Here is a 57,006-nt window from a genome sequence, read left to right on the forward strand (position 1 = left end):
ATCCGGCGCTCGAATTGGAACAACTCCCGGTGTCAGCGGGAGTCGGGAAATTAACCCACTGAGGCAGACAACGATGACAGAACGCGTACAAGTCGGCGGCATTCAGGTCGCGAAGAATCTGTATGATTTCGTGAACAACGAAGCGATTCCGGGAACCGGCGTTGATGCAGAGAAATTCTGGGCTGAATTCGACAAGATCGTGAACGAGCTGGCGCCGCGTAACCGCGAACTGCTGGCCAAGCGCGATGTTATTCAGGAAAAGATGGACAGCTGGAACCGAGACCACAAGGGCCAGAAGCTGGACATGGCGGAATATAAAGCCTTCCTGAAAGACATCGGTTATCTGGTGGACGAGCCGGGCGAGTTCAAGATCTCCACGTCAAACGTGGATCCGGAAGTGGCCACCATGGCCGGTCCGCAGCTGGTGGTCCCGATCATGAACGCGCGTTTTGCGCTGAACGCTGCCAACGCCCGTTGGGGTAGCCTGTATGACGCGCTTTACGGCACTGACGCCATCTCTGAAGAAGGTGGTGCAGATAAGGGTCGCGGTTACAACCCGGTGCGTGGTGCCAAGGTTATTGAGTGGGCCCGCAACCTGCTGGACAGCTCTGCACCGCTGGCATCCGGCAGTCACAAAGATGCCGCCAAGTATCTGGTTGATGGCGGCAAGCTGGTGGTCAAGCTGCAGAACGGCGAAAGCACCGGCCTGAAAGACGAAGCCGGCTTTGTCGGTTACACCGGTGCCGCCGATGCGCCTACCGGCATTCTGCTGGTCAAGAATGGCATGCACTTTGAAATCCAGATCGATGCCAGCCATCCGATCGGAAAAGATGACGGCGCCAACGTTAAAGACGTGCTGATGGAATCTGCGCTGACCACCATCATGGACTGCGAAGATTCCGTTGCGGCTGTGGACGCCGACGACAAGGCTCTGGCGTATCGCAACTGGCTCGGCCTGATGAAGGGTGACCTGCAGGAAACCTTCGAGAAGGGTGGTGAGCAGCTGACCCGTAAGATGAATGCGGACCGCAGCTATACCGCGGCGAACGGCAGCGAGTTGAGCCTGAAGGGCCGCAGCCTGATGTTCATCCGTAACGTGGGTCACCTGATGACCAACCCGGCCGTTCTGCTGAGCGACGGCAACGAGATTCCGGAAGGCCTGATGGACGGGCTGATCACCTCACTGATCGCTATTCACGATCTGAAGGGCAACGGCAAGTTCCAGAACAGCACCACCGGTTCCATGTACATCGTGAAGCCGAAGATGCACGGTCCGGAAGAAGTCGCCTTCACCAATGAATTCTTCGGTCGTGTCGAAGATGCCCTTGGTCTGCCGCGCTTCACCCTGAAGGTGGGCATCATGGACGAAGAGCGTCGCACCACCGTTAACCTGAAGGCCTGTATCCACGCCGCCAAAGAGCGTGCCGTGTTCATCAACACCGGCTTCCTGGATCGGACCGGCGATGAAATCCACACGTCCATGGAGCTGGGTCCGTTCATTCGCAAAGGTGCGATGAAGCAGGCCACATGGATCAATGCCTACGAACAGTGGAACGTGGATATCGGTCTGGAGACCGGTTTCCGTGGTGTCGCGCAGATTGGTAAGGGTATGTGGGCAATGCCGGATCTGATGGCAGGCATGCTCGAAGCCAAGATCGGCCACCCGAAGGCCGGTGCAAATACGGCCTGGGTACCGTCCCCGACCGCTGCCACCCTGCACGCCAGCCATTACCACCAGGTCTCGGTGGCGGATATCCAGAAAGAGCTGGAAAGCCGCACCCGTGCGAATCTTGACGACATCCTGACCGTGCCGGTTATGGACGATCCTGCGTCCCTGTCCGCTGAGGACGTTCAGCAGGAGCTGGATAACAACGCCCAGGGTATCCTTGGTTACGTTGTACGCTGGATCGATCAGGGCGTGGGCTGCTCCAAGGTGCCTGACATCAATGATGTGGGCCTGATGGAAGACCGTGCCACCCTGCGGATTGCCTCTCAGTTGCTGGCAAACTGGCTGCATCATGGCATCTGTTCTGAGGAGCAGATCATGGAAACCATGAAGCGCATGGCGGCGGTGGTCGACAAGCAGAACGCCGGTGACGCGGCCTATCGCCCAATGGCCGGTAACTTCGATGACAGTGTTGCCTTCCAGGCCGCGCTGGATCTGGTTCTGAAAGGTCGCGAGCAGCCGAATGGCTACACCGAGCCGCTTCTGCACGCTTACCGTCTGAAGGCGAAGGCCAAGTACGGCCAGTAAGCTTCGGCAGTAAAGAAAAAGCCCCGCTCTTGAGCGGGGCTTTTTTGTTAGTCCTTGTGCAGCTCGTTGGCGGCGTACAGCGTGTTCTCCAGCAGCGTGGCGATGGTCATCGGGCCCACGCCACCGGGTACCGGTGTGATGTAGGCGGCGCGCTCCGCAGCGGCCTCGAAATCCACATCGCCGCGCAATTTGCCGTCTTCCATGCGGTTGATGCCCACGTCAATCACCGTGGCGCCGGGTTTCACCCATTCGCCTTTTACCAATCCAGGTTTGCCGGCGGCGGCAATGAGGATGTCGGCCTCGCCAACAAACTTCTCCAGGTTCGGGGTAAAGCGATGACAGACCGTGGTGGTGGCGCCTTTGAGTAACAGTTCCATGCTCATGGGGCGGCCCACAATGTTGGAGGCGCCCACAATCACCGCGTGCTGGCCCTTGTAGGGCGTATCAATACTGTCCAGCAGGGTGATCACGCCCGCCGGGGTGCAGGGGCGCAGCGCGGGCTTGCGCTGCATCAGGCGGCCGATGTTGTAGGGGTGGAAGCCGTCAACGTCCTTGTCGGGGCGAATCTTGACCAGAATCGGATCGGCGTCGAGGTGGGCGGGCAGGGGAAGCTGAACCAGGATGCCATCGACCGCCGGGTTCTCGTTCAGTTCTTCGATCAGTCCCTCCAGGGCCTCCTGTGAGGTGTCCTCGGGCAGATCGTACGACAGCGACAGGATGCCTGCTTCGTCGCAGGCTTTTCGTTTGTTGCCGACGTAGACCTGTGATGCGGCGTCATTTCCTACCAGCACCACTGCCAGTCCCGGGGCGCGCAGGCCCTGTTGGCGGCGGGCTTCCACGCCGTGGGCAACCTGCTGGCGTACCCGGGCAGCAATCTCTTTTCCGTTGATCAGTTTGGCGCTCATGTCTCTGTCTTGTCGGTTGGGCAAAAATGGAGGGCGGGCATTGTCTCACGCTTCGCTGATAACTCCAATTGGCGGTCGGCCGGAAGGGTGCCGCCGGGAACTATTCCCGCGGCTGGCGGTCTGTTGATCGTGTGTGGTTATGATCAATTTCCAAATCCGTGTTGACGGCAGGGGTCGGTGCCGGTAATATGCGCGCCAACTTTGCTGAGGCACTTGTTGTTCAGTTCAGACGGGGTATAGCGCAGTCTGGTAGCGCGCCTGCTTTGGGAGCAGGATGTCGGGAGTTCGAATCTCTCTACCCCGACCACTTTCTGAATATTCAGGTGGGCGAACGGTCAAGCGCCCGTAGCTCAGCTGGATAGAGCACCCGCCTTCTAAGCGGGTGGTCGCAGGTTCGAGTCCTGCCGGGCGCGCCATCAAGCCTTTGGTCTGGTCCGCACCGGACTCGCCAATCAGCAAAGTTGAGGTAAAAGAAGTGATTGCCGCAAGGCATGTCCCAATGTGGTGGACGTAGCTCAGTTGGTAGAGCTCAGGATTGTGACTCCTGCGGTCGAGGGTTCGAACCCCTTCGTCCACCCCACTTTTCTGATTTGATTCCGCATGTGACGAACTGTTTGAATGGCCTCGCAGCCGTTGATTATTCTTCATGCCGTTGTGCGCGAGTGGCGGAACTGGTAGACGCGCTGGATTTAGGTTCCAGTGGGGCAACCCGTGAGAGTTCGAGTCTCTCCTCGCGCACCACCCCCCCCCTTTCTTTTTGTCAATTCGTCCCCAAATGGTTTCCAGCGGTTAGTCGATGTGTGATCGGCCCGTATGTGGCTGCTGCAAGAGTGCACCTGTCAGGTGATTCTCTCGGCGGGGCAAACCGTGATAAACTACCGGCTTTTAAATTTCGGTCCTTCTGCGGGAAAACGCCCGGAGTTGGATTTTTAGGTTTAATTTCATTCACATACTGAACCTGTAATTTGAGGATCTTCCATGCAAGTGTCTGTTGAAACGACCTCCAACATCGAGCGTCGCATGACGATTGGTGTGCCCGCCCAGGAAATTGACCAGGCGGTCCAGAAGCGCCTGCAGGAAACTGCCCGCACTGTCCGTCTGAACGGCTTCCGTCCGGGTAAGGTACCCATGAGCGTGGTCAAGCGTCGTTTCGGTGCCAGTGTTCGCCAGGAAGTGGTGGGCGAGGTGATGCGTGACAGCTACATCAAGGCGCTGCAGGAGCAGGACATTAACCCGGCAGGCTGGCCCAAGCTGGAGCCGACGGTCATGGAAGAAGGCAAGGATCTCGAGTTTGTTGCCACCTTCGAAGTTCTGCCAGAAATTGAGCTGGGTGATCTGAGCAAGATTTCGGTAGAGAAACTGACCTCGGAAATTGCCGACAAGGACATCGACAACATGATCGATAACCTGCGTCGTCAGCAGGCCACCATGAAAGAGGTCAAGCGCAAGTCCAAGAACAAGGACGTGGTGACCATCGATTTCAAGGGCACCATCGACGGCGAGGAATTCGACGGCGGAGCCGCAGAGGGCCATCGCCTGACGCTGGGCTCCGGCCAGATGATTCCCGGTTTCGAGAAGGGCATCGTTGGCGGCAAGACCGGTGAAGAGCTGGAGATTGAAGTAACCTTCCCGGACGACTACCACAACGAAGATCTGGCGGGTAAGCCGGCCAAGTTCGCGATCACTATCCACAAAGTGGAAGAGCCGCAGCTGCCGGAACTGGATACCGAGTTCTTCAAGAAGTTCGGTATCGACGCCGAAGACGAAGCCACGTTCCGCGAGGAAGTGAAGAAGAACATGGAGCGCGAGCTCAAGCAGGCGGTGTCCAACAAGGTCAAGAACGACGTGGTTGATGGCCTGCTGGAAACCACTGAGGTGGATATTCCGGCCGCACTGGTTGACCAGGAAATCGATCGCCTGCGTCAGGACGCGGTACAGCGTTTTGGGGGGCAGGTGGATTTTCAGCAGCTGCCGAAGGAAATCTTCCAGGAGCAGGCTGAGCGTCGCGTGAAGACCGGCCTGCTGTTCCAGGAAGTGGTCAAGAAGAACGACCTGAAGGCCGATCCGGCGAAAGTTGACGAGAAGATCCAGGAGATCGCGTCAACGTATGAACAGCCAGAGGAAGTGGTCGCACACTTCAACAGCAACCCCGAGCAAAAGTCTCAGATCGAGTCGTCGGTGCTGGAAGATCAGGTTGTCGACTACGTGCTCGAGCAGGCGAAGGTCAAAGAGAAGAAGGTCAAGTACGAAGAAGCCGTGCAGGCTGGTCAGCCGCAGCGCTGATGACACCCGGGGCCTTAGATTGGTCCCGGTTGGCCGAAAAGGGAAAACAGCCGGCATGTCCGGCTGTTTTCATCTTGGCCCGGTGGTGGCAGAGTATAGGGTGTAGATCACTGATAACGCAGTGGCCTGAGGCCACGCCCCAATGTCCAAAAGGAGTTCAGGCGCATCATGACGCAAAAACCAATTGATGGTCCCGCAATGGTAACCAGTTCCGGCCTGGTTCCGATCGTTATTGAGCAAACCGCTCGTGGAGAGCGTTCCTTTGATATCTACTCCCGGTTGCTCAAGGAGCGGGTGATTTTCATGGTGGGTCCGGTCGAGGATCACATGGCGAACCTGATCGTGGCGCAGCTGCTGTTCCTGGAGTCCGAGAATCCGGACAAGGACATTCACCTCTACATCAACAGCCCGGGCGGCTCTGTCACTGCCGGTATGTCCATCTATGACACCATGCAGTTCATCAAGCCGGATGTGGCAACCCTGTGTGTGGGTCAGGCGGCCAGTATGGGCGCTTTCCTGCTCGCCGGCGGCGCCGCGGGCAAGCGGGCCTGTCTGCCGAACTCCCGTGTGATGATTCACCAGCCGCTGGGTGGCTATCAGGGGCAGGCGACGGATATTGAGATCCACACCCGTGAGATTCTCAAAATCCGTCATACCCTGAACTCCATCCTGGCGCATCACACCGGCCAGGATCTCGATACCATCGCGAAGGACACCGATCGCGATAACTTCATGGATCCTCAGCAGGCGAAAGACTATGGCCTGATTGATTCTATACTTGATAAGCGCGTACCGAATAAATAATACTGAAGGTAATCGCATCATCCTTGGCCGGCGTATTAGCCAGTAGCGCCGGCACACCAAGATCAGAGGTATTTCAATGGCAGATGAAAGAAACGGCAGGGGCGACGATAACGGCAAGTTGCTCTACTGCTCGTTTTGTGGAAAGAGCCAGCATGAAGTCCGTAAGCTCATTGCAGGGCCCTCGGTGTTCATCTGCGACGAGTGCGTCGACCTGTGCAACGACATTATCCGTGAAGAGATTCAGGAGAATGCCCAGGAAGAGGCCAGTGATCGTCTTCCGACTCCTGCTGAAATCCGCGATACGCTCGACGAATACGTTATCGGCCAGGATCGTGCGAAAGTCGTGCTTTCCGTTGCGGTCTACAATCACTACAAGCGCCTGCGCTACGGTGAGGGTAAGGCCGAGGTTGAGCTGGGCAAGAGCAACATTCTGCTGATCGGTCCGACGGGCAGCGGCAAGACGTTGCTGGCGGAGACACTGGCGCGCATGCTGAATGTGCCATTCACCATTGCCGATGCAACGACGCTGACGGAAGCCGGCTATGTGGGTGAGGACGTTGAAAACATCATCCAGAAGCTGCTGCAGAAGTGCGATTACGACGTCGACAAGGCCCAGCGCGGCATTGTGTACATCGACGAAATCGACAAGATTTCGCGCAAGTCTGACAACCCTTCAATTACCCGGGACGTGTCCGGTGAGGGCGTACAGCAGGCGCTGTTGAAGCTGATCGAGGGCACGGTTGCCTCAGTGCCGCCGCAGGGCGGCCGCAAGCATCCCCAGCAGGAATTCCTGCAGGTGGACACGGGCAACATGCTGTTCATCTGCGGTGGCGCTTTTGCCGGTCTGGACAAGGTCATCCAGGAGCGATCCGAGCGCAGCAGCATCGGCTTCTCGGCTTCGGTGAAAAGTCCGGACGACACCAAGAATACCGGCGACATCATCAAGGATGTCGAAACCGAGGATCTGGTGAAGTACGGTCTGATCCCTGAGTTTGTTGGTCGTCTGCCGGTGGTTGCCACACTGACGGAACTGGACGAAGAGGCGCTGGTACAGATTCTCACCGAGCCGAAGAACGCTCTGACCAAGCAGTATCAGAAGCTGTTCGACATGGAAGGTGTGGAGCTGGATTTCCGCGAGGACGCCCTGAGAGCCGTTGCTCGCAAGGCCATGGAGCGGAAAACCGGGGCCCGGGGTCTGCGATCCATCATGGAAGCGACCCTGCTCGACACCATGTACCAGATCCCGTCCGAGCATGACGTCACCAAGGTGGTCATAGACGAGAGCGTGATCAGCGGCGATTCCGAGCCGTTCAAGATTTACGCCAGCAGTGACCACGCCAAGGCAGTTCCAGAAGACTGATCCGGCCACCGGTTATCAGGATCTATGAAAAAGGGCGGCAACGCCCTTTTTTATTGTTCCGTAACCCGGCTTTCCCCGCCTGTGTCGTTTGGTAAAAAGATTGCAATTTTCGCGGTCGCCCCAATGATGGGTGATATGCTGAAAGAAACGTCGTCAGAGGATTCCTTATGACCCGGATACCCGAAGAGTCTGTGCAAGAATACCCGCTGCTTCCCCTGCGTGATGTGGTGGTGTTTCCGCACATGGTCGTCCCGTTGTTTGTGGGGCGCGAAAAATCCATCCAGGCACTGGAAGCCGCAATGGAGGGCAGCAAGGAAATCCTGCTGGTCGCGCAAAGGGACGCCTCGACCGATGAGCCCGGACCGGACGATGTGTTCGAGATGGGGACGCTGGCCACGGTGCTGCAGATGCTGCGGTTGCCCGACGGCACCGTGAAGGTGCTGGTCGAGGGGAATGCCCGTGCCAGCCTGAGCGGAATTGCCGAGGGCGAGTACCTGTCCGGCAAGGCCATGATGATTGACGAGGATGCCTTGCCCGACCGGGAATCGGATGTACTTGTCAAAACCCTGATGGATGAATTTGAAAAGTATGTGAAGCTCTCCAAGAAGGTGCCTTCGGAGGTCTCCAACGCGCTCACCGGCATCACCGATGTGGAACGTCTGGCGGATACCATGGCCGCGCACCTGGAAATGCGCATTCCGGAGAAGCAGGAACTGCTGGAAGCGCTGGATATCCGCAAGCGAGTGGATCTCCTGCTGGGTAAGCTGGATGGCGAAATCGACCTGATAGAGGTGGAGAAGCGCATCCGTGGCCGCGTGAAGAAGCAGATGGAGCGCAGCCAGCGCGAGTACTATCTGAACGAACAGATGAAGGCTATCCAGAAGGAAATGGGTAACCTCGGGGAAGGCAATAACGACTTCGAAGAGCTTGAACAAAAGCTGGAAGAGGCCGGTCTTCCCGAAGAGGCCCGCAAGAAAACCGAAGCGGAGCTGAACAAGCTGAAAATGATGTCGCCGATGTCGGCCGAGGCGACGGTAGTGCGTGGCTACATTGACTGGATGCTGGCGGTACCCTGGAAGAAGCGCAGCCGGGTGCGGCACGATATCGAGAAGGCCCGTGAGATCCTCGACAAGGACCACTATGGTCTGGACGAGGTCAAGAAGCGGATTCTGGAATACCTGGCGGTACAGAGCCGGGTGAAGAAAGTGAAGGGCCCGGTGCTGTGTCTGGTGGGTCCTCCCGGTGTTGGTAAAACATCGCTGGGGCAATCCATTGCCCGTGCAACCAACCGCAAATACACCCGTATGGCGCTGGGTGGCGTGCGTGACGAGGCGGAAATCCGCGGCCACCGCAAGACCTACATCGGCGCCTTGCCCGGGAAGCTGTTGCAGAAGCTGTCCAAGGTGGGCGTGAAAAACCCGCTGTTCCTGTTCGACGAAATCGACAAAATGGGGATGGATCATCGTGGCGATCCGGCCTCGGCGCTGCTCGAGGTGCTGGATCCGGAGCAGAACCATACCTTCAATGATCACTATCTGGAGGTGGATTACGACCTCTCGGATGTGATGTTCGTGTGCACCTCGAACTCGATGGATATTCCGTCGGCGCTGCTGGACCGGATGGAGATCATCCGGATCCCCGGTTATACCGAGGACGAAAAGGTCAACATCGCCCTGCGTTATCTGTTGCCAAAGCAGATCAAGGCCAACGGGCTGCGCAAGGACGAACTGACGATTCCCGAGCAGACCTTGCGGGATCTGATCCGTTATTACACCCGCGAGGCGGGCGTGCGGGGCCTGGAGCGGGAAATCGCCAAGATCTGCCGCAAGGTGGTGCGTGAGCACGTGGAAAGCGGCGACAAAGCCGCTGTAACGCTGGCGCCCGAGATGCTGGAAGACTATTCCGGCGTCAAGAAGTTCAAGTACGGACTGGCGGAAGAAACCAACGAGATCGGCCAGGTCACCGGTCTGGCCTGGACCCAGGTTGGCGGTGAGCTGCTCACCATTGAGTGTGCCCTCACCAAGGGCAAAGGTCGTGTGGTGAAAACCGGGTCACTCGGTGACGTCATGCAGGAGTCAATTCAGACCGCCCTGACGGTGGTTCGAAGCCGGGCACCGGGACTGGGAATCGCCGATGATTTCCATGAAAAGCACGATCTGCACGTGCACGTGCCCGAGGGTGCCACGCCAAAAGACGGCCCCAGCGCCGGTATCGGCATGTGTACCGCGCTGGTTTCTGCGCTGACCAAGATCCCGGTTCGAGCCGATGTGGCGATGACCGGCGAGATTACCCTGAGAGGTAAGGTGCTGCCCATCGGCGGCCTCAAGGAAAAGCTGCTGGCTGCTCACCGGGGTGGTATCAAGACGGTTATTATTCCGGACGAAAACGTTCGTGATCTCAAAGAGATACCGGATAATATCAAGGAATCACTGGAGATTGTTCCGGCGAAGTGGATTGATGAAGTGCTGGACGTGGCGCTGGCCTACTCGCCGGAACCGCGTACCGCCGACACGTCGTCAAAAACCGGTTCCGGAAAACCCAGAGATGATGATTCCGATGCTGCCGAACGCATAAATACACATTAAACCCTTGATGAGTTGTTGACACGCCAGAGAGCCCATTGGTATAACTGTTTCGCCGTGAAGCAGCCAATACCAAGGGCTCCCGCGCAGTAAGTGCCTATTCCGAACACCGGTTTACAACCGCAAGGAATAAAAAAACTGAAGAATGGAATTCTCTGACCGCTTATGCGATAGTCGAGAACGTCCGAGAAAAAACAATCCAACCTATAACATCTTCAACCTGAAATCGAAGGGGTTTAGTGTGAACAAGTCCGAACTTATCGATGCAATTGCAGAGTCCGCAGATATCTCCAAAGCCGCCGCTGGCCGTGCTCTGGACGCAATGACCAACTCTATTACCGGTGCCCTGAAAAAAGGCGATCAGGTTACTCTGATCGGTTTTGGTACCTTCTCTGTTAAAGAGCGTGCTGCCCGTACCGGTCGCAACCCGCAGACTGGTGCCGAGATCAAGATTCCGGCCTCCAAAGTGCCTGGGTTCAAGGCAGGTAAGGCCCTGAAAGACGCCGTTAAGTAAACGGTTCTTTCTAAGGCAGTGCCGGTCATGCGGGTGCTGCCGGAGCGGTTGGCCCGGGGTCAGCTCCGACGCCAGCCAGCTCCAGATGAATTCAAGGCGCATTCCGATCAGGGTGCGCCTTTTTACGTTAAGCGTCTGAATCTAATCATCGTACGACAAGAATCAGCTCGATCTAAATCAGGGATTCGGGAGAACCATGCTTCAAGATATTCGGGAAAATGCCCAGGGCACCATTGCCAAAGTCATCATCGGTCTGTTGATCGTTTCGCTTTCCATCTGGGGGATGGATGCCATTGTTGGTGGGTTTTCCGGTGAGCCTGAAGTGGCTACGGTAAATGGCGAGGATATTACCGAGCGTGAGTTCATGCGGGTGGTTCAGATGGAGGGGCAGCGCAGGTTGTCGCAAATGGAGAACCCGGATCCGTCTCTGCTCGACGAAGATCAGATTCGTCAGGATGTGCTCGAGTCCCTGATCCGGGAGCAGGTGCTCATTCAGGACGCAAACGCCCAGGGGCTGGAGCTGTCTGAGCAGGATATTGATTCGCTCATCACCCAGATGCCGCAGTTCCAGGTCGACGGAACTTTCAACAGCGACCGCTTTGTCGCCACCATCCGCAACATGGGCATGGGCGTGGGAGAGTTTCGCCAAGCCATGCGCAAGCAATACGTGGTTAACCAGATCCGTGCGGGCATTGTACAGAGTGCGGTGGTCACCGACGAAAATGTTGCCCAGCTGCTGCGTATCCAGAACCAGACTCGCAACTTCCGCGTGTTGACGGTGGCTGCCGACGCGGTGCGTGAGGGCATCGAAGTGAGTGATGCCGAGATCGGTGAGTATTACCAGGCTAACCTTGAAGATTACCGCTTGCCGGAGCGAGTGGATGCCGAATACCTGGCCCTTTCCCAGGAAGCGCTGGCCGAGACCATTGAAGTCAGTGCCGAAGAGCTTGAAGCCTATTACAGCGAACGTGCCGCCGATATGGCCTCCGAGGAGCGTCGGGCAGCGCACATACTGATAGAAGATGGTGACAACGCGTCTGAGACGATCGCCACGATTCAGCAGCGTCTGGAAGACGGTGAGGCCTTTGCCGAGCTGGCTGAGGAATTCTCCGCCGATACCATGTCGGCATCGGAAGGCGGCGATCTCGGGTTTGCCGGGCGCGGTGTGTACAGCGAAGCCTTTGACGAAGCCCTGTTCGCCCTGAATGAGGGTGAGGTGTCAGAGCCCGTTAATACCAGCTTTGGTGTACACCTGATCAAGTTGTTGGACGTGCGCAAGTCTGAGGTGCCCACGCTGGCCGAGCTGGAAGACGACCTGCGGCGTGAACTGGCGGAGCGTCAGGCCGAGGCCCGGTTTGCCGAGGTGCGCACGCAACTGGCGGATTCCGCCTATGCGGCCGACGATCTGAACGCACCTGCCGAAGAGCTGGGCCTGGAGATTCGTGAGGCCAGTAATGTCACCCGTGAGGGCGGACAGGCGCCGTTCGATCACGCGGGCCTGGTGCGTCAGCTGTTCTCGGAAGACGTCCTGAATGACCGGTTCAACACGGAGCTGATCGATGTTGGCGACAATGTGTCCGTGGTGGCGCGGGTAAAGACCTACTATGAGGCCGAGGAGCAGCCTCTGGAAGCGGTGCGCGAGGATATCCGTGCCGAACTGCTGGCGCAGAAAACCCGTGAGGCGCTGAGAGAGCGTGCCGATACCCTGATTGCCGAACTCGAAGCCGGTGCCGAGGCCGGTGAGCTGAACGCCGGCGAGTGGCAGGAATATACGGAAGCGTCCCGCAACGCAGCCGACGTCAGCCGCCCGATCGTTGCCACTGCGTTCTCGCTTGAGCGACCGGAAGACGGCGCCGTTCGCTACGGTCAGGCGCTCACCGCGGAGGGCGTGGCGGTGATTGCCCTGGATCAGGTCAATGAGGGTGAGATCGCTGAAGGCTCTGGTGAGCTGGCGCAACTGGCCGGGTTCCTCTCCTCAATGGAAGGTCAGCGTGAATACGCCGCCTACCAGCAATACCTGAGGGAAAGGGCGGAAGTGTCTCGCCCCTGAGGCGCTCGCGCTGCCAGATCGCTGGCACGTTGAACAGAAAAAGCCCGGCCGTTGTGCCGGGCTTTTTCGTTTCCGTATTCACAGGAATGGCGGATTGACTATCCTGAAAGGAGGGATTAATCCAGCGGGAATCGCGTCGGCTTAAGGCTTTCCTTGATTTTTTTCAGGTGGCCCAGGAAGTCCGCACCCCGTTTGAGGGTGACGCCGGTCGCCAGGATGTCGATCACGGTCAGGTGGATGATGCGGGACGACATGGGCATGTAGACCTCGGTGTCCTCCGGAGCGGTCACTTCGAGAACAACCGTGCAGGCGTCGCCGAGGGGCGAATCCGGGTTGGTGATACCGATCACCGTTGCGCCATTGGCCCTGGCGATCTTCGCGATGTCGACGGTTTCCCGGGTGCGACCGGTGTAGGAGATCACCACAATGACATCCCCTGTCGCGGAGCCGGCGGCCACCATCCGCTGCATCAGCGCATCATCGTAGGACATGACGGGAATATTGAAACGGAAAAACTTGTGCTGGGCGTCCAGGGCCACCGGTGCCGAACCGCCCACGCCAAAGAAGTTGATCTGCTTGGCCTGTATCAGATAGTCAATGGCAGTGGCCAGGGCTTTCGGATCCAGCGCCTGACGCGCCTTGTCCAGGCTGGCAATGGTGCTGAGCATGATCTTGTCGGCGAACTCGGCAACGGTGTCGTCCGGCTCGACATTCTGGCCAATATAGGGTGTGCCGGTGGCGATGCTCTGGGCCAGGCGAATCTTGAAGTCGGGGAAGCCGGTCGCGGAGAAGCCCCGACAAAACCGGTTGACCGTCGGCTCGCTTACATCGGCAGCCCTTGCCAGTGCCGCAATGCTGTAGCGAGTCGCCGCCGTCGGGTCGCGCAGAATGGCTTCGGCGACCTTGCGCTCGGATTTGTTGAGGTTCTCCAGCCGGGCCTGTATGTCTTCGATCAGGTTGTCGTCGCGGTTCGCCTGGTTCGCGGCCATCAAAAGGTACTCCCTGCAGCTTAGGCGTTCGGTGTGACGGGGTATTCGTGCCAAGTGCGGCCATTATAACGGGTTTAGGGCCATTCTGTGGTAGTAAAAATGTCACAGCTCCGAACAGGCTCTTGGGTTTGCCCATTTTAAGTGTCATTATTTGGTAAAAGTTACTACATGACGTGTTGCTGCGCGAGAAGGAAACTATGGCTAAGAGTAACTACACCCAGTCCGATCTGATGCTGTTCGGGGCGCTGGGCGATCTGGCGCAGCGCAAGCTTTTCCCGGCGCTTTACCAGCTCGATCGCTCCGGCCTGCTTGATCAGGGCAGCCGGATTCTGGCGATTGCCCGGGACAGCATAGACACCGGAGAGTTGCGCCGGTTACTCGACAAGAAGCTCAGGGAGTACATCAAGCCGGAAGAATGTGATGAGGTCCTGCTGCGCAGGTTTCTGCAGCGGGTTGACTACCTGTACCTGGATTTCACCGACGCCGATGGCTATCAGTCACTGAACAGCTGGCGTGGCGCCCCGGACAGTAATCTGATTGTGTACCTGGCGGCGCCGCCGTCCATGTACGGTGTGATTGCGCGCAATCTCCGCGCCGCCAATTGCTGTTCGAGCAAGACCCGGGTGGTCGTGGAGAAGCCCATTGGTCATGACCTGGCGTCGTCCCAGGTGATCAACGATGAGCTGGGGGAGGTGTACCGCGAAAACCAGTTGTTCCGCATCGATCACTACCTTGGCAAGGAGACGGTGCAAAACCTGATCGCCCTTCGCTTCGCCAACAACCTGTTTGCCTCGCAATGGGATCAGAATCATATTTCACACGTGGAAATCACGGTCGCCGAAAGTGTTGGCATCGAAGGTCGCTGGGGGTATTTCGACAAAGCCGGTCAGATTCGCGACATGATCCAGAATCATCTGCTGCAGTTGCTGTGTCTGATCGCAATGGATCCGCCATCGGACCTGTCGGCAGACAGCATTCGTGACGAAAAGGTGAAGGTGCTGAAAGCCCTGCGGGAAATCACGCCCGATCTGATGGAAAGTCACGTGGTCCGGGGCCAGTACACGGCGGGCACCAGTAACGGCAAACCGGTGCCTGGGTACCTGGAAGAGGAGGGCGCCAACAAGGGCAGCGCCACAGAGACCTTCGTGGCACTCAAAGCGGAGATCGAAAACTGGCGGTGGTCCGGCGTGCCATTCTACATCCGCACCGGTAAGCGGCTACCGGAAAAACTCTCGCAGATTATCATCCACTTCAAACCGGCACCCCATTACATTTTTGATCCCGATCAGAAGCACCTCGCCAACAACAAGCTGATCATCCGGCTGCAGCCGGATGAAGGCATGTCGCTGAAAATACTCACCAAGGATCAGGGGCTGGACAAGGGCATGCGGCTGCGGCAGGGGCCTCTGGAACTCACTTTCTCGGAAACCTTCGATACCGACCGCATCCCCGACGCCTATGAGCGGCTGTTGTGGGAAGTGATGAAAGGCAACCAGTATCTGTTTGTGCGCCGGGACGAAGTCGAGCACGCCTGGCGCTGGGTGGATCAGGTCATTGCCAACTGGAACGACAGTGGCGAATCTCCCAAGCGATACGCCGCCGGAACCTGGGGACCGGTGGCCGCCATTGCGATGATTACCCGTGACGGCAGGAGTTGGTATGAAGATGCCTGACATTGCGCTGCCGCCCGGGGTGACGGCCAGATTTGGCGAGAATCCCCAACAGGTTGCGGAAGAACTGGCGGACACGGTGGCGGACGCGCTGCGCCGGCGACTCGCAGAAGCGGCAGAGGCCACACTGGTGGTTTCCGGCGGCTCAACCCCGCGGCCGTTTTTCGCCGCGCTGTCCCGCAAGGAGCTTGACTGGGCGCGGGTCATAGTCACGCTGGCGGATGAGCGCTGGGTCGACGAGCCGGACCCGGCCAGCAATGCCGGGCTGGTGAAGTCGTCGTTGCTGCGGAACCGAGCGGCAGCGGCCTGTTTCCTGCCGCTCAAGCAGGAAGGGGAAACGCCGGCACAGGGCCTTGATGCGGTCAAGGCCGGGCTTGCACGGCTGAGGACGCCGGTGGATGTGCTTGTGCTGGGCATGGGTAGCGACGGTCACACCGCGTCATGGTTTCCGGATGCGCCCGAGCTGAGTGTTGCAATGGACCCGGCTTGCCCGGATCCGGTGGCGGCCATGACGCCGCCCTCCCAGGATCGGGCGCGGATCACGCTGACCTGGCCGGTGTTGTGTAACGCGCGGTTTACTGCGCTGCATATCAAGGGCGCGGACAAGCTGGTCACCCTTCGTACTGCGCTGGCGCATCCCGCTGAATTGTCTGCCATGCCGGTCCGTGCTTTTCTGAAGGCCGGCCTGCAGATTTTCTGGAGTCCCTGACGAGGCCCATTCTTCTGGAGAAGGCGATGAACCAACTGTCTGATTTTCACCGGGACCGTGTGCGCGCGGTGCTCGCGGCCTCGCCGCTGATTCCGGTCATTACCATTAACGACCCGGACGATGCGGTGCCGCTCTGCCAGGCGCTGGTGAAGGGTGGTCTTCGGGTGCTGGAAATCACCTTGCGAACCCGGCACGGTGTCCGGGCTATCGAGCGCGTGCGGCAGGCGCTCCCGGACGTCTGGGTCGGTGCCGGAACGGTGACGGGCGTGGCCCAGTATCGGGAGGTAGAGGCCGCCGGCGCCCAGTTTGTCATTACCCCCGGTGTTACCGAGGCGTTGCTGGAGTTCGGCCTGACCTCCGAGGCACCGTTGCTGCCCGGCATATCAACCATCTCCGAGCTGATGCTGGGCTACAGCCTGGGCTACCGGGAGTTCAAGTTCTTTCCGGCAGAGGTGTCCGGTGGTATTCCCGCCCTCAAGGCGTTTGCCAGCCCGTTCCCGGATGTCAGCTTCTGCCCGACCGGCGGTATCCGCCGTACGACCGCCAGAGACTTTCTGGCACTGGCCAATGTCTCGGCGGTCGGCGGCACCTGGTTGATGCCGGAGGCGGCAGTTGCCGCGAAAGACTGGGATGCCATCTCCAGGGTGGTACAGGACAGTCTGGCGGATCTGCAGGTCGAAAACTGATGCGAGCCCGCCAGCGGCGGGCAGGGCCAGGGTCAGCGGATGTCTTTGCCCACGCGGACAATCTTCATGGTGTTGGTGCCGCCCTGGGCGTTCACGTAATCGCCCTTGGTCATGACGATCAGATCGCCCTCACTGACTACGCCGCGATTCCTCAGCTCTGACACCGCCAGTGCGTTGGTGCGCTCGTTGGGAATCTTGGCGGAGTCGAAAGGCACCGTCTGCACGCCCCGAAACAGCGCGACCCGGTGCTGAGTGGAGTGGTGCCGCGAGAACGCAAAGATCGGCAGGCTCGATTTAATGCGCGACATCAGCAGGGGCGTGGCGCCGGTCTCGGTCATGCAGATGATGGCCGTCACTCCATCAAGGTGATTGGCGGCGTACATGGCCGACAGCGCAATGGCTTCGTCCACCAGTGTCATACTCTCGTGGATGCGGTGTTTGGACTGGTGCATGGACGGGTGTTTTTCGGCACCGAGACAGATGCGCACCATGGCTTCCACGGCTTCTTTCGGATAGTCGCCCACGGCGGTTTCGGCCGACAGCATCACCGCATCGGTATAGTCCATCACCGCGTTGGCGACGTCGGATACCTCAGCCCGGGTGGGCATGGGGTTGTCTATCATCGATTCCATCATCTGGGTGGCGGTGATCACCACTTTGTTCAGCACCCGGGATCGTTGAATGATGTGTTTCTGCACGCCAACCAGTTCGGCATCGCCTATTTCCACGGCCAGGTCACCGCGGGCAACCATCACCGCATCCGAGGCTTCGATGACGGCATCCAGAGCGGCGGTATCATGGGCCAGTTCAGCGCGTTCGATTTTGGCGACGAGGCGGGCTTCGGAGCCGGCCTCGTTCAGCAGGCGGCGCGCGGTGTGCATATCTTCGGCGGTTCGCACAAACGACACGGCAACGTAATCGGCACCGAGACGCGCCGCCGTTACGATATCCCGTTTGTCCTTTTCGGTCAGCGCTTCCGCCGACAGTCCGCCGCCGCGCTTGTTGAGGCCCTTGTTGTTCGACAGCGGGCCGCCAATCAGTACCCGCGAGGTTATGCGTTTGTTTTCAACGCCGGTGACCTCCATCTCGATGCGGCCGTCGTCGAGCACAAGAATGTCGCCGGTGCCGACGTCATTGATCAGTTGTTCGTAATCGATACCGACGCGGGTTTCATCACCCTGTTCCTTGTCCATGTCGGCGTCCAGCACGAATTCCTGTCCCGCTTTCAGGGTGACCTTGTTGTCGCGGAATCGGGCGATGCGCAGCTTCGGTCCTTGCAGATCGGCCAGAAGGGCGACGAAGCGTCCCTGGGCGGAGGCTGATTCCCTTACCCGTCGGGCCCGCTCAATATGCTCTTCGGCGCTCCCGTGAGAGAAGTTCAGTCTGGTGACATCAACCCCTGCAGCAATGATAGCGGCCAGTGACTCCGGGGAGTCCGTAGCGGGGCCAAGGGTGGCGACAATCTTGGTACGCCTGAGCATGATTTGAATGTCCTTCTGCAAAGTCCGTTGTTACTGTATGAACAGCCCGCGGAGTGGCCGCTGCCGGCATTGATTATGGTATCACGTCATGACCTTTTCATGACGGACGAGCCCCGGTCGATGGGCCAGTGATGTAGTAAATGTATCAAGATAGTCGCGATGAATGCACGAGTATGGCGTGAAAGCCACTGAGAAAGAACGTAAAGTTACTTCGCTAGCCAGGATAAACTACTGAGCAGGGAGAATGCCGCATGCACCCCGTGATTGACCAGGTAACACGCAGAATCACTGAGCGCAGCCGAGCCAGTCGTCAGGACTATCTGGGCAGGATGGAGGCATTGAAAGCGCAGTCGCCCCATCGCAGTACGTTGTCTTGTGGCAACCTGGCACACGGGTTCGCCGCCTGCGGCCCGTCCGACAAGAACACGCTGAAGTTCATGAACCAGGCCAATGTGGCCATTGTCTCTGCCTACAACGACATGTTGTCAGCCCACCATCCCTATCACGGGTTTCCGGACATTATTCGCGAAGCCGCCCGGGGCATGGGCTCGGTGGCGCAATTTGCCGGCGGAACGCCAGCCATGTGTGACGGTGTGACCCAGGGCCAGCCGGGTATGGAGCTGAGCCTGTTCTCCCGCGACGTCATTGCAATGAGCACGGCGGTGGCGCTGAGCCACAACATGTTCGATGCCACGCTGTTGCTGGGCATTTGTGACAAGATCGTGCCGGGACTACTGATTGGTTCTCTGAGTTTCGGCTACCTGCCGACGGTGCTGGTGCCCGCCGGGCCGATGCCTTCCGGTTTGCCCAACAAGGAAAAGCAGCGTATCCGCCAGCTGTATGCCGAGGGACGCATTGGCAGGGACGAACTGCTCGAGGCCGAGAGCAAGTCCTACCACAGCCCCGGTACCTGCACGTTCTACGGCACCGCCAACAGCAATCAGTTGTTGGTGGAGGTGATGGGGCTGCATCTGCCCGGGGCGGCCTTCGTCAATCCCGGCACGCCGCTGCGCGATCAGCTGACGCGGGCCGCGACCGAGCAGGTGATTCGTCTGTCACGGCCAAACGGCGGCAAGCTGGGGCTGGGCGACATGGTGGATGAAAAAGCCATTGTGAATGCCCTGGTGGCGTTGCTGGTGACAGGTGGCTCCACCAATCACACCATTCACTGGATCGCGATTGCCCGCGCGGCCGGAATATTGATTGACTGGAACGATTACGCCGAACTCTCGGCGGTGGTCCCCTCCATGACCCGCATTTACCCCAATGGGCAGGAAGATATCAACGCCTTCCATGAAGCGGGCGGCACCCCGTTTCTGATCCGCGAACTGCTGGATGGTGGCTATCTGCACGATGATGTGCAGACCGTGATGGGAGCCGGGCTTGAGGCGTATACCCGCATGCCGTCTCTGGAGAACGAGGAACTGGTGTGGTCTCCCGCGCCGGAGGCCAGTCTCCGCCCGGAGGTGCTCAGTTCCGCCTCTCGGCCCTTCGCAGCCGATGGTGGCCTGAAAGTGCTGGAGGGCAACCTCGGGCGCGGGGTGATCAAGGTGTCGGCGGTGGCTCCCGAGCACCACCGGGTTGAGGCGCCGGCCGTGGTTTTCAATGACCAGAACGACCTGAAGGAAGCGTTCGAGTCCGGGGCGCTGGATCGTGACTGCGTGGTGGTTGTGCGTTACCAGGGCCCGAAAGCCAATGGCATGCCGGAGTTGCACAAGCTCACCCCGTATCTGGGGGTGCTGCAGGACCGGGGTTTCCGCGTGGCGCTGGTGACCGACGGGCGAATGTCCGGGGCATCCGGCAAGGTGCCGGCGGCCATTCACGTGTATCCGGAGGCACTGGATGGAGGCCCGCTGGCGCGGGTACGGGATGGCGATGTGGTGCGCGTCGATGCCGGCAACGGGGAGCTGCAGGTACTGCTGGAAGAACAGGAACTGGCGGCCCGTGAGGTGCGAGTTCCCGATCTGGCACTTCGTCATCAAGGCTACGGTCGAGAGCTGTTTGGCTGGATGCGCCGGTCCGCCAGCAGTCCGGAAGAGGGCGCCGGTTTTTTCTGGAACCACGACGCATGAGCCGCGATGGCTACGCGTTGGTTGGCGATATTGGCGGCACCAATGCCCGCTTCGCACTGGTCAGGCGGGGGCAGGCCGGCCTTGAATCCGTGCAGGTGCGACCGTGCGGTGATTACACTGACCTGACGGGTGCCATCGGTGACTATCTGCATGAGGTGGGCGTTGACGCGGTTACCGAGGCCTGTCTGGCGGTTGCCTCGTCGGATCGCGGCAACCGGGTGCAGCTGACCAACAATCACTTGTGTTTCGATCGCGACGACCTGCGCCGCCGGTTCCAGTGGCGGTCTCTGAAGATCGTTAACGATTTCACAGCCATGGCCCTTGGTGTGCCTCAGGTAGACGCAGCCCGACTGGTTCACGTTTGCGGCGGCCCCGGTGATCCCGGGCGCCCGCGCCTGGTGATGGGCCCGGGAACTGGCCTGGGGGTTTCCGGACTGGTGCCCACAAGGCAGGGCTGGGTGCCGTTGAGGACAGAGGGCGGACATGTTGATTTTGCACCGGTGGATGACACCGAAATCGCCATTCTGCGTCTGCTGACCCTCCGCTACGGTCGGGTATCGGTCGAGCGGATCCTTTGTGGGTCGGGTTTGCTGAACCTGTATCAGGCCCACGCCGACATTCAGGGATTGCCGGCTCCCTTCAAGGCCCCGGAACAGATCACCGAGGCGGCACTGGGCCATGCCGATGCTCTGGCGGAACAGACCTTGCAACACTTTTGCGGGATTCTTGGCCGGGTGGCGGGCAACGCTTCGCTGACGCTTGGCAGCGCCGGCGGAGTTTACCTGTGTGGCGGCATCCTGCCCCGCATCTTGCAGTTTTTTCTCGCAAGCCCGTTCCAGGCCGGTTTTGAAGCCAAGGGCCGGATGACATCCGTGATGGTCTCCACCCCCGTGTACGTGGTCACTGAACCCTGCACCGGCCTCCTGGGGGCGGCGCAGGCGCTGATCAACCCTGAAGTGTAGGCCTGATGAGACTGGCCTTGGCAGGCGGAAAGGTCTACTCTGCACATAAAGAGGCCGGGCCAGAGCACTGGCTCGCCTGCCATCCACCGTAACCGGCAGTTTTACCTCGGCATGGATTTGTTACTTTCCCACTTCGCCCGGTCATTGTCCGGCGCAGAAAATCTCGAACAGCTCGCCCGCCCCATTCTGATGCTGTTACAGCGCATTACCGGCCTGGAATCCACCTATCTCACCATCATCGACGAATCACAGGGGATACAGACCATTCTTTATTCCCAGAACTCGGGGGGCCTGAATATGCCCGAGGGGTTGACGGTTGAATGGTTTGACACGCTGTGCAAGCGCGCAATGGAAGAAGAGACCTTTTTTACCGGTAACGTGTCCGAGGTCTGGGGCGATTCGTCGGCAGCTCGCGAGCTTGGCCTGCAAACCTATCTGACGGTGCCGGTAAAGAAGCTGGATGGCAGTATTTACGGAACCCTGTGCGGTGCCAGCAGCGAGTCGAAAGAGGTGGACCACGAGACCTTCGGTGTACTCAAGCTCTGTTCCGAGTTGATTGCCTACCAGATTGCCCGTGATGCCGCCGCCAAGGCGTCTATTTTGCGAGCCAGTCGTGCCGAGGAAAGGATGGAGTCACTGGCGTTGATCTCGTCAATCGGTGAACTGTGCTTTCGTGCCGAGGACCTGGCTTCCGCGCTTACCGAATCGGCCTCGTTGCTGCAGACACAGGGAGGATGGGATCATGCCGTCCCGTTTGTTCTGCAGGGTGAAAGTCTTCGTGCCGTGCGGGAGCTGGATACGGGCTGGATGACACTGGCCAAAGAGGCGCATGAGCTGGTGCCGTTAACGGATGCCCTGTTCGACAGCGCGCATCCCGATCCGTTTGTCAGTGCCTACGCCGACCCGGCGACACTGGCCGCCGGTATCTCAGAGGTGGATCTGTCCAGCCAGTCGGTGGTTGCACTGGTCAGCGTGGAAGTGCCGGCGGGGCGCAAGGGAGGCATCCTACTGGTGGCCGTTGATTGCGCGGGCGAGTTGGATAATGATGGGCAGGTTGTGATCAGCTGTTCAAATTACCTGTCTTTGTTAGCGGAGCGGGTGGAGTTTCTGACCCAGCTTGAGCGGGCCAACCAGGAGCTGTCGGTTTACGCCCTTCATGATCCCCTGACCGGGCTGGCCAATCGTCGATATCTGGTGGAGGAGCTCGCGCGGATGCTGGCGGCAGCCCAGCGAAATGGGGGCAAAGTCTACGTTGCCTTCATCGATCTTGATGGCTTCAAGCAGATTAATGACCAGCACGGTCACGACGTAGGCGATCAGTTTCTACAAAGCATCGCCGGTTCATTGCGGGGCGCTTCGCGCTCCGGCGATCTGGTCAGCCGATACGGCGGGGACGAATTCGTTGTGCTCTCTTCGACCAGGCCAGAGGATGGTCAATCGGGACTGGAGGCCTTTGCTGACCGGCTACGCTCGGTGACCCGGGGGCGCTTTGACCTGCCCGAAATGGCACTGGATTACGCGGGCCCGAGCATTGGCGCTGTGATCAGCCGCGCGGGTGAGAGTGATCCGGATGCCCTGCTGGCAAGGGCGGATGACGCCATGTACGCGGTCAAGAAGGCCCGCAAAGGCCACATCGCTCAGAGATAATGCACCAGCTGACGTTTGTCGAAACGGTACTGCTGATTGTAGACACCGTTGTCGGCGCGTCGGCCGGCCGCCAGCACCATGACCACCAGCCCCTTGCGTGGCACTTTCAGCAGTTTGCGCACCCGCCAGTCATCGAACCCCTCCATCGGGCATGAATCGAAACCATGGGCCCTCAACGCGAGCATAAGGTTCTGGGCCGCAAGCGCGGTGGACTTCGTGGCCCAGATTTTCATCTCCGACGGTGAGTAGGGGCCGCGTGGAACCGGCCGGGTCAGGCCAACGAACAGCCCCGCGGTTTTCTTGGCGAGTCCGAGCACGCCGAACGGGCCCTGGTTGTAATGAATCGGCGCGATGCGGGTGTAGTATTTTTCGACGATGCCCGGCAACCTGGTCTCCGGCCACTCCTGCAGGGCCTGGCGCGCATGGTCTCGCCAGGTGTCTGGCCGCGCCACAATAGCGATCAGAACCGGGGCGGTTCTGGCGGCGTTCTGGTTAAGGCAGGCATGCGCCAGTTTGCCTCGCAGTTCGGAGGAACGCACCACATAGAACTCCCATGGCTGCAGGTTACTGGAATTCGGGGCCAGCGTGGCCAGTTCCAGGCAGTCATCGAGGACGGCATCGGGGATGGCTTCGTCGGTGAATCGGCGGACGGAGCGTCGGCTGCGCACCACTTTCCTGAATTCGTCGATGGTGGTCTCTGGACTGACGTCGGTCTTGGCGTTCATGGTGCGGGTCCTGTTGCGGGTCGGCAAACGGCTGGTTAAAACCGGGAATGGGTCCTAAGGTTACGACAAACTCCGGGATATGCAATGGCTCATCAGGCGGGAGAGTGGTTCCATGAATGAAACCTTTGCATCGCTGTCATTCGATGAACTGGTGGCACGGGTTCGCCGCTGTACCCTGTGTGCCGAGCACTTGCCGCTGGGGCCGCGACCAGTGGTGCAGCTGAGTGAGACGTCGCGGATTCTGGTGGTGGGTCAGGCGCCAGGTCGCCGCGTTCACGAAACCGGATTACCCTTCAATGACCCCAGTGGCGACCGGTTGCGAAGCTGGATGGGCGTTACCCGCGACACCTTTTATGACGAAAGCGAACTGGCGATTCTGCCTATGGGGTTCTGCTACCCCGGCACCGGCAAATCCGGCGACCTGCCGCCACGGCCGGAATGCGCACCGGCGTGGCGTGAGGCTCTGTTGGCCCGGCTGACCAACATTGAGCTGACGCTGGTAATCGGCCAGTACGCCCACGCCTGGCATCTGCCCGGGGCGAGGCGGTCGGTCACGGATAACGTGCGGAACTGGCGGAGCGTGTGGCCGGTCATGCTGCCGCTGCCTCACCCCAGCCCGCGCAACAACCTCTGGCTGCGGAAAAATCCCTGGTTTGAGCAGCAAATCATTCCGACACTGCAGCGGCGGATTGGGTGCATCCTGCGACCCTGAGCGCGATATAGGACGACAGCTCACGCACCTGCTCATCCGTTGCGTACAGACCCTGCTTGGTTCTCCGCCACAGGATATCGTCGGCTGTCATTGCCCACTCTTCGGCCATCAGGTAGTCCACTTCCCTGCGATAGAGGTTTCCGGTGAAGCACGGCCCCAGGTCGTCGAGGGTGCGGGCCTGGCCAATCACGTTCTGGGTGCGCGTGCCATAGGTCCGCACGTACCGGCTCAGCAAACTCTCGGGGAGCCAGGGCCAGCGGGCTTGGAGCTCTGTGGTCAGTGAGCCGTGGTCGGTGAAATCTCCCCCGGGCAACACCGCCTGTCGCGTCCAGGGCCCACCCGCTGACGGGAAGAACTGACACAGCTTTTCCGTAGCGGCCTCGGCCAGTTTTCGATAGGTGGTGATCTTGCCGCCAAACACCGAAATCAGGGGCGCCTTACCGGCCGCTGCATCCACTTCGAAGGCGTAGTCTCTGCTGGCCTTCTGCGCGGGTTGCTGTTCGTCATCCATCAGCGGGCGGACACCGGAATAGGACCAGACCACATCGTCTTCCGACAGCTGCTTCCGGAAATGGTCATTAACGATGTCGATCAGATAGCGGGTTTCTTCTGGCGAGATCCTTGCCTTCTGAGGGTCTCCCTCATATTCCACGTCGGTGGTGCCGATCAGCGAGAAGGTATCCTCGTAGGGAATCACGAACACGATACGGCCGTCGCCGTTCTGCAGAATATAGGCTTCGGTGCCCTTGTTGAGCCTGGGCACCACAATATGGCTGCCTTTGACCATCCGGATGGCCTTGGGGGAGGGCATCGCCAGGGTTTCACTGAACAGCCGGCTGACCCAGGGGCCAGAGGCGTTGACAATGGTTTTTGCGGTTACCGTGCGGGTCGAGCCATCAACGGTGTTTTCCAGCGTGACGGTCCACAGATTGCTGCCCCGCGACGCACCGACACACTTGGTGCGGGTGAGCACAGTCGCACCACTGGCCTGTGCTTTCAGAGCCGTCAGCACCACCAGCCGCGCGTCGTCCACCCAACCATCGGAATACTCAAACCCGCGGGTAATCTCCGGCTTCAGCGGGCCGCCGCTATCGAAACGGATCGACCGCGAGCCGGGCAGCAGTTCCCGCTTGGCCAGGTGGTCGTACAGAAACAGACCGGCGCGAATCATCCACGCTGGCCGGAGATGAGCCCGGTAGGGCAGCCGGAAACGCATGGGCCACATGATGTGGGGGGAGTTTCTCAGCAGTGATTCGCGCTCGGCCAGCGCCTCCCGCACCAGGCGGAATTCGTAATGCTCCAGGTAGCGCAGACCACCGTGGATGAGCTTGCTGCTGTTGGAGGATGTGGCCGAGGCGAGATCGTTCATCTCGCATAACAGTACGTTCAGTCCGCGACCGGCGGCATCCATCGCAATCCCGGTCCCATTGACGCCGCCGCCCACGACGACAACGTCGTAATCCGTCTGTTCTGCTTTCATGATCTGGTCGTTCCCTGGCACATCCATGCATTGATGGTCTCGAGTATACCCCCGTTGATTGGGGCGAACGACCGGAACCCGCAGGCGAGTGGCCGGAAAGTGACTGCCCGCACATTGCCGCGACGCCTCGTGCCGGTAGCGACCGGTATCAGTGCGCGGCTGATGGCAGATTGATCAGCCTCGCACCAAGGTGGTGCATTGACAACTTCGCTGTGGCGGCAGTGTGCCCGGTTTGAACCCGTGATCGCTGGCCCGGGTCACGATAACCGTGGGGCCCCCGCCGACGGCCCGATGTTTGCAAATGTCCGTTTGACCGGTCCGGTTGCACCAGGTCAGTGCCTGATTCGCAACCGGGATGTACGGAACAGAAGGACAACGCGGCATGACACTGATTAGCGATTCCATGAATCTGACCAGCAAAGAACGAGGCTGGTTACCCTGGTGGGGGACGACGGGCAAACTCCGGATGGGGTGGTCCTGCTTCGTTAACCGCCGGATGTACAGCACCAACGAACAGATCTTCGAAAGCATCGCGCGCACCCGGCGGGAGGCGCTGATTGGCTGGGCCGAGCATAAGTGGTCGTTTCTGCAGTCCCTGGCGGAGCGTATGGATTCGGTCAGTGCAGACAGCCTGGACGATCTTCTCCAGGCTTCGTCCGGCCGCCTGCGGGAAATCTCGGAGCTGCTGGTGGTGAATGACGAGGGCAAGGTGCTCGCCTCCACGGCCGGGCAGCGTGTAGGTACACAGGACCTGCCAGCTATGGCGGTCAAACGTGGCCTGGCCTCTCCGCTCTTGCACGGCCCCTATAAAGATCCGGTTACCCGCCAGTTGGGGCGAACCACGTCCCGCTTTCACGACGATGTCACGCTGATGTTCTACCAGCCGGTGGTGCTGGAAGGCGGCAAGGCGGCGGTGTGTGCGCGGGTGCCCAATGACGTACTCAGCGACCTGATCCAGCGCGAAGCCGGCCATATTTTCGAAGAGTCCGGTGATAATTACCTGTTCATGGTGGAGAGCCGTTTTGATTCTTCCATACTGCCAGGGACCGCGCTGTCACGATCCCGCTTTGAAGATGCCACTTTCAGCCACGGCGACAATCTGAAGGACGGCATCCGCACCGGGTTCGGAACAGTGGGAATCCGCGATCACACCGAATTCGAAATCCGGTTTACCGACCCGGCGACCGGGCAACTGCATCCCGGTGTGCGTGAGACCATTGCCCGGGGTGAAAACCTCTATGTTAAATACCCGGGATACTCGGATTACCGCCACATACCGGTGATCGGCAAGGGTGTGACCTTCCAGATGCCGGGCTCCCCGGACCGCTGGGGCATGATGTGCGAGGGGGACCTGGAAGAGGTTTACCGCCGCCGTTCGGTTTCCTACCGCGTGTCCGTGCGGCTGGCGCTGCTGGTGCTGTTGCTGTGGGGCGTCAATCTGTCCATGGCCTGGAGCGGCGTGCCATTGTGGCTGGAGGGCGCCACCACCGCGCTGGCAGCGTTGCTGATGGTGTGGCTGTTTCGCGCCACCACGGCAAAACCGCTGGCCACCAACCTGGCCACCATGGCCGACGTTATCCGTAACATTGCCGAGGGTGGCGGTAATCTGCGCCAGAGGATGGATCTGTCGCGAATGCGGCGTGACGAAACCGGCGATCTGGCCCGATGGACCAACAGTTTTATCGACAGTCTCGATGGCATGGTGGGCCAGGTCATTTCCCTGGCCCGGGATTCCGGTGTCGCCAGTGAGCATCTGATGGCTCAGAACCGGCTGGCGGATGAGCGCATCCGGGCGGTGTTGACTGACATTTCCGAGATGCTCGAAGGCGCCAACCTGCAGGAAAATGAAATCAGTAATGCCTCGACAACGGCTCAGGAAATGCGGGCAGGCATGGAAGAGGTGGTTACCCGCTCGCGGGAGCAGTTTGCCCGGGTCAGTCAGGAAACTCAGGGTATCCGTGACGTGATTAACCGGTCGGCCGAGAGTATTCGGGCGGCGAACGAGCGCACCGAGGAAATCAGTAAAACGGCGCTGGTGATCAACGATATCGCGGCGCAAACCAATCTGCTGGCGTTGAACGCCGCCATTGAAGCGGCGCGTGCCGGTGAGTCGGGTCGCGGCTTTGCCGTGGTGGCGGATGAGGTGCGCAATTTGGCGGGCAGGACCGCCAGTGCGACCGAAGAGATCGGTGAGCGGTTGCAACGGGTGCAGGAGGAGACGCGCCGCGCCGTCGCCACGATGGAAGACGGCATGTCAGAAATGGAGGCGCGGCTGCAGAAGGCCGAGGCGGCAGCGGATGATAACTCGGCGCTGCACCATATGGTGGAGAAATTGTTCCGGGCCATCACTGGCATTGCCATCACCAACCGCCAGCAAAGCAGCCAGACGTCAGGAGTGGCGGAGAGCGCGGCAGTCATGAACCGGGTAATCGAGGAACTCACCGGCAGTTCCGAGCAGACCCGGGTCGCTGCCCGCAAACTGCAGCGCCTGACCGGCCAGTTCCAGGTTTCAGGTGAGTCTCACCAGGTTCGTTAAGACGGGCGTCGACTGGCCACCAGGGCCAGCAATACACTTACCACAGCCGAGCAAACCAGTGCGCCAAGGAACGGTGCAAGGGTTGGAATGGCGCCGGGGAAGCTGGCGGCGTGAAGCCCTGCGCTCAGCGAACCGGCACTGATCCACCCTGGCAGAATGGCACCCAGCAGGCCGGCGAGGCCGCCGCCAACGGCGGCGATAGTCGACATCCGCTGCCAGAGCCCCATCAGAACCGGGATCACCGCGGTGGCGCATAGCAGGTCCGCGATCAGGAACAGCCTGAGCACAGAGATGCCCTGCAGCGCGACCAGCACCACGGGAATCATCAGTAGTACGGTAAGCCAGCGGGCAGAGGTGAGTGACATCCCGGCTTTTTCAGTCACCGCGAGGGAGGCGAGGGCGTTCTGCAGGGTGTCGACTGACGAGGCCACCAGTGTCAGTGCCAGTACCAGAGCGGGAATGGTCAGCCACGCCGGCGCACCGGCGAGCATGGCGAAGAAGGGTATCGGGGGCGAGCCCAGATCGGTCCCGCTCATGGCGGCGGCAATCCCCAGTGAGCCCACCAGGGCGACAGCGGCAATGGTGATGATGCCGCCGAGAAAGGCGCCTCGCTGCAGTGCAGAGGCGTCCCGCGCGGACCACAGTCGTTGCCAGTAGCCCTGGTGGAACAGATTGGCGGCCGTCACGGCAATCACCAGTGTGAGGGCCACACTCAGCGCACTGCCAACGGGCGTGTTGGCTGCATGCTCAATGCTGATCTCTGGCAGGCGCTGGGTGGCCACCACGCCGACCATCACCAGCAATGCGATCAGCAGGAACGCCTGCCACTGGTCTGTGATCAAGCTGGCGCGGAGACCGCCCCAGGCGGTGTAGATAAGCGTGGCGATGGCAATACCCACCACCACCAGATTGCCGTTAATGGTTGACAGCAGTGAGGTGATGGCACCGATGGCGGTCAGCTCGGCGGTCAGGAAGCAGAGCATATAGAGAACCGAGATAACGGATACGTAACGGCGAACGGCGTTTCCGTAGCAGGCCTGGGCGAATTCACCAATGCTGCGGCCCCGGGGAAGCAAGCGACGAATCGCCGGCCCGCAGGCGGCAAAGACAATGAAGGGCAGGGCGGCGCCAACAGCGTACCCCGCCAATGCCAGCGGGCCCACCAGTGCGCCGACTTCCGGCGGCGCGAACAGAATCCACCCTCCCATGCCGGACGCCAGAAAGCTGAGCCCCAGTGCTGTGGCACCCTGGCTGTTGCGCGCGGTGACGAAATCGTCGAGGCCGCCGTCTGCCAGCCTTGCCCGCACGCCAAGCCAGGTAAACAGTATAAGGGCGACGGCCAGAGCAGCCGCAGTGGTGTAGAACATGGTGGTTCGCTCCGCAGGTGAGAAGTGCGAGATGGTGCCACATTCCGCGGCGGGCGGCGAGAGTGCTGGGCTAGAGTGCTCGTTGGGCAGTTGCGCACCCAATTTGACGAGCATCAAAGCAGAGTCCGGCCTATGATTTACTGTGGGTTCTCAGGAAAAAGAGCCATCACCGATGGCCATGGCGGGAGGCGCATGATGAATAACCGACAATCCGAGTTGGAAACCCTGCGAGCGGATCTGAAAGCCAGGTTGTCACGCTATGAGGCGCATCAGCACCGCGAGGACGGCGCTCTGGAGAAGGATTTCGAAGAGCAGGCGGTGCAGACCCAGAACGACGAAGTGGTGGACTCCCTGGAAACCGAAACGCGCGCGGAGCTGATACAGATTGAACATGCCCTGGAACGCATCCGTCATGGTGTGGGCGAGGAGTGTGAGGGCTGTGGCGAGGAGATTGATCCGCGACGGCTTCAGGTGTTGCCGTACACCACCGTCTGCGTGGCGTGTGCAGAGGACTGAGTGGCACTGACCGAACGGGATAATCGGAAAAAAGGATTGCCCAAGAGTCAGCTGGCGGGCTTGCTACTGGGTCCGGTGTTCCTGTTGCTTACACTGGTGCTGCCGGCCCCGGAGGGTATGAGTGATGCCGGCTGGGCAGCGGCGGGGCTGATGCTGCTGATGGCCACCTGGTGGTCCACAGAGGCGATACCGATTCCGTCCACAGCGCTGCTGCCCATCGTGCTGGTGCCGGCGCTGGGGCTGGGCACGGCTGCCGAAGCGACGGCGCCTTACGCCCATCCGATCATCTTCCTGTTTCTCGGAGGCTTCACCCTGGGGCTGGCGATGCAACGCTGGGACCTTCACCGCAGAATCGCACTGCTGACGTTGAGGTCGGTGGGTGACCAGCCGAAACGCCAGATTGCCGGGTTCATGATCGCCACGGCGTTCCTCAGTATGTGGGTGAGTAACACCGCAACCTCCATCATGATGTTGCCCATCGGTTTGTCGGTGATCGGAATGATGGGCGGCGAGAACTCCGATGGTCAGCGACGATATGCCACGGCGCTGTTGCTGGCGATTGCCTATTCCGCAAGCATCGGCGGCATTGCCACCCTCATTGGCACGCCCCCGAATGCTCTGCTGGCGGCCTATCTCAATGAGAGTCAGGGCATCTCCATCGGGTTTGCCCAGTGGATGCTGATTGGCGTTCCGGTCACCCTCGGGATGCTGGCTTTGACCTGGTGGTGGTTGACCAGAACGGATTTTGGGCTCTCTGGTCAGGGCGACAGCGACGCCCTGATCCGCAGCGAACTTGCGGCCTTGGGCCCATTGAAGAAAGGCGAGAAGCTGGTCGCGGCGGTTTTCGTGACGACAGCGGCCGCGTGGATTTTCCGACCCCTGTTGTCGGGCACGCTGATGCCCTGGCTCAGCGATACCGGGATTGCCATCGCTGCAGCTGTGGCCATGTTCCTGATTCCGGTCAACGCGAAGGAGCGGACGTTCTTGCTGGACTGGGAGACCGCCCGGGGTATTCCCTGGGGGGTGCTGCTGTTGTTCGGTGGCGGCCTTGCCATGGCCGGGGTCATCAGCAGTTCGGGGCTGGCGGAATGGATTGCCGAAAGCCTGAGCGTGGCGGGTCATCTGCCGGTTGTTGTGATGATGGTGCTGGTTGCCGGCGTGATCATATTTCTGACCGAAGTGACCAGTAATACCGCCACTGCCGCGGCGTTCCTGCCGTTACTCGGTGCCCTGGCGATGTCCCAGGACGTTTCACCCCTTCTGCTCACGGTGCCTGCAGCCATTGCCGCCAGTTGTGCGTTCATGATGCCGGTGGCCACTCCACCCAACGCCATTGTATTTTCCAGTGGCCACATGAAAATTCAGGACATGATCCGCGCGGGGTTCGCCCTCAACCTGATGGGCATCGTCGTGGTCACGCTCGCCAGTTACTTTCTGCTCGGGTTGGTCTTCACGCTTTAGAAACCGCTTCTTTCCGCTAAAACCGCGGGACGCCATTGACGTAACCGGCGCTCCGGTCTCGCCTTGAACCAGTTCTCAAAACCATGACGTCAGGCCTCTTCTGCAGCGACAGATTTGAGGCACAGTTATCTTTAAGGCCCAGGGCTTTTCGGTATCTTACCGTAACAACATGTAACGCAAGAACGCGTGCGCAAGACCATGACTAATAATAACAGGGACTTCTTCTGACATGCTGCTGGTGCTGGCCGGATCCATTCTTACTTTCACCATGGTGCAGGAAGCCACCGTGGTGGAGCCGTTCGACCGGGGAGCAGTGGTCATCGAGCAGGACATCGATAGCGGTCCGGTCGAACTTCGGACCGATGTGAGCATCGAGCCGCTGGTTGAGCAGAAATTCCGCAATATCGTCCGTCAGGCCTATGACTACAGCTGTGGCAGCGCCGCACTGACCACCGTTCTGAATCATTATCTGGGGCGAACGCTCAACGAACGTCAGGTGATGGAAGGTCTGCTGCATTACGGCGAAAGTGAGCGAATTGTCCAGCGGCGGGCCTTCTCCATGCTTGATATGAAGCGTCTGGTGACCGCGCTGGGATACCCCTCCGGTGGTTTCCGTGCCTCCATTGAAGATCTGATCGATCTTGATCACCCCGCCATCGTTCCGATTGAGCATGCCGGCTTCAAGCACTTCGTGGTGCTTCGGGCGATCAGGGACGGACGTGTTTATCTGGCGGACCCGGCCGTCGGGAATATTTCCTTCACGCTTGCCCAGTTCGAGGAGAAGTGGGACGACAACGTGCTCTTTATCGTTTTTCCGGGGAGCGACAAGCCACTGGATTACCTCGAGCTCAAGGAAGAGGACCTGCGGTTTGTTGACGACCAGACCATGACCCTGCTGGCCCTTCAACAGGTCCCGGAGTTTCATGAGTCGACGGCCCGGCGTATCCAGAACCTGCTTGAACGCCAGAAAAACAACCCGGATGGCAGTGTCGAGAACACACGCAAGCAGCTTCACTACCGCCGAAATTAATGGCCCGGACGCAACCGCCGGGGATCAGGAATACTACAATTAGAATTAAGGGAGTCAGGATGAATCGTTGGTTCACGCGAGGTTTTATCCTTTGTTCGATAGCCGGTCTGATGCCCGGGATGGCAATCGCCCAGGACGGCAATGTCGATCAGGCGAGGGAAGCGCTGGCAAAGCAGGAAGGGGATGAGGATTCCACCCGTCAGCTGGAGGAAGTGTTCCAGGCTTCGGAGAAGAACTATTCTCTGCAGCAGAAGGGATCCCACGCCCTCAATTACTCCTTCGATTACACCTACACCGCCGACCAGCGCCTGGATTTGGCCATCAGCGATGGCTCGGTGCGCAATCTCGACGTCGTGCCCTCGGCAACCCACAGTTTCACCAACGCCTTTTCCTACGATTACGGCCTGCTGAATAACCTGACCGTGGGTACGCGGGTTCCCCTGGTGGTGAAATACGACACCCAGGACGAACTCAACGTGTCTGATTTCGGGGATATTTCCTTTACCGCACGCTGGCAGCCGTTCGCCTATGTGCCGGGTAAGATGTCCACCACCTTTTTTGGCACCCTGACGTCGAAAACCGGTGTCAGCCCCTACGAGATCGACATCAACGAACAGCTCTCCACCGGCAGCGGCTATTACTCCATCGGTGGGGGCGCCAGCCTGTCCAAGGTTCTGGATCCGGTGGTGGTGTTCGGCTCCGTGAGCGCCACCTATAACGTGACCGAGTCGGGCCTTGAGCAGGTCCGTGGTGCCCGCTTGCTGGAGAAAGTGGAGCCGGGCTTTGGTCTGTCCGGATCAGCCGGTTTTGCCTATTCACTGTCCTACGATATTTCCCTGAGCGTTTCGGCCCAGCTGAGCTACAGCGATGAAACGGTGCTGACGTTCTCCAATGGCGACCAGGCGGTGGCCCAGGACCAGATGACCGGTTTTCTCAGTTTCTCCCTCGGCACCCGGGTGAGCGATACCACCATCGTAAATACCAGTCTGGGTGTTGGTCTGACCGAGGACGCTCCGGACTTCTCTCTGGGAGTGTCTCTGCCCATTAATTTCTCCGGCCTCAAAGAGTGATTGGAGCCGCTGACGTTTTACGGGAAGGGAAGACTCCATGGGAATGACCAGCCACAAGAAGCAGATTCTCGGGGCCGTGATCGCCGCGACCATCTCGTGTGGTGCCGAGGCCCAGCTCGCGCAGAACCTGACGATCCATCCTAAGGCTCTGGCACTTGGTAACGCGGTGACCGCTGATCCCCCCGGGATTATGGCGATCCATTACAACCCGGCGGGCCTGACCAAACTGGAAGGGCGTCAGCTTGAGGTAAACCTGATGAGCGTTTACCTCGACATCGACGCCGATTTCTACGCCGATGAAGATTACGAGATCTTTGGTATCAAGGGCCTGGAAACCGACCCGCTGACTGGTAAGCAGCGGGATCCGGTTGCCAACAAGCACAGTCACACCAACAACGTGGCTCTGTATGTGCCGGGATACGGTATCCTGCGCGCGCCCCCCGGCCCGGCCGTTGCGCCTTCCGCCGGTATCAGCATCAACCCTCCGGGCTCCAAGTTGACCTTCGGCAACGCCTTTTACCTGCCTTTGGCGGCGGGCTTCTACCGCGATAAAGATGATCCGGGCCGCTACATGCCGCAGGCGACTGCGCTGCAGAGAACCACATACCTTTCGCCGACCGTTGGTTATGAAATCAACGACGAGTGGTCGGTCGGGGCCGGTATCCATTTGTCCCATATGGGGATCGCGGCGGATCAGTACATGCGCGCGCCCAACATGCTGCTGGGGGTGGCCGAGGTCCTGCAGGACGCCTTTAACTGTGAGAGCGGCGATGAACCGCTGCAGCCCTGGCTCGCTCTGTGTGGCGGTAACGTGGGGCCCTGGGATGATATCGGTGCACTGAGTATCAATGTTCAGGAAACTCTGTCACCCACCTATACCCTCGGTGTGATGTGGGAGCCCACCGACTGGTTCACCTGGGGCGCGAGCTACACCTCGGAAGCCGACATGAACCTGAAGGGCACTTTCGAGATCGAGTACACCGACGACTGGTCGGGCTTCTGGCAAAGCGTGAACGGTTCCGTGCTGGGTGCGATCACATCCGCCATTCTCAGCCTGCCATCCGGTGCGCCCAGGGAAGCCGGCAACGTCAGCATGGATCTGGTCTATCCGCAGCATTTCCAGACCGGCATCAGCGTGGACGTACATGAAAAGCTGACCGTGAATGTGGACGTGGGCTGGACCGATTACAAACAGTGGGATGCCTTTGTGTTCCGGTTCGACCGTAACCTCGAATTTCTTAATGCGGCCCGGATTCTGTCGCCGGACAACGCCACGCCCAGCACTCTGCGGTTGCCGCTGGGCTTTACCGATCAGTGGAACTGGGCCTTCGGCCTGGAGTTCCATGCCTCGTCACGGCTTGATCTCAGGGCCGGCGTGGAGATTCGCGACTCGGTGATTCCGGACGATCAGCGCTCGATCATGGCCCCGTTTGGCGGCGCCAACCTCTACAGTGTCGGTATGGGGTATAAGTGGGATAAGGACACTGAGATCGATATGAACCTCAGCTACCTGCAATCCATTGAAACCGTTCCCGCCAATGGCAGTTGTAACCTGAACTGTGACAATATAACGAACATCATCTACAACCCATACGCCGGGCTGGACGTAAAGACCTCGCTGAGGGTGGTGATGGCCGGGCTCAGTTTCCGGACCAAATTCTGAGGTCACGACGCGACCGGATTGCGTCAGTCAGGTAGTGAATGCATATGCGGAGCAAGCGATTCGGAAGCCAGGTTGTATTGCTGGCGCTGTCAGGGAGTCTGCTGGTAGGGTGCCAGAGCGCCGGTGGCCCGTCTTCCGGAACGCAGGAATACTTTACCTGGGTGGATGACCAGGGGCGTGTGCAGCAGTCGCCAATCATCCGCGAGCCGGAAGAGGCGGCGCGGGAGGAGACGGCCTCTGCCGAGAGCAACGACGGCGTGCCTGCCGGAACCGTTGCGTCGTCGGCGCAATCCGGTTCGCCCACGGAACAGGCGGCGGATTCGGAGTTCAACCTCGAAAACTATCCCGATGGTGACCAGCTTGAGCGGGATGGTTACATCCGTCCGGGCGAACCCCAGCCCTATTTCAGTTGGCGCGATGCCGAAGGAAACATACGGGTCAGTTATTACCAGCCCGATACCCGTTCCGCCGTGGAAAAGGGTCGTATAAAGCCTCCTGTCCAGCTGACCCCGGCCAGTATCTACCAGCAGGGGGGCGTGGCGGAGCCAGAAGCCTCTCGCGAGGGTGGCGACCCCGACGCGTTTGCCGTTCTGGGTATTGAGCAAGCGGAGCAGAGCTACCTTGAGCAATGGGCGGCGCGCTGTTGTACCGAACTGGAAACCGGCGCTGTTGAACAAAGGCACAGTGGGCGTGAATTCGGTCTGACACTCGACGAGGCGTCGCCCGTTCATCGTTTCGCCTCCGGTGACAGCCCATATGTGCTGGTGCAGTTGCCAGCAGGCGAGACCGAAACAGGGTTTATTTTGAGGTTGCGATCATTTGCCAGGGACGGGCTCTTCGTGCCCTCGGTGGCGTTCCTCGATCGTGACATGCGCCCGGCGCGGATCGTGACGGATCTGGTGGCCGAATTTACCCCGGAGAGTTGGCACCGTCGTGGGTTCCTCGAGGCGTTCATACCGGTTTTTCCCGAGCATGGCGAACGCTGGCTGGTGATTTTTACCCGGGACGAAGACGTCCGGGGGCAGACCGTGATTGAAGATGAGCGGGGCCCCCGGGCGATTTCTCATGTTACCCGGGGGGAGTTGAGCCTGACCGAGCTCGACGAGCGTTGATCTCAGTCCTCGGGCTGTTGCAGGTCCAGCCACTGCTGTGACAGCCAGTAGTATCGCCCGTCACCGGCAGGGTGTGTGCAGTTATAGCGAAACCGGCGGCTGTCGAAACCGTCGGGAGCCTGGATGCGCACGATGCCGTTGTCCCCTTCTTCGATCTCGATGCGACCCTGACCGGAGGCGAAACAGCTTAATTGGCTGACGTTGAGGGTCTCCGGCAGTTTGAATTCGAGTGTTGGCGGGTTGTCAGCCGAGACCCCGGTTGGTAAGTCGTTTGCGTTCACCGGGAGTGCCTTGCTCAGCAATTTGTCTTTCAGGCTGCCCAGCTGGCCGTAGGCATTGGCCATCGGGAAGCGGGGCAGGCGGGTTTTGCCGGAGGTGGCTCCCACGGCTCCGGACTGCTGGCCATAGCCAATCCAGTTCCTTGTCGAGAGCTTCTCTTCCAATGCGGCATCGAATTCGCCATAGGGGTAAGCAAACATCGGCACATCGATGCCAAGGCGGTCCTGCAGGATCGCCTGAGCACGGTCAAGGCTGTTGTCGGCACGTTGCTCCCAGTCGGCCTGGCTTTCGTCGATTCGGCGGGCGAGGTGGCCATGGTCATGGCTGTGATTCGCAATGGTCACCAGTTCACTCTGGTTCAGCTCTTTGAGTTGATCCCAGGTCATGTATCCCTTGCCGCCAACGGCATCGGTATTCACGAAGATGGTGTAGGGATAGCCCCGTTGCTCGAGCATGGGCGCTGCCTGTTGATACACCGACTCGTAGGCATCGTCGAAGGTAATGGCGACCTGTTGGCGGGTGGCGAGCTCCCCGTTCAACGCCGCTTCCGTGGCCGCCTGCAAGGCCACCACCTCCAGTCCCTCGCTGGCAATCATTTCCAGCTGGCCCTCGAACAGGGAGATTGAGGTGCTGGTTGCCGGTGGGGTAGCGTCACTGATGTGATGGTACTGAAGTACGACCAGATCCGCTCGCGCGCTGAGCGCCGCGACGGCACACAACAGTGCGGATGCAACACGTAAGGTTTGCCTTGCCATCAATGGGTCCTCGATCTGTTTATTGATAATGCGCCTTGAGTACGGCGAACGCCTGATTCAGGTTCTGAATGCCTTGGGTGTCGCCCCCGCGGTCGGGGTGGGCTCGCATGACCGCTCGTCTGAACCGCTGTTTCACCACGCTGAAACTGTCAGGAATTTTCTCCAGTCCCAATACGTTTGCCGCCTCGTGGACCTCCTGTGTTTCGGGGCGACGATGCTGCCGGCCATTCCAGAAATCGTCCATCATCGACTGGATGTGTTCGTCAGACAGCTGGTACTGAGACAGATCCAGATAAAAGGTGCGCAGTTCGTCAACCTCGCCCGCCAGCCCCGCGCCGGCCACCACGGCGCAGTTTTGGAGACGCAGGCTCAAGGGAGAGATGCTGACGGTCTCTCCCTGGCCGGCAAGCTGATCTCGCAGGCGGTACAGGGTATGGAAGAGCAGAAAATGCACCGGATAGAGCTTCTCGGGTTCACCGAATGCCACGTCGCCGATCAGCTCCCAGGGTTGCCCCTGCAGGCGCTTGATGAGGGCAAGTTCGCTCATACCCTCCGGGCATTGTCGCAGTTCGTGCTCTACTGCCACCAGCAGGTGCTGGATGTGGAGATCCAGCACTGGATTGCCGTCTGTCTGTGCAGGGTCCGGGTGTCCGGTCTGGGCCCGGCCCGTGTGAATGGGTTTTTTCATGTCGCCATGTTAGGGGACTGTGATCGGTTAGGAAAGGGTGTTGAGCCTGCCGAGCCCGCCCAGAAACAGTGTTGACGCGAAATGAGCAGCTGCCTCTGCTTCCTGCTCGCCATTGTCGGGCGCGGCGTGGGCCCGTCGGGCAACACGCAGGCTCATTTCATAAGCGGCGCCAAAAAACGCGGCGCACAGGTAGTCCTGATCAACGTTCGGCAGCAAGCCCCTGTCCACGGCATCCCGCACGTCTTCTTCCAGCGAAAGCATTGCCAGCCCAAGAATGTCCGAGCCAAACAGTTCGCGAATAGCGTGGTCATTACGGTGGGCGAGTTCGTACACCAGCGGATCGTTTGCGGTGGCACGAAACAGCGCCAGGTAAGCAGACTGGATAAAGTCTTCCCCGGTACCGGCGGTCTTGCGGTAGTGGGTCAGGTTGAGATTGAGATGGTTCAGGAAATCGGTGAGCAGGGCCGCAAAGATGTCCTGCTTGCTCGAGAAGTAGTTGTAGAAGGTTCCGGCGGCAAGGCCGGTTTTTCTCACGATATCGCGGATCGTTGAGTTGTCGTAGCCTTTCTCCCGGAAGCATTCCCGGGCGGCTACCAGAATGGCGTTGCGGTTGCGTATCCGGTTGGATTCCCGCTTGCCCAGAGCCTCATCCGTGTGCTGTAACATATCCATGTCGCTATCCTGTCCCTGCGTGTTTCTCACGCGTATAATCCTGTGCCCACCAATCCTGTGAACGTAGTGTTTTTATGTCCGATGCATTGACCGCCAATCCAGCCTTCTCTCAGCCTTCCGATTCACCGGCATCCGATGCCGATCGCAAGAAGAAGCTGGAACTTAACAAACTGCAGAAGCGTCTGCGCCGCGAAGTAGGTCAGGCCATTGCCGATTATTCGATGATTGAAGCCGGTGACAAGGTCATGTGCTGCCTCAGTGGCGGCAAGGATTCCTACGCCATGCTGGATATCCTGCTGAATCTCCAGAAGAGTGCGCCGGTATCCTTCGAGCTGATTGCTGTGAACCTTGACCAGAAACAGCCCGGCTTTCCTGAAGAGGTACTCCCCCGTTACCTGGAAACCATGGGGATCGAGTACCACATCATCGAAAAGGACACCTACAGTATTGTTAAGGAAAAAGTGCCGGAAGGGAAGACCACCTGTGGTCTTTGTTCGCGCCTACGTCGTGGAATTCTCTATAATTTTGCGGAAGAGCACGGTGTCACCAAGATTGCCCTCGGTCATCACCGGGACGACCTGCTGGAAACCCTGTTCCTGAACATGTTCTACGGCGGCAAGCTCAAGTCCATGCCGCCGGTGCTGCACAGCGATGACGGGCGCAACACGGTCATCCGGCCGCTGGCGTTCAGCCGCGAAAAAGACATTGCCCGTTACGCCGCGCTGCGGGAATTCCCGATCATTCCGTGCAATCTCTGTGGGTCCCAGGAAAATCTGCAGCGCCAGGTCATCAAGGAGATGTTTCAGTCCTGGGACAAACAGCACCCCGGCCGGCTGGAAACCATGTTCAGGGCACTGCGCAATGTCGAGCCGTCGCATCTGGCCGACAACGCGCTTTATGATTTCCGAGAGGGCAAGCGCATCGGCGGTGCGTCGGCATCGTCTGTCGAAATGTCGGAACCGGAATCAGTAGAGTTTGGACGCCTGGACGTTCTCAATATCTGACGGGCTCAGCCGGGGTGTCCGCCATGGAGCACCAGGCTGAGGGGCAGGGTCCAGAGGCCGAAGGCAATCAGCAGGATGCCGGTCAGCTGCCGGATGCGTTTTTGCCCCTGAAGTTTGCGTACCCAGGTTGCCGCGTACCCGGTGGCCAGCATCGAAGGCAGCGTGCCCAGGCCGAAAAAAGCCATGGTTGCTGCGGCGCTGCCCACTGAAGGTTGAAGCGCGGCCCAGCCAAGCGTGCTGTAGACCAGACCACAGGGCAGCCAGCCCCACAACCCGCCCAGCGCAACGGCCTGCCAGCCGTTGCGAACCGGCAGGAAGCGCCGGGTCAGGGGCGACAGTCTCGCCCACACCGGTGCACCGATGCGCTCGATATGCCGGATACCCTGCCACCACTGCGCCATGGACAGTCCCATCAGGATCAACAGAATACCCGCCAGAGTGCGTAAAACCGGGGCCAGCTCGTTCCATTGCGCGGCGGCGCTGGTGCTGAGCACCGCCACCAGTGTGGCGATCAGCGTATAGCTGCCGATACGGCCGCCATTGAAGGCGAGCAGCATGAGGGTCTGGCGAATTCGAAATCCCCTGCCCACCGGCAGCGCCATTGACAGCGATGCACTGATGCCACCGCACATGCCCAGGCAGTGAGTGCTGCCCAGCAAGCCAATCAGAAACGCACTGGAATAACTGAGGTAGAGGCCGTCGGTCATCAGTGCCGGGGGTTCTCATCGGTGTCGGTCGGAGTGTCGTCGCGTTCGCGCTCGGCGCTGGTTTTGGCGTCGTCCGGGATCATGTCCTTGTCGTCGTCAAACAGTATGCGGTGGGCCGGGCCTTCGAGATCATCGTATTGGCCGTTCTTGACTGCCCAGGAGAACAGCACGACGCCCAATGCCACGAGAATCAGCATGACTGGGACCAGGATCATTACAATTTGCACGGTGAACCTCGGAAAACAAAGGGTGACGCTTCTACGGTATCAGGAGGTGGTTGGTGCGCCAACCATCCGCGAATCCGGTTGGCGAGCCGTGCGTTCCCGGCCCAGCCGGAGCGCATTCAGCACCACCACCAGAGAGCTCAACGACATGCCGATGGCCGCGAGCCATGGAGGCACCATGCCTGCGGCCGCCAGTGGTAAGGCCAGCACATTGTAACCCAATGCCCAGGCCATGTTCTGGCGGATAATGCGGCGCGTCAGGCGGCTGGCTTCCATGGCGTTCACCAGTTGGATCAGTTGTCCATTGAGCAACACGGCATCGGCTTTCAGTTGGGTCAGGTCGGCAGCGGTGCCCATGGCGACGGAAACGCCGGCTCCGGCCATGGATGGCAAATCGTTGAGGCCGTCCCCGACCATCATGATTTTGTGCCCGTCTGCCGTCAGCTTTTCCAGCACGCCGAGCTTTTGCTCCGGGGACGCCTGGCCGATCGCCTCATCAATACCGAGCTGGCGGGCTATCTGCTCCACGTGACCGGACCGGTCACCGCTGAGCAGCAGCGTTCGGATGCCTGCGGCACGGAGCCGGTCAATGGTTTCGCGGGCATCCGCCCGCGGCTCGTCATCCAGCGTGAAACGGGCCAGCCATTCCTTGTCGGAGGCCAGCCAGATTTCCATGCCGGACCCGCGGGGCAGGTCGGGCGGGATGGCGTGGGTATGTTGCTGTATGAATTCGCTGTGGCCGATAAACACCGGTGTGCCGTTCCACTGGCCGGACAATCCGCCGCCAAGATGATTGGTGACGGCGGACACGGTGTGTCCGGCGCCGCCGTGAAATACCCGCGCGATCGGGTGCTCGGAGTGTCGCTCCAGGCCCGTGGCGAGCCGGCGGCAGTCACTTGCATCCATAGAGCCGGTGACGTCGGTGGCAATCAGGCTCAATTCGCCACGGGTGAGGGTGCCGGTCTTGTCAAAAATGACTGTATCCACATCGTTCAGGGACTCCAGGGTGTGTCCGCGGGTCGGCAGGAACCCCAAGCGACGCAGTCTGACGGTTGCGGAGGTGATGGCGGTCGGCGTTGCCAACGACAGCGCGCAGGGACAGGTCACCACCAGAACCGACAGGGTGATATCGAAAGCGTTGTCGGCGCCCGCCAGCCACCAGCCCACCCAGACCAGGGGGGTCAGAATCAGCACCCGACTGACAAATGTGCCGGCAATCCTGTCGGCCATTCGGGCCACCGGGGGCTTGTCGGCCTGCACCCGGTCAAGGATGCGCAGAATTCCGGACAGGCGGGTCTGGGCGCCGGCGCGGATGACACGGATCTCGAGTGGATTTTCGCCGTTTACACTGCCGGCATGCACCCGGTCCCCGGGATGCCGGGTTTCCGGAAGGTACTCGCCGGTCAGGGCCGCCTCATTGAGGGTGGACTGGCCGCTAACAATGACACCATCGGCCGGGAGAGTCTCACCGGGGCGCACCCGTACGGTGTCGCCGGTGCGCAGGTCGTGGGTCGCCACCACGTCGGTGTCTCCGCCTTCGACCCGGGTGGCCACCCCGGGCTGGAAGCCGGCCAGAGCGTTGCCGGTGAGTCCGGCGCGGTATCTGGCCTGCATCTCGATGTAACGCCCCAGAAGCAGAAAAAAGGTGAACATGCACACCGATTCAAAATAGACTTCGTCGCCGCCAGCTACGGTCACCCAGGCGCTGGCGGTGTAGGCAAGGCCGATGGCGATGGCAACCGGAACGTCCATGGTCAGGTGGCGACTGCGCAGATCCCGCAGGGCATTGCGAAAGAAGGGGCGGGCGCTGAACAGCACCACCGGTGTCGCAACCAGCAGGCTGAACCAGCGAAAAAACGCAATAAAATCTGCGGACAGGTCACTGACCAGCTCGAAGTACAGGGGGAAGGCCAGCATCATGCTCTGAACCATGCCGATTCCCGCGACAGCAAGCCGAATCAGGGTGGTGCGATGTTCGGCCTTCAGGGCCTGCTCTGCGTCATCCGCCTGATAGGGGCGGGCGCGGTAGCCCAGTTCGTGGATGGCAATGAGCAGGTCACTGAGTCGGCTCTTCTCGGGAGACCATGCCAGTCGAGCCCTTTGGGTACTGTGATTGACGGAGAACGCCAGCACACCCGGCTGCTTCGCCATGTGATGTTCGAGCAACCAGATGCAGGCAGCGCAGGTGATGCCTTCGATCAATAATTCCGCTTCCTCGCCCCCTTTGGTGGGAACCACGAACGATTTCTGAACGAGGGGGTGATCCAGTTCCCGGATACGGCTGAGCTCAGTGGCGGTCAGCTGTTTTGGCGTCACCGCAGGTTCGGTACGGTATTGGTAAAAGCCGCCCAGCCCTTCGGCGCGGATCGTCTCACACACCGCCTGGCAGCCCCGGCAGCAAAAGTACCGGCGTTCGCCGTCAAGCTCCAGCGTAATTGGTGGTTCGCCGTCCGCCGGTTCACCGCAGTGGAAACAGGGCCGTGTGGTCACTTTTTCAGCGGCTGGCCGCGCCGATCTGGATGGCGTTATCCGACGGCAGTGAGGTTTCCCCTTTCAGGCGCCAGTCGTTCTCAGGACTGCGCAGGTCGAAATACCAGCGGCCACTGACATCCTGGTTGAGAGTGGCTCGGTAGGTGTTCTCTCCGGTCCGCGTGAACTGAACGGTCTGGTCCTTTTCCGCAATCGTCGGATGAAACAGGTTCAGGATCAGGTAGGGGTATTGCGCCTGCCCCTCGCTGCTGGACAGGGTAAGCCGGATATCCCGTCCGGAAAAGGCAAACTCGCCCTGAAGTCCCAGTGCCTTCGCCTTCTGGTCACGGGCGATCTGCATGTTGATGCCGCGGCCTTCTTTGGAATAGTCATCCGTTACCATGGCGTTTTCAGTGTTCATGGCCACGGTAATGGCGATGGTGCACCAGGTAATTGAAGCCAGCGGAAAGGCCAGCAGGAACCACAGCCAGGGCTGACGATACCAGGGTTTTACAGCTTCTTCGGTCATAACAGCAATCTCTTGAACAGGGTGGCGCCGCGTAGCCAACGGGCTAGCGGGTAGGACCGACAAAACGGCTTTCAGTTTCAATAATCAGTGACTCGTCGGTTTCTGACCGGATCTCGAATCGGATGGTGTTGTTACTTTCGGTGATCACCTCGGGCGATACATCCACCACCGTGGGCAGTGCACGATTCTCTCCGCTACCGACAGTGACCCGGGTATCGGTCAGGACCCGGATATCCTCCATGCCGGAAACAGAAATGGTGAAGGTCTGGGGCACTTCCGTCATGTTGGCAATTTTCAGAGTGTACGTATTCTCGACCCGGCCTTCTCCGTTGAAGTTGAACAGGGCCCCACGGTCCCTCAGTACGTCCAGTTGCGCCGGCACACGAGTGGCAAGCACAAAAACGATGGCGCCAATCATCAAGGCCAGCACGGCACCGTATCCGAACGTGCGGGGCCGCAGCAGTTTGGACGGTTTGCCCTCCAGCTCGTTTTCCGTGGTGTAACGGATCAGCCCTCGGGGATAGTCCATTTTGTCCATGATTTCGTCGCAGGCATCGATGCACAGCGCGCAGCCAATACACTCGTATTGCAGACCGTCGCGAATATCAATGCCGGTGGGGCAGACCTGCACACATTGACCGCAATCGATGCAGTCTCCCAGGCCCAGTTCGCCAGGATCGGCATCCTTCCGACGTCCGCCACGGGGTTCACCACGGTTGGGGTCGTAGGACACCACCCGGGTGTTGGGATCGAACATGACTGACTGGAAACGGGCATACGGACACATGTAAAGGCATACCTGCTCACGCATCCAGCCGGCATTGAGGTAGGTGGCGACGGTGAAGAAGCCCACCCAGAAGTAGGCCCAGCCATTTGCCTGGAAGGTAAACAGGTCGGCGATCAGCTCACGGATCGGGTAAAAGTAGCCGACAAAGGTCAGGCCGGTGGCGAGAGCAATCAGCAGCCAGGCCGTGTGCTTGAGCGACTTCTTGATCACTTTACCCGAAGACCGCGGGGCCTTGTCGAGCTTCATACGCTGGTTACGGCTGCCTTCGATGCGCTCTTCGACCCACATGAAAATAAAGGTCCAGACCGTCTGTGGGCAGGTGTAGCCGCACCACACCCGGCCAAAGAGCGTGGTAATGAAGAACAGCCCAAAGGCACTGATAATCAGTAGTCCGGAGAGCAGGAAAAAATCTTTCGGGTAGAAGGTGACGCCGTAGAGGTGGAACTCCCGGGCGGGCAGGTCGAAATGAATCAGCGGCTGGCCATCGAGGGTCAGCCAGACGAACAGGAAGTACATGCCCATCAGCACCAGCAGGCTGACATTGCGGATGCGCTGAAAGAAGCCCTTGACCTCTTTCACGTAGATCTTTTTACGGCTGGCGTATAGCTCGACGGTTCCGGATTTTTTCTTGTTGTCGGAGGCGTCAGAGGATGGGTCAATCTGTCTGACCGGAATCTCACTGCTCATCGTTACCTCCCGATGAAAGTAGCCCCTGAGGGTGCTCAGCGGCTTCAGATCTTCTCAAGCCTGTGCCCGCGATGCAGACACAGGGGTGAGCAGACCTGGCCGGAACCGGGGTTCCGGCCGAATACTCAATTGGACAGGCTGTAAACGTAAGCCGCCAGGATCTGAATCTGGTCGTCGGAAAGACGGCCGCCCTGTGCCGGCATCTGGTTCTGGCGGCCATTGACCACCGTTTCACGGATCCAGTCGTAGGTGGAGCCGTACAACCAGATATTGTCGGTCAGGTTGGGCGCGCCCATGCCCTGATTGCCTTTGCCGTCCGTCCCATGACAACCGGCGCAGGCCTGGGCAAATACCGCCTCACCGGCTTCGGCCGCCTCCGCGCTCTTCTCGCGGTCGCTGAAAGAGAGAACGTAGTTTACGACCTGATCAACCTGAGTGTTGTTCATATTCGGCATGAAACCTTTGGCAGGCATGTTGCCGTTACGACCTTCGTGCAGCGTTGTCAGGATATTGTCCGGTTCACCGCCATACAGCCAGTCGTTGTCGGTCAGGTTGGGGAAGCCCAGGGAGCCACGCCCCGCGGAACCGTGACACACCGCGCAGTTGTTGGCGAACAGGCGCTGGCCCATTTTCATCGCATCTTCGTTGTCCGCCAGCGCCGGCACTGGCGTATCGCCGTAACGGGCGTAAAGCTCGCTGTAGCGGGCATCCGCCTGTTGCATCTCGGTTTCCCACTGGTTGGTGGAACTCCAGCCGAGCAGCCCCTGGAAGTTGCCCAGGCCCGGATACAGCGCCAGGTAGCCCAGTGAAAACACGCAGGTGCCGATGAACAGATAGAACCACCACTTGGGCAGTGGGTTGTCATACTCTTCAATGCCATCGAAGGAATGGCCAGTTGTCCGGTCTGTTTCGGTGTCGGTGGTCTGACTCTTGCGCGTTGCCATCAGCAACCACCAGCACCCGAAAATAGTACCGAGCACGATCACGCTGATCCAGATGCTCCAGAAGGTACTCATTGCTTTTTCTCCGTTTTTTCCTGTTCAAGAGTACGCTTTTCCACCTCGTCATCGTCGAAGGGCAGGTGGGCCGCCTCGTCGTTCGGCTTCTTGCGGTGGGCGCTGTACGCCCACCAGACGATGCCGAGGAACATGGCCATGACAAGAAGGGTGTGAATGCCGCGTAACTCGTTCAAATCCATGGGGATCACCGTTTCTCAGAAATCACTGTGCCCAGCTGTTGCAGGTAGGCCACCAGCGCTTCGATCTCGAACTTGCCTTCCACCGCGCTGGCTGCCTCGGCAATCTGCTCGTCGGTGTAGGGCACGCCCAGCGTTTGCAGTGTCTTCATCTTCGCTTCAGTGTCGGTGTGGTCGACGCGATCCTCGAACAGCCAGGGGAAGGCTGGCATGTTGGATTCGGGAACCACGCTGCGCGGGTCATAAAGGTGCTGACGCTGCCAGGCATCGGAGTACCGGCCGCCCACACGGGCCAGATCCGGCCCGGTACGCTTGGAGCCCCACAGGAACGGGCGGTCGTAAACGAACTCGCCCGCCACGGAGTAGTGACCGTAGCGTTCGGTTTCCGCCCGGAACGGACGGATCTGCTGTGTGTGACACACGTGGCAGCCTTCGCGGATGTAAATGTCTCGACCTTCCAGTTCCAGCGCCGACAGCGGCTCAAGCCCTTCAATGGGCTCGTTGGTCTGCTTACTGAAGAACAGAGGCACGACTTCGGCCAGGAAACCGCCACTGATGGTGAGGATGATCAGCACGATCATCAGACCAAGGTTCTTTTCTACAATTTCGTGTTTCATCTTGAAGGTCTCCCGTTACGCCGGCTGAACGGCCGCGTTGTCCAGAGCGACGGCGTCTTTCTGGCGAACGGTCATATAAGTGTTGTAGGCCATGACCAGCATGCCGGAGAGGAAAATCGCGCCGCCGATGAAGCGGACAAGGTAGCCCGGCCAGGACGCTTCCAGGGCCTCAACAAAGCTGTAGGTCAGGGTGCCGTCCTGGTTCACGGCGCGCCACATCAGGCCCTGCATGATGCCATTGACCCACATGGCCACGATGTAAAGCACGGTGCCGACCGTCGCCAGCCAGAAGTGCACGTTGATCAGGCCGGTGCTGTACATGGCCGGCACGCCCCACAGCTTGGGAATCAGGTGATAGACGGCGCCGATACTGATCATCGCTACCCAGCCCAGGGCACCGGAGTGCACGTGGCCAATGGTCCAGTCGGTGTTGTGGGACAGCGCGTTGACGGTTTTGATCGCCATCATCGGGCCTTCAAAGGTAGACATGCCGTAGAACGACAGGGAAACCACCAGAAAGCGCAGGATCGGATCGGTGCGCAGTTTGTGCCACGCTCCGGACAGCGTCATCATGCCGTTGATCATGCCGCCCCAGGACGGTGCCAGCAGGATCAGGGACATCACCATGCCAGCTGTCTGGGCCCAGTCGGGCAGCGCGCTGTAGTGCAGGTGGTGGCCGCCAGCCCACACGTAGGTCGCAATCAGCGCCCAGAAGTGAACGATGGACAGGCGGTAGGAGTAAACCGGACGGTTGGCCTGCTTGGGAACGAAGTAGTACATCATGCCCAGGAAGCCGGCGGTCAGGAAGAAGCCCACGGCGTTGTGGCCGTACCACCATTGCATCATGGCGTCGGTGACACCAGCGTAGGCGGAGTAGGATTTGAACGCGGTGGCGGGCAGTGCCAGATTGTTACCGATGTGCAGCGCCGCAACGGTGAGGATAAAGCCCCCGTAGAACCAGTTGGCAACGTAAATGTGCGGGGTGCTGCGCTTGGTGATGGTGCCGAAGAACACCAGTGCGTAAGTGATCCAGACCAGCGCAATCAGGATGTCGATCGGCCATTCCAGCTCGGCGTATTCCTTCGTTGAGGTAAGCCCCATTGGCAGGGTAATAATGGCGGCGACCATAACCGCTTGCCAGCCCCAGAAGGTGAAGGCGGCAAGGCTATCGGAGATCAGGCGCGCCTGACAGGTGCGCTGTACCACGTAATAAGAGGTGGCGAACAGAGCGGAACCGCCAAACCCGAAGATTACCAGGTTCGTGTGCAGAGGTCTGAGCCGACCAAAGTGAGTCCAGGGTAAGTCCAGGTTCATTGAGGGCCAGACAAGTTGCGATGCAATCAGCACGCCCATGCCCATGCCAACAATGCCCCAGACCAACGTCATGATGGCGAACTGCCGCACCACCTTGTAGTTGTATGTCAGGTTTGCATTTACTGTGCTCATAGCCTTACCAATGGGTTCAGAGTGGGGAATTATGCGGGCGCAAGTATGGAGAAACCATTAGCGCTTTGCAATGACTCAGGTCAACTCCTGATATCCGTCAAATACGCCCAAATCAGCAGCATGCAGCGCTTATTCACGGTTGGTTTTACCGGTACGGCAAGCACCATTATACTGGCCGGAATTTGCTATCCGACCCCTCCATAGTAGAAGTACATACTGCATAGGTGAAATGAATGGCGATTTTTACCACCCACGGTGGCGAGCCGGATGGTCCGGTGCTGCTGCTGGCCCACGGTGCGGGCGCGCCAGCGGATTCCCCGTTCATGGAGGAGATGGCCGAATGCCTCGCCAGGCAGGGCATCACCTCGGTTCGTTTCGAATTTCCCTACATGGTGAAGCGCCGGGAGGATGGCAGAAAGCGCCCGCCAGATCGGCAGCCGGCGCTGCTGCAGAGTTTCGAGCAGGTGTTGACGGAGATTTCCTCAACGCTGGGTGAGGGACGTCCGGTATTTATCGGCGGCAAGTCAATGGGTGGGCGGATGGCCAGTTTGCTGGCGGCCCAGTCACGGCTTGCCGGACGCTTCTTGGGCGTAGTGTGTCTTGGCTACCCGTTTCACCCGCCCGGCAGGCCTGACCGTTGGCGTATCGAGCATTTTGACGATGTCTGGTGCCCCGTTTGCGTGATTCAGGGCACCCGGGACCCCTTTGGCAAGCGTGATGAAGTGGAGCAGGAGTTGCAGCGGCCAGCCAACCTGAAACTGGTCTGGCTGGAGGGCGGCAATCACGATCTCAAGCCGCTCGCACGGCAACCGGAGAGTCATTCCATGTTGCTTGAGCGGGCGGCGGGTGCTGCCGCTGCCTTTATACAGTCAGTGCTGCGCCCAAAGACGGATCACTGAACTGTCTCTACACCTGCAGTGGTGACCCGGTCCCTACCGGAGGCTTTGGCCCCGTACAGGGCTTCATCGGCCTGCTGGAACAGCTCCTGCTCGCTCTGACCGGGTGACATTGTAGCCACGCCGGCGCTCAGGGTGATGATGACGCCTGCGCCGTCTGCCGCTTCAATTTCGGTGCTTCGCATGTCTTCGAGAATGTGCTGGCACACGCGGCGGGCGCCGTCGCGATCGGTGCCCGGCAGCAGCAGCGCAAACTCCTCGCCGCCAAAGCGGATGGCCACGTCCCGCGGGCGTTTGACATGGCGGCTTAGAATGTCGGCAATGCGCTGCAGGCAAAGGTCGCCAAAGCCGTGTCCCCAGGTGTCGTTGATGCGTTTGAAGTGGTCGGCGTCAATCAATGCCAGGGACAGCGGCTGACCGGTTCTGCGGGCCTCTGCACAGAGTTCGGGAAGGATATTGTCCAGGTGGCGCCGGTTGTGGAGGCCGGTCAGCGCATCGTTAAGGCTCAGGGTGGCCAGCTTGCGGTTTGCCCTTTCCAGTTCGCGCATGGTGTTGCGCAGCTGCGCGGTACGCTCATGGACTTTGACTTCCAGTTCGGTGCGGGCGTTGTGTTCCACGTCGAGCAGTTTCTGGTTCAGCAGCCGCCATCGCTGCACCATGGCGTAATTCAACAGGACCACCTGGGCGCCGATCGCCGTCAGCATGAAGAACTCACGGGCCAGAAAATCGGTCAGGTAGCCGAAAGCTGCCAGCGCATAGATCAGTGCGCCCACCAACATCACTGACCAGGCCACCACATACCAGAGCGCGGGCGCGTAGCCCTGACGCCAGCGCAGCACGCCAATCAGAAACAGGCTGGTAATGATGGTGAGCGCAAGCGTGGTGTTCAGCAGTATTGATTGGTTGTACGGCAGCAAAAAGGTGGTGAACAGCAGCGCGGCGGATGCCCAGGCCTGGACCCTGAGAGTGGCAGACGACAGTGTTCCCGGCGAGATCTCGAGAAAGGAACGCCCGAAGGCCGTCATCGCCAGGGCGCACAAGGCGATCAGCAGGGGGATGGAGGTGTTGGCGAAGCCGGTGCTGTCGGGCCAGAAATACTGATTCGCGAAACCACCCATGGCAAAGAGAAACAGCCCCATGGTGCCCATATAGAAGGCGTTGTAGAAGTAGTAAACCGTACCGGAGCTGAAGAACAGCAGCAGATTGAAGACCGCGAATACCAGTAGTGCGCCATAGAAAAGCCCGTGAGTCAGGGTAAGGTGATTGCTCTCGGCAACCACCTTGTCCGGCGTTTCCAGCGACAATGGTACGTTGAGTGCGCCGCTGCTGCGGATGCGCAGGGTGACCCTCTGTGTCTCGCCCGCTTCCAGCGTGACGGGCAGCAGGAAATACCGGTAATCTATGCCCCTTGAGTGGAATGGGTGCTGGTCCCCGGTGGTCAGGGTGCGGGTCTGGCGTGCGTCGGTCTGCCAGAAGGTAACGTCATCAAGCAGCGGATAGTTGAGCTTCAGATACCAGAAGCCTTGCCGGGAGTCATTGTTGACCAGATGCAGGTGCACCCAGTAGACCGAGTCGGTATGGCTGAACACCAGGTCATGGCCTTGGGCAGCCTGCCAGTCCATATCTTCCGGCAGTTCGGACGGGGCGACGGCCTTGTGCACAGGATCGTCGGGGTCAGCCGCATGGAAACAGACATAGTCCATCAGCCGCTCGCGCTGGGCCGCATTACTGGCATCCAGAGCCGGGCAAGTGTTGCCGGGGTGCGCCTCCAGGGCAATGGCGGCGCCGGTAAAGGCCAGAAAAGTCAGCATGGCGATGGTGCGCAGGTACAGCGGCATTCAAAAATTCCTGCAGAAAAGTAGTGACGCAGTGTAACCCCAGACGGCCGGGAGCACTGTTAAACAGTTTGAAATTCGTGATGGTTTCCCCGGCGGGAAACCCGACATAAGGTACGCCATGGAATACATGATTCTCTTCTGCCGACCAGGCTTCGAAACCGAGGCCGGGCGCGAAATGACTGACGCGGCCGCGGCAGTAGGCGTGTTTGGCTATTTTCAACCCGGTGCCCGTCAGGGCCACCTGCTGTTCTGTCTGACCGGGCCGGAGGGCACGGCAACCTTGTTGCAGCGCCTGAATCTGCTGGACCTGGTGTTTGTCCGCGACTGGATGGTGGGCCTTGCAGATCTCGAGTTGCCGGCAACCGACCGGGTGGGCGCCGTTATCCAAGCGCTGCAGTCGGTGGCCTCCGGTTTTCCGAATTGCGCCAGGGTGGAAGTAAGGTTGCCGGAGGACAACGCGGATGGCGATCTCGGCAACTTTGCACGCAAGTGGGTGGCGCCGCTTTCCCGGGCGTTGAGAGGGGCGGGTTTGCTCAAGCCAGATGCCAGCGCCCAGGCGCCGGCCAGGCTCGATATCCTGCTGGTGAACTTCGAGCGGGCCCTGGTGGGCGTCAGCCCGGCCAATAACCGGGCGCGTTTCCCCGGTGGCATTGCCAGGCTGCGTCTGCCGGCCTCCGCCCCAAGCCGGTCGGCACTGAAGCTGGAAGAGGCCTGGAAAGTGTTCCTGCCCCCCGAGCAGGCACTGGATTACCTGGGGGGTGGCAAGAGCGCGGTCGATCTCGGTGCAGCGCCGGGCGGCTGGACCTGGCAACTGGTGCGCCAGGGGATGATGGTCACGGCGGTGGACAACGGGCCGATGAATGCCGACCTCATGGCCTCTGGGCAGGTGACGCACGTCGAGGCCGATGGCTATCACTGGAAGCCGAAGCGGGCAGTCGACTGGATGGTGTGTGACATCGTGGATCACCCGCGACGCACGTCGCACATGGTGGTCGATTGGCTGATGTCAGGCTTGTGTCGTTACACCGTTTTCAATCTCAAACTGCCCATGAAAAAAAGGTACGAAGAATGGCTGATCTGCCGTGGCATCATGGAGGACGCGCTGGCGGAAGCGGAGCGCGGTTTTCGCCTCAGAGCAAGCCACCTGTATCACGATCGCGAAGAAATCACCTGTTTTATAGAGCGTCTGGATTGAGAGGCCGCCAGCAGCGGGTCAACTCTGCTCCATAACGGTGATGATTTCGTCACGATCCATCATTGGCGCCAGTTCCGTCATCAGTGCTTTACGGTCCTCGGAGTGATACCAGCGATCCCAGTCTGCTTCTGAGCGCCAGTTCGCCAGCGTCAGACGGTGGTTCGGGTCATGAGCATCTACCAGCGTTTCGCCGGAAATGAAGCCTGACGCACTGACGGCCTGCTGCAGCACCTTGCGGGACCGTTCCTCGTACGCGGACTCGAGGGTTTCAGCAATATGACGTTGAATCAGTACCCGGATCATTGTTTACCTCGTAACATTTTGACAGCTATAAACAATAATTTAGCATGTATTCTGAGAAACGCAGCGGTGAAGGTAACGGAGAAGCAGTCTTGAGCACGATAAAATTTGACGAAGAGCTTGATGCCCGCGGGCTGTATTGTCCGGAGCCGGTTATGCTGCTGCACAACCGCATTGCGGAGGTGCCGATTGGCGGTGTGTTGAAAGTGGTGGCCACTGACCCGTCAACCACCCGGGATATTCCGCGCTTTTGCCAGTTCCTGAATCATCCTCTGATTCACAGTGAGGAAACCGGCAAGGAGTTCCTGTTCTTTATCCGTCGAGGGAGCTGAGGTGCGTCAGGAACTCAGCGCGGTCCATCTCGCCCAGAACCCGTGCGTCGGGCAGTTCCTCGCCGTTGGCGGCAAAAAACAGAATGGCCGGCGGGCCGAACAGGCCGAGCTCTTCCAGAAACGCCTGCTGGGCGGGCGTGTTGTCGGTCATGTCAATCTGAAGCAACGTGTAGGGAGCCAGTGCGTCGATCACGGCGGGCGCACTGAACACGTTGCGCTCCATGATCTTGCATGAAATACACCAGTCAGCGTAGAAATCCAGCACGACCGGCCGGCCGTTGCGACTGGCTGCTTCCATCATGGTGTGGATTTCCTCTGGCGTGGTCACCCGCTGGAACGCCGCATGGCTCTGGCTACCTTGCTGTGTTCCGGATGCCGAGGCGGTGTAGGGCGCCAGCGGTTTCAACGGATCGGTAGCGCCCCCGACCGCGCCAGCCAGCAGCGCCAGCCCGTAGGCAAACATCACCAGCCCGACACCCTTGCGTGTTCGGCCCCAGCCGGCTTTGGCTGCATCGAAAGCGCCAAGCTGCACACCGGTGATGGCCACCAGCAAGCCCCACAGCGTCAGTGCCAGCCAGGCAGGCACCAGGCGCTCAATCAGCCAGATGGCGACGGCCAGCAGCATGATGCCGTAAAACGCCTTGACCACGTTCATCCAGGGGCCGGTTGCAGGCAACAGTTTGCGGCCGCCCACGGCGACCAGAATGAGCGGAATGCCCATGCCGAGGCCAAGCGAGAATAACGCGATGCCGCCGATAACGGCATCCTGAGTGGTGCTGATGTACAGCAGGCTGCCCGCAAGCGGTGCCGATACGCACGGCGACACCACCAGCGCCGACAACGCGCCGATACCAAAAATCCCCGCCACCCGGCTGCCGGAGAGGCGATGGCTGGCATCGTTCAGGGGTTCCCGGATAAAGCGCGGCAGCTGAATGTCGAACAGGTTAAACATGGAAAGCGCGAACAGCGTGAACAACGCGGCGAAAACGCCCAGAACCCATGGTGATTGCAGATGGGCCTGCAGGTTGAAGCTGGCCCCGAGCAGGCCGGTCACAACACCGGCTGCCGAATAGGTCAGCGCCATGCCGAGCACGTAGCTTCCGGAAAGCATCAGCGCGTGGCCGGTGGTGCGGGTATTACGTTGTGATACCAGCGCCGAGATGATCGGTACCATTGGCAATACGCAGGGGGTGAACGTCAGCCCGAGACCCAGCAACAGGAACAGGGCGGCAATGGTCAGTGCTGATTGCTCAGCCAGAAAGCCCGCCAGCCCGGTGGCCGAGCGGGTGTCGGAACCCGACATGGCACTGGCCCCGGTGCTGGAGGTGGTGCGTGATACGGGTGAGGCCGCCGCCGTTGCTGAGGCGCTGCCGCCGTCACCGGGGTAATAGAGCACCGTGCGGGTCTGCGGCGGGTAACAAAGCCCGGCTTCCGCGCAGCCCTGATAAGTGACCTGCAGCTCAGCCTCCCGGATACCCTGGGGGAGGCTGACCGGAACCCGGGCTTCGACCGGGTCGTAGAATACCGTGACTTCACCGAAGAACTCGTCTTCGGTGGTGGTGCCACGGTCAGAGAATTCGGGCGCGCCGAGGGTGACGCCCGCGGTCAGTGATTCGACAGAGACCCGCGACTGATAAAGGTAGTGGTCAGGGGCGATATTCCAGGACAGAACCATGCTGCCTGTGTCGGTGGTGTAGTTGAAAGGCAGTGCTTCATCCACCGGCAGGAAGTCGCTACCGTTACCGAACAGCGAGTTGCCCGAACCACCCAGCCCCCAGGCCGTGGCCGACAGCAGAAAAAGTACCAGTGTAAGCAGCAACTGCCGGGCAGAGACCAGAGTGGGTAGGCGTGAATCGGGTTGAGCGTGCTCTGTCATAGCGTATATCAGGTCCTGGGTGTTACTGGCCGGGCTGGAATACCGGAGAAACAGGCCCCCGGAACAGCGGTTGTCAGGAAGCAGTGGACACCGGTAGCACCCTAAAGTTCCCTCTGGTATTGAAGGGTTTAAAGACGCACAATAGCGTCCCAATGAATCACAATCCAGACGATCTTATCATGCTGTTCAATGACCTGTTCCGGGAAAACTGCCGGACGGTCCTGGTCAGGGGTGGCGAGGAACCTGAGTACCTGCCCGCCGCCGAGGCCGGTGGTGTGGCACAGATTATCTTCGCCCATGGTTACTTTGCCAGCGCCCTGCATGAGATCAGTCACTGGTGCATTGCCGGGGCGCAGCGCCGCACCCTCAGGGATTATGGCTACTGGTACTGTCCCGACGGTCGTACGGCAAGCCAGCAGCAGGCTTTCGAGCAGGTGGAGGTGAAACCTCAGGCGCTTGAATGGCTTTTTTCCGTGGCTGCGGGCTCCCGTTTTCACATCAGCGTCGACAACCTGTCAGGCGAGGGCGCAGCCGACGAAGCCGGGTTCCGCCGCCGGGTGAGGGCGCAGGCCAATGATTATCTGGACGTCGGAATGCCGGCTCGCGCCCGGGCATTTTTCGATACGCTCACCACATTTTACGGAACCGGGGAAACGTTTGAACACGCCTGGCACGAAGAGACCCGGCGCACTCTACCTCCGATTCCACATCAGTAATAAAGGAAGACTGAATACCTATGACATCTGACTCACGTGATACCAGCAAGACGCTGTTCAAGGATCTCAATCTCGACCAGCGCCTGCTGGATGCCATTACCGACATCGGTTTTGAACACTGCACCCCGATTCAGGCGGAGACTCTGCCCTTCACCCTGGCATGTCAGGACCTGATTGGGCAGGCCCAGACCGGGACCGGCAAAACCGCGGCGTTCCTGATCACCGCCATCCAGAGTCTGCTGGAAACCCCGGTGCCGCCAAAGGACCGCTTCGCCTCCGAGCCCCGGGTGCTGGCACTGGCCCCGACCCGGGAGCTGGCCATGCAGATAGCGAAAGACGCAGAGCAGCTGTGTGGTTACACCGGCCATAACGTCGTAACAGTTGTGGGCGGTATGAACTACGATAAGCAGCGGGACCAGTTGCAGAACGAGATTGTCGATATCCTGGTGGCAACGCCCGGGCGGCTGATTGATTTTCTGGGGTCCCAGGACGTGTTTCTCGACCAGCTGGACATCCTGATTCTGGATGAAGCCGACCGTATGCTGGATATGGGGTTCATCCCCGACGTCAAGCGCATTATCCGCAAGTGTACACCCAAGGAAGAGCGCCAGACGCTGCTGTTCAGTGCCACGTTCAATCAGGATGTGCTGAATCTTGCGTCAATGTGGACCCAGAACGCAGAGTTTGTGGAGATCGAGCCTGAACAGAAGACGGCGGAACGGGTTGAACAGACGGTCTATCTGGTCGGCGAGGATGAAAAGCTGCCGGTGCTGGTCAACTACCTGAAAAACCCGGACGTTGAAAAGGCCATTGTGTTCGCCAATCGTCGAGACCAGTGCCGGGATCTGGAAGAGGATTTACGAAATCAGGGGGTGAAGGTCGCCCTGATGTCCGGGGAAATCGCCCAGAACAAGCGCCTCAAGACCCTCGAGCAGTTCAAGAAGGGATCGATTCAGGTGTTGGTGGCAACGGACGTGGCGGGGCGCGGCATTCACGTCAACGGCGTGACCCATGTTTTCAACTACAATCTTCCTGAAAACGCTGAAGACTATGTCCATCGCATCGGCCGGACTGGTCGCGCCGGCAAGACCGGGGTGTCGGTCAGCTTCGCCAGTGAGGACGACGCGTTTTCGCTGCCGGCGATTGAATCCTAC

48 protein-coding genes and 4 tRNA genes (1 of these 52 only partly in view) are annotated in these 57,006 nt (G+C 59.8%); 31 read left to right on the forward strand and 21 right to left on the reverse strand.

Annotated elements, in window-relative coordinates:
- Positions 1-73: 73 nt before the first annotated feature.
- A complete protein-coding gene (locus DYI22_RS13725; protein ID WP_213478661.1) occupies positions 74-2,254 on the forward strand; it encodes a malate synthase G in 2,181 nt (726 codons plus the stop codon).
- 47 nt (positions 2,255-2,301) lie between these two features.
- On the opposite strand, the gene folD is transcribed toward DYI22_RS13725, so the two are convergent.
- Positions 2,302-3,159, reverse strand: coding sequence for a bifunctional methylenetetrahydrofolate dehydrogenase/methenyltetrahydrofolate cyclohydrolase FolD (folD, locus tag DYI22_RS13730; RefSeq protein ID WP_213478662.1), 858 nt, complete (start codon positions 3,157-3,159; stop codon positions 2,302-2,304).
- A 230-nt stretch (positions 3,160-3,389) separates the two neighbouring features.
- On the opposite strand from folD, the gene DYI22_RS13735 reads away from it, so the two are divergent.
- From DYI22_RS13735 to DYI22_RS13780, 10 genes are all read left to right on the forward strand, one after another.
- Positions 3,390-3,466, forward strand: a tRNA-Pro gene (locus tag DYI22_RS13735).
- Positions 3,467-3,498: 32 nt separating this feature from the next.
- Positions 3,499-3,575 (forward strand) — tRNA-Arg (locus DYI22_RS13740).
- Between the two features lie 88 nt (positions 3,576-3,663).
- Positions 3,664-3,739 (forward strand) — tRNA-His (locus DYI22_RS13745).
- A gap of 76 nt (positions 3,740-3,815) precedes the next feature.
- Positions 3,816-3,900: transfer RNA gene (locus DYI22_RS13750), tRNA-Leu, on the forward strand.
- A gap of 237 nt (positions 3,901-4,137) precedes the next feature.
- Entirely contained in the window at positions 4,138-5,442 is a 1,305-nt protein-coding gene (gene tig, locus DYI22_RS13755; protein WP_213478663.1) for a trigger factor, read from the forward strand.
- Positions 5,443-5,610: 168 nt separating this feature from the next.
- Complete coding sequence (gene clpP / locus DYI22_RS13760) at positions 5,611-6,246, forward strand: ATP-dependent Clp endopeptidase proteolytic subunit ClpP (protein WP_213478664.1); 636 nt, start codon at positions 5,611-5,613, stop codon at positions 6,244-6,246.
- Positions 6,247-6,322: 76 nt separating this feature from the next.
- On the forward strand, positions 6,323-7,606 hold the full coding sequence (clpX, locus tag DYI22_RS13765; protein ID WP_213478665.1) for an ATP-dependent Clp protease ATP-binding subunit ClpX: 1,284 nt from the start codon (positions 6,323-6,325) through the stop codon (positions 7,604-7,606).
- Between the two features lie 167 nt (positions 7,607-7,773).
- Positions 7,774-10,191, forward strand: coding sequence for an endopeptidase La (gene lon, locus DYI22_RS13770; RefSeq protein WP_213478666.1), 2,418 nt, complete (start codon positions 7,774-7,776; stop codon positions 10,189-10,191).
- Positions 10,192-10,429: 238 nt separating this feature from the next.
- Positions 10,430-10,702, forward strand: coding sequence for an HU family DNA-binding protein (locus tag DYI22_RS13775; RefSeq protein ID WP_008174603.1), 273 nt, complete (start codon positions 10,430-10,432; stop codon positions 10,700-10,702).
- 196 nt (positions 10,703-10,898) lie between these two features.
- Entirely contained in the window at positions 10,899-12,752 is a 1,854-nt protein-coding gene (locus DYI22_RS13780; protein WP_213478667.1) for a SurA N-terminal domain-containing protein, read from the forward strand.
- 116 nt (positions 12,753-12,868) lie between these two features.
- On the opposite strand, the gene DYI22_RS13785 is transcribed toward DYI22_RS13780, so the two are convergent.
- On the reverse strand, positions 12,869-13,741 hold the full coding sequence (locus DYI22_RS13785) for a MurR/RpiR family transcriptional regulator (protein ID WP_213478668.1): 873 nt from the start codon (positions 13,739-13,741) through the stop codon (positions 12,869-12,871).
- A gap of 197 nt (positions 13,742-13,938) precedes the next feature.
- On the opposite strand from DYI22_RS13785, the gene zwf reads away from it, so the two are divergent.
- Genes zwf through DYI22_RS13800 form a run of 3 tightly spaced genes read left to right on the forward strand, consistent with a single transcriptional unit; the run spans position 13,939 to position 16,806 of the window.
- Positions 13,939-15,414 (forward strand): glucose-6-phosphate dehydrogenase, encoded by a 1,476-nt coding sequence (zwf, locus tag DYI22_RS13790; RefSeq protein ID WP_213478669.1) that lies wholly within the window; start codon positions 13,939-13,941, stop codon positions 15,412-15,414.
- Complete coding sequence (pgl, locus tag DYI22_RS13795; protein WP_228301037.1) at positions 15,401-16,120, forward strand: 6-phosphogluconolactonase; 720 nt, start codon at positions 15,401-15,403, stop codon at positions 16,118-16,120. The genes zwf and pgl overlap by 14 nt, the downstream gene beginning before the upstream one ends.
- Before the next feature lie 26 nt (positions 16,121-16,146).
- Complete coding sequence (locus DYI22_RS13800; protein ID WP_213478670.1) at positions 16,147-16,806, forward strand: bifunctional 4-hydroxy-2-oxoglutarate aldolase/2-dehydro-3-deoxy-phosphogluconate aldolase; 660 nt, start codon at positions 16,147-16,149, stop codon at positions 16,804-16,806.
- A 32-nt stretch (positions 16,807-16,838) separates the two neighbouring features.
- On the opposite strand, the gene pyk is transcribed toward DYI22_RS13800, so the two are convergent.
- Entirely contained in the window at positions 16,839-18,287 is a 1,449-nt protein-coding gene (gene pyk / locus DYI22_RS13805) for a pyruvate kinase (protein WP_213478671.1), read from the reverse strand.
- A gap of 251 nt (positions 18,288-18,538) precedes the next feature.
- On the opposite strand from pyk, the gene edd reads away from it, so the two are divergent.
- The 3 genes from edd to DYI22_RS13820 all read left to right on the forward strand — a co-directional run bounded on the left by edd (position 18,539) and on the right by DYI22_RS13820 (position 22,968).
- Complete coding sequence (gene edd, locus DYI22_RS13810; protein ID WP_213478672.1) at positions 18,539-20,359, forward strand: phosphogluconate dehydratase; 1,821 nt, start codon at positions 18,539-18,541, stop codon at positions 20,357-20,359.
- The gene (gene glk / locus DYI22_RS13815) at positions 20,356-21,321 is read left to right on the forward strand and encodes a glucokinase (RefSeq protein WP_213478673.1); all 966 of its coding nucleotides are present in this window, start codon (positions 20,356-20,358) and stop codon (positions 21,319-21,321) included. The genes edd and glk overlap by 4 nt, the downstream gene beginning before the upstream one ends.
- Positions 21,322-21,432: 111 nt before the next feature.
- Positions 21,433-22,968, forward strand: coding sequence for a GGDEF domain-containing protein (locus DYI22_RS13820; protein ID WP_213478674.1), 1,536 nt, complete (start codon positions 21,433-21,435; stop codon positions 22,966-22,968).
- Here DYI22_RS13820 and DYI22_RS13825 read toward each other — a convergent pair.
- Positions 22,959-23,693, reverse strand: a complete 735-nt coding sequence (locus DYI22_RS13825; protein WP_213478675.1) for a nitroreductase family protein — start codon at positions 23,691-23,693, stop codon at positions 22,959-22,961. The genes DYI22_RS13820 and DYI22_RS13825 overlap by 10 nt on opposite strands.
- A gap of 112 nt (positions 23,694-23,805) precedes the next feature.
- Between DYI22_RS13825 and DYI22_RS13830 the strand changes: the two genes are divergently transcribed.
- On the forward strand, positions 23,806-24,405 hold the full coding sequence (locus tag DYI22_RS13830; RefSeq protein WP_213478676.1) for a uracil-DNA glycosylase family protein: 600 nt from the start codon (positions 23,806-23,808) through the stop codon (positions 24,403-24,405).
- On the opposite strand, the gene glpD is transcribed toward DYI22_RS13830, so the two are convergent.
- Positions 24,359-25,885, reverse strand: a complete 1,527-nt coding sequence (gene glpD / locus DYI22_RS13835; protein WP_213478677.1) for a glycerol-3-phosphate dehydrogenase — start codon at positions 25,883-25,885, stop codon at positions 24,359-24,361. The two genes, DYI22_RS13830 and glpD, sit on opposite strands and share 47 nt — an antisense overlap.
- A 382-nt stretch (positions 25,886-26,267) precedes the next feature.
- On the opposite strand from glpD, the gene DYI22_RS13840 reads away from it, so the two are divergent.
- Positions 26,268-28,421 carry a methyl-accepting chemotaxis protein gene (locus DYI22_RS13840; protein ID WP_213478678.1) on the forward strand — a complete coding sequence of 718 codons (2,154 nt, stop codon included), beginning with the start codon at positions 26,268-26,270 and terminating at the stop codon, positions 28,419-28,421.
- On the opposite strand, the gene DYI22_RS13845 is transcribed toward DYI22_RS13840, so the two are convergent.
- Positions 28,418-29,788, reverse strand: coding sequence for a sodium:solute symporter (locus DYI22_RS13845; protein ID WP_213478679.1), 1,371 nt, complete (start codon positions 29,786-29,788; stop codon positions 28,418-28,420). The two genes, DYI22_RS13840 and DYI22_RS13845, sit on opposite strands and share 4 nt — an antisense overlap.
- 195 nt (positions 29,789-29,983) lie before the next feature.
- Here DYI22_RS13845 and DYI22_RS13850 point away from each other — a divergent pair, with 195 nt between their 5' ends.
- The 6 genes from DYI22_RS13850 (at position 29,984) to DYI22_RS13875 (ending at position 36,640) form a co-directional block, all read left to right on the forward strand.
- Positions 29,984-30,304 (forward strand): TraR/DksA family transcriptional regulator, encoded by a 321-nt coding sequence (locus tag DYI22_RS13850; protein ID WP_213478755.1) that lies wholly within the window; start codon positions 29,984-29,986, stop codon positions 30,302-30,304.
- Positions 30,305-31,765 carry an SLC13 family permease gene (locus DYI22_RS13855; RefSeq protein WP_213478680.1) on the forward strand — a complete coding sequence of 487 codons (1,461 nt, stop codon included), beginning with the start codon at positions 30,305-30,307 and terminating at the stop codon, positions 31,763-31,765.
- 229 nt (positions 31,766-31,994) lie between these two features.
- Positions 31,995-32,795, forward strand: a complete 801-nt coding sequence (locus DYI22_RS13860) for a C39 family peptidase (protein WP_213478681.1) — start codon at positions 31,995-31,997, stop codon at positions 32,793-32,795.
- Between the two features lie 59 nt (positions 32,796-32,854).
- The gene (locus tag DYI22_RS13865) at positions 32,855-33,865 is read left to right on the forward strand and encodes a transporter (RefSeq protein WP_213478682.1); all 1,011 of its coding nucleotides are present in this window, start codon (positions 32,855-32,857) and stop codon (positions 33,863-33,865) included.
- A gap of 37 nt (positions 33,866-33,902) precedes the next feature.
- On the forward strand, positions 33,903-35,528 hold the full coding sequence (locus DYI22_RS13870) for an OmpP1/FadL family transporter (RefSeq protein ID WP_213478683.1): 1,626 nt from the start codon (positions 33,903-33,905) through the stop codon (positions 35,526-35,528).
- Positions 35,529-35,572: 44 nt separating this feature from the next.
- Positions 35,573-36,640, forward strand: coding sequence for a MalM family protein (locus DYI22_RS13875; protein ID WP_213478684.1), 1,068 nt, complete (start codon positions 35,573-35,575; stop codon positions 36,638-36,640).
- A 2-nt stretch (positions 36,641-36,642) separates the two neighbouring features.
- Here the strand turns inward: DYI22_RS13875 and DYI22_RS13880 are convergent, their stop codons facing one another.
- From DYI22_RS13880 to DYI22_RS13890, 3 genes are read right to left on the reverse strand one after another with little or no spacing between them, the layout of a single operon-like run.
- A complete protein-coding gene (locus tag DYI22_RS13880) occupies positions 36,643-37,674 on the reverse strand; it encodes a polysaccharide deacetylase family protein (protein ID WP_213478685.1) in 1,032 nt (343 codons plus the stop codon).
- A gap of 19 nt (positions 37,675-37,693) precedes the next feature.
- Complete coding sequence (locus DYI22_RS13885; RefSeq protein WP_213478686.1) at positions 37,694-38,362, reverse strand: DNA-J related domain-containing protein; 669 nt, start codon at positions 38,360-38,362, stop codon at positions 37,694-37,696.
- Between the two features lie 27 nt (positions 38,363-38,389).
- Positions 38,390-39,034, reverse strand: a complete 645-nt coding sequence (locus DYI22_RS13890; RefSeq protein WP_213478687.1) for a TetR/AcrR family transcriptional regulator — start codon at positions 39,032-39,034, stop codon at positions 38,390-38,392.
- A gap of 74 nt (positions 39,035-39,108) precedes the next feature.
- Between DYI22_RS13890 and ttcA the strand changes: the two genes are divergently transcribed.
- Positions 39,109-40,038, forward strand: coding sequence for a tRNA 2-thiocytidine(32) synthetase TtcA (gene ttcA / locus DYI22_RS13895; protein WP_213478688.1), 930 nt, complete (start codon positions 39,109-39,111; stop codon positions 40,036-40,038).
- Between the two features lie 5 nt (positions 40,039-40,043).
- Here the strand turns inward: ttcA and DYI22_RS13900 are convergent, their stop codons facing one another.
- The 9 genes from DYI22_RS13900 to ccoN form a co-directional block, all read right to left on the reverse strand.
- The gene (locus tag DYI22_RS13900) at positions 40,044-40,745 is read right to left on the reverse strand and encodes a sulfite exporter TauE/SafE family protein (RefSeq protein WP_213478689.1); all 702 of its coding nucleotides are present in this window, start codon (positions 40,743-40,745) and stop codon (positions 40,044-40,046) included.
- Complete coding sequence (gene ccoS, locus DYI22_RS13905; protein ID WP_213478690.1) at positions 40,745-40,972, reverse strand: cbb3-type cytochrome oxidase assembly protein CcoS; 228 nt, start codon at positions 40,970-40,972, stop codon at positions 40,745-40,747. The genes DYI22_RS13900 and ccoS overlap by 1 nt, the downstream gene beginning before the upstream one ends.
- A 39-nt stretch (positions 40,973-41,011) precedes the next feature.
- Positions 41,012-43,459 carry a heavy metal translocating P-type ATPase gene (locus DYI22_RS13910; RefSeq protein WP_213478691.1) on the reverse strand — a complete coding sequence of 816 codons (2,448 nt, stop codon included), beginning with the start codon at positions 43,457-43,459 and terminating at the stop codon, positions 41,012-41,014.
- A gap of 4 nt (positions 43,460-43,463) precedes the next feature.
- A complete protein-coding gene (locus tag DYI22_RS13915; protein ID WP_213478692.1) occupies positions 43,464-43,967 on the reverse strand; it encodes a FixH family protein in 504 nt (167 codons plus the stop codon).
- 43 nt (positions 43,968-44,010) lie between these two features.
- Positions 44,011-45,441 carry a cytochrome c oxidase accessory protein CcoG gene (gene ccoG, locus DYI22_RS13920; RefSeq protein ID WP_213478693.1) on the reverse strand — a complete coding sequence of 477 codons (1,431 nt, stop codon included), beginning with the start codon at positions 45,439-45,441 and terminating at the stop codon, positions 44,011-44,013.
- 125 nt (positions 45,442-45,566) lie between these two features.
- Entirely contained in the window at positions 45,567-46,457 is an 891-nt protein-coding gene (gene ccoP, locus DYI22_RS13925; RefSeq protein WP_213478694.1) for a cytochrome-c oxidase, cbb3-type subunit III, read from the reverse strand.
- Positions 46,454-46,639, reverse strand: a complete 186-nt coding sequence (locus DYI22_RS13930; RefSeq protein WP_213478695.1) for a cbb3-type cytochrome oxidase subunit 3 — start codon at positions 46,637-46,639, stop codon at positions 46,454-46,456. The genes ccoP and DYI22_RS13930 overlap by 4 nt, the downstream gene beginning before the upstream one ends.
- A 5-nt stretch (positions 46,640-46,644) precedes the next feature.
- Entirely contained in the window at positions 46,645-47,253 is a 609-nt protein-coding gene (gene ccoO, locus DYI22_RS13935) for a cytochrome-c oxidase, cbb3-type subunit II (protein WP_213478696.1), read from the reverse strand.
- Between the two features lie 15 nt (positions 47,254-47,268).
- Positions 47,269-48,699 (reverse strand): cytochrome-c oxidase, cbb3-type subunit I, encoded by a 1,431-nt coding sequence (ccoN, locus tag DYI22_RS13940; RefSeq protein ID WP_213478697.1) that lies wholly within the window; start codon positions 48,697-48,699, stop codon positions 47,269-47,271.
- Positions 48,700-48,932: 233 nt separating this feature from the next.
- Here ccoN and DYI22_RS13945 point away from each other — a divergent pair, with 233 nt between their 5' ends.
- Positions 48,933-49,598, forward strand: coding sequence for an alpha/beta family hydrolase (locus DYI22_RS13945; protein WP_213478698.1), 666 nt, complete (start codon positions 48,933-48,935; stop codon positions 49,596-49,598).
- On the opposite strand, the gene DYI22_RS13950 is transcribed toward DYI22_RS13945, so the two are convergent.
- Entirely contained in the window at positions 49,592-51,433 is a 1,842-nt protein-coding gene (locus tag DYI22_RS13950) for a diguanylate cyclase (protein ID WP_213478699.1), read from the reverse strand. The two genes, DYI22_RS13945 and DYI22_RS13950, sit on opposite strands and share 7 nt — an antisense overlap.
- A gap of 118 nt (positions 51,434-51,551) precedes the next feature.
- Here DYI22_RS13950 and rlmM point away from each other — a divergent pair, with 118 nt between their 5' ends.
- Complete coding sequence (gene rlmM / locus DYI22_RS13955) at positions 51,552-52,628, forward strand: 23S rRNA (cytidine(2498)-2'-O)-methyltransferase RlmM (RefSeq protein WP_213478700.1); 1,077 nt, start codon at positions 51,552-51,554, stop codon at positions 52,626-52,628.
- An 18-nt stretch (positions 52,629-52,646) separates the two neighbouring features.
- Here rlmM and DYI22_RS13960 read toward each other — a convergent pair whose 3' ends face one another.
- The gene (locus tag DYI22_RS13960; protein ID WP_213478701.1) at positions 52,647-52,931 is read right to left on the reverse strand and encodes an antibiotic biosynthesis monooxygenase family protein; all 285 of its coding nucleotides are present in this window, start codon (positions 52,929-52,931) and stop codon (positions 52,647-52,649) included.
- Positions 52,932-53,020: 89 nt separating this feature from the next.
- On the opposite strand from DYI22_RS13960, the gene tusA reads away from it, so the two are divergent.
- Complete coding sequence (gene tusA / locus DYI22_RS13965) at positions 53,021-53,260, forward strand: sulfurtransferase TusA (RefSeq protein WP_213478702.1); 240 nt, start codon at positions 53,021-53,023, stop codon at positions 53,258-53,260.
- Here tusA and dsbD read toward each other — a convergent pair.
- Positions 53,241-55,136, reverse strand: a complete 1,896-nt coding sequence (gene dsbD / locus DYI22_RS13970; RefSeq protein ID WP_213478703.1) for a protein-disulfide reductase DsbD — start codon at positions 55,134-55,136, stop codon at positions 53,241-53,243. The two genes, tusA and dsbD, sit on opposite strands and share 20 nt — an antisense overlap.
- Before the next feature lie 152 nt (positions 55,137-55,288).
- Here dsbD and DYI22_RS13975 point away from each other — a divergent pair, with 152 nt between their 5' ends.
- Together DYI22_RS13975 and DYI22_RS13980 are read left to right on the forward strand one after the other, a co-directional pair.
- Positions 55,289-55,852: an elongation factor P hydroxylase gene (locus DYI22_RS13975; RefSeq protein ID WP_213478704.1), complete on the forward strand. Its 564-nt coding sequence runs from the start codon at positions 55,289-55,291 to the stop codon at positions 55,850-55,852.
- A gap of 20 nt (positions 55,853-55,872) precedes the next feature.
- Positions 55,873-57,006: the 5' portion of a DEAD/DEAH box helicase gene (locus tag DYI22_RS13980; RefSeq protein WP_213478705.1), read on the forward strand. Its footprint extends 162 nt past the window's final position; only the first 1,134 of its 1,296 coding nucleotides appear in the window; its start codon is at positions 55,873-55,875; its stop codon lies beyond the right edge, outside the window.

It is taken from the genome of Marinobacter lipolyticus, assembly GCF_018424605.1.
In the GTDB taxonomy this organism is placed as follows: Bacteria; Pseudomonadota; Gammaproteobacteria; order Pseudomonadales; family Oleiphilaceae; genus Marinobacter; species Marinobacter lipolyticus_B.

What these genes read in the sequence shown, in the direction of transcription:
- DYI22_RS13725 (WP_213478661.1), top strand. Translation starts at nt 74, where the DNA reads ATGACAGAACGCGTACAAGTCGGCGGCATTCAGGTCGCGAAGAATCTG.
- folD (WP_213478662.1), bottom strand. Translation starts at nt 3,159, where the DNA reads ATGAGCGCCAAACTGATCAACGGAAAAGAGATTGCTGCCCGGGTACGC.
- tig (WP_213478663.1), top strand. Translation starts at nt 4,138, where the DNA reads ATGCAAGTGTCTGTTGAAACGACCTCCAACATCGAGCGTCGCATGACG.
- clpP (WP_213478664.1), top strand. Translation starts at nt 5,611, where the DNA reads ATGACGCAAAAACCAATTGATGGTCCCGCAATGGTAACCAGTTCCGGC.
- clpX (WP_213478665.1), top strand. Translation starts at nt 6,323, where the DNA reads ATGGCAGATGAAAGAAACGGCAGGGGCGACGATAACGGCAAGTTGCTC.
- lon (WP_213478666.1), top strand. Translation starts at nt 7,774, where the DNA reads ATGACCCGGATACCCGAAGAGTCTGTGCAAGAATACCCGCTGCTTCCC.
- DYI22_RS13780 (WP_213478667.1), top strand. Translation starts at nt 10,899, where the DNA reads ATGCTTCAAGATATTCGGGAAAATGCCCAGGGCACCATTGCCAAAGTC.
- DYI22_RS13785 (WP_213478668.1), bottom strand. Translation starts at nt 13,741, where the DNA reads ATGGCCGCGAACCAGGCGAACCGCGACGACAACCTGATCGAAGACATA.
- zwf (WP_213478669.1), top strand. Translation starts at nt 13,939, where the DNA reads ATGGCTAAGAGTAACTACACCCAGTCCGATCTGATGCTGTTCGGGGCG.
- pgl (WP_228301037.1), top strand. Translation starts at nt 15,401, where the DNA reads ATGAAGATGCCTGACATTGCGCTGCCGCCCGGGGTGACGGCCAGATTT.
- DYI22_RS13800 (WP_213478670.1), top strand. Translation starts at nt 16,147, where the DNA reads ATGAACCAACTGTCTGATTTTCACCGGGACCGTGTGCGCGCGGTGCTC.
- pyk (WP_213478671.1), bottom strand. Translation starts at nt 18,287, where the DNA reads ATGCTCAGGCGTACCAAGATTGTCGCCACCCTTGGCCCCGCTACGGAC.
- edd (WP_213478672.1), top strand. Translation starts at nt 18,539, where the DNA reads ATGCACCCCGTGATTGACCAGGTAACACGCAGAATCACTGAGCGCAGC.
- glk (WP_213478673.1), top strand. Translation starts at nt 20,356, where the DNA reads ATGAGCCGCGATGGCTACGCGTTGGTTGGCGATATTGGCGGCACCAAT.
- DYI22_RS13820 (WP_213478674.1), top strand. Translation starts at nt 21,433, where the DNA reads ATGGATTTGTTACTTTCCCACTTCGCCCGGTCATTGTCCGGCGCAGAA.
- DYI22_RS13825 (WP_213478675.1), bottom strand. Translation starts at nt 23,693, where the DNA reads ATGAACGCCAAGACCGACGTCAGTCCAGAGACCACCATCGACGAATTC.
- DYI22_RS13830 (WP_213478676.1), top strand. Translation starts at nt 23,806, where the DNA reads ATGAATGAAACCTTTGCATCGCTGTCATTCGATGAACTGGTGGCACGG.
- glpD (WP_213478677.1), bottom strand. Translation starts at nt 25,885, where the DNA reads ATGAAAGCAGAACAGACGGATTACGACGTTGTCGTCGTGGGCGGCGGC.
- DYI22_RS13840 (WP_213478678.1), top strand. Translation starts at nt 26,268, where the DNA reads ATGACACTGATTAGCGATTCCATGAATCTGACCAGCAAAGAACGAGGC.
- DYI22_RS13845 (WP_213478679.1), bottom strand. Translation starts at nt 29,788, where the DNA reads ATGTTCTACACCACTGCGGCTGCTCTGGCCGTCGCCCTTATACTGTTT.
- DYI22_RS13850 (WP_213478755.1), top strand. Translation starts at nt 29,984, where the DNA reads ATGAATAACCGACAATCCGAGTTGGAAACCCTGCGAGCGGATCTGAAA.
- DYI22_RS13860 (WP_213478681.1), top strand. Translation starts at nt 31,995, where the DNA reads ATGCTGCTGGTGCTGGCCGGATCCATTCTTACTTTCACCATGGTGCAG.
- DYI22_RS13865 (WP_213478682.1), top strand. Translation starts at nt 32,855, where the DNA reads ATGAATCGTTGGTTCACGCGAGGTTTTATCCTTTGTTCGATAGCCGGT.
- DYI22_RS13870 (WP_213478683.1), top strand. Translation starts at nt 33,903, where the DNA reads ATGGGAATGACCAGCCACAAGAAGCAGATTCTCGGGGCCGTGATCGCC.
- DYI22_RS13875 (WP_213478684.1), top strand. Translation starts at nt 35,573, where the DNA reads ATGCGGAGCAAGCGATTCGGAAGCCAGGTTGTATTGCTGGCGCTGTCA.
- DYI22_RS13880 (WP_213478685.1), bottom strand. Translation starts at nt 37,674, where the DNA reads ATGGCAAGGCAAACCTTACGTGTTGCATCCGCACTGTTGTGTGCCGTC.
- DYI22_RS13885 (WP_213478686.1), bottom strand. Translation starts at nt 38,362, where the DNA reads ATGAAAAAACCCATTCACACGGGCCGGGCCCAGACCGGACACCCGGAC.
- DYI22_RS13890 (WP_213478687.1), bottom strand. Translation starts at nt 39,034, where the DNA reads ATGGATATGTTACAGCACACGGATGAGGCTCTGGGCAAGCGGGAATCC.
- ttcA (WP_213478688.1), top strand. Translation starts at nt 39,109, where the DNA reads ATGTCCGATGCATTGACCGCCAATCCAGCCTTCTCTCAGCCTTCCGAT.
- DYI22_RS13900 (WP_213478689.1), bottom strand. Translation starts at nt 40,745, where the DNA reads ATGACCGACGGCCTCTACCTCAGTTATTCCAGTGCGTTTCTGATTGGC.
- DYI22_RS13915 (WP_213478692.1), bottom strand. Translation starts at nt 43,967, where the DNA reads ATGACCGAAGAAGCTGTAAAACCCTGGTATCGTCAGCCCTGGCTGTGG.
- ccoG (WP_213478693.1), bottom strand. Translation starts at nt 45,441, where the DNA reads ATGAGCAGTGAGATTCCGGTCAGACAGATTGACCCATCCTCTGACGCC.
- ccoP (WP_213478694.1), bottom strand. Translation starts at nt 46,457, where the DNA reads ATGAGTACCTTCTGGAGCATCTGGATCAGCGTGATCGTGCTCGGTACT.
- DYI22_RS13930 (WP_213478695.1), bottom strand. Translation starts at nt 46,639, where the DNA reads ATGGATTTGAACGAGTTACGCGGCATTCACACCCTTCTTGTCATGGCC.
- ccoO (WP_213478696.1), bottom strand. Translation starts at nt 47,253, where the DNA reads ATGAAACACGAAATTGTAGAAAAGAACCTTGGTCTGATGATCGTGCTG.
- ccoN (WP_213478697.1), bottom strand. Translation starts at nt 48,699, where the DNA reads ATGAGCACAGTAAATGCAAACCTGACATACAACTACAAGGTGGTGCGG.
- DYI22_RS13945 (WP_213478698.1), top strand. Translation starts at nt 48,933, where the DNA reads ATGGCGATTTTTACCACCCACGGTGGCGAGCCGGATGGTCCGGTGCTG.
- DYI22_RS13950 (WP_213478699.1), bottom strand. Translation starts at nt 51,433, where the DNA reads ATGCCGCTGTACCTGCGCACCATCGCCATGCTGACTTTTCTGGCCTTT.
- rlmM (WP_213478700.1), top strand. Translation starts at nt 51,552, where the DNA reads ATGGAATACATGATTCTCTTCTGCCGACCAGGCTTCGAAACCGAGGCC.
- DYI22_RS13960 (WP_213478701.1), bottom strand. Translation starts at nt 52,931, where the DNA reads ATGATCCGGGTACTGATTCAACGTCATATTGCTGAAACCCTCGAGTCC.
- dsbD (WP_213478703.1), bottom strand. Translation starts at nt 55,136, where the DNA reads ATGACAGAGCACGCTCAACCCGATTCACGCCTACCCACTCTGGTCTCT.
- DYI22_RS13975 (WP_213478704.1), top strand. Translation starts at nt 55,289, where the DNA reads ATGAATCACAATCCAGACGATCTTATCATGCTGTTCAATGACCTGTTC.